The sequence below is a fragment of the Streptomyces sp. NPDC045956 genome, assembly GCF_056430705.1.
The window spans coordinates 712,626-767,348 of record NZ_JBWKKZ010000001.1 but is presented as its reverse complement, the minus strand read 5'-3'; the positions used below and the strand labels follow the sequence as shown (position 1 = coordinate 767,348).

55 protein-coding genes, 1 other RNA gene and 1 riboswitch (2 of these 57 running past the window's edge) are annotated in these 54,723 nt (G+C 73.9%); of the genes, 31 read left to right on the top strand and 25 right to left on the bottom strand.

Going from position 1 to position 54,723, the window contains the following annotated elements:
* Both AC07FV_RS03375 and AC07FV_RS03370 read right to left on the bottom strand, forming a co-directional pair.
* Window positions 1-118 carry the start of an HtaA domain-containing protein gene (locus AC07FV_RS03375; RefSeq protein WP_479084296.1) on the bottom strand. It extends 1,490 nt beyond the left edge of the window, so 118 of the gene's 1,608 nt are visible here — the first part of the coding sequence; the start codon lies at window positions 116-118; its stop codon lies beyond the left edge, outside the window.
* 223 nt (window positions 119-341) lie between these two features.
* Entirely contained in the window at window positions 342-1,790 is a 1,449-nt protein-coding gene (locus tag AC07FV_RS03370) for an HtaA domain-containing protein (protein ID WP_479084295.1), read from the bottom strand.
* Between the two features lie 101 nt (window positions 1,791-1,891).
* Here AC07FV_RS03370 and AC07FV_RS03365 point away from each other — a divergent pair, with 101 nt between their 5' ends.
* From AC07FV_RS03365 to AC07FV_RS03350, 4 genes are all read left to right on the top strand, one after another.
* Window positions 1,892-2,935, top strand: a complete 1,044-nt coding sequence (locus AC07FV_RS03365) for a heme/hemin ABC transporter substrate-binding protein (protein WP_479084293.1) — start codon at window positions 1,892-1,894, stop codon at window positions 2,933-2,935.
* On the top strand, window positions 2,932-4,023 hold the full coding sequence (locus tag AC07FV_RS03360) for a FecCD family ABC transporter permease (protein ID WP_479084292.1): 1,092 nt from the start codon (window positions 2,932-2,934) through the stop codon (window positions 4,021-4,023). Before AC07FV_RS03365 ends, AC07FV_RS03360 begins: the two co-directional genes overlap by 4 nt.
* Entirely contained in the window at window positions 4,020-4,880 is an 861-nt protein-coding gene (locus AC07FV_RS03355) for a heme ABC transporter ATP-binding protein (protein WP_479084290.1), read from the top strand. The genes AC07FV_RS03360 and AC07FV_RS03355 overlap by 4 nt, the downstream gene beginning before the upstream one ends.
* A gap of 99 nt (window positions 4,881-4,979) precedes the next feature.
* Window positions 4,980-5,981: an SCO2278 family lipoprotein gene (locus AC07FV_RS03350; protein WP_479084289.1), complete on the top strand. Its 1,002-nt coding sequence runs from the start codon at window positions 4,980-4,982 to the stop codon at window positions 5,979-5,981.
* A 13-nt stretch (window positions 5,982-5,994) separates the two neighbouring features.
* Here the strand turns inward: AC07FV_RS03350 and AC07FV_RS03345 are convergent, their stop codons facing one another.
* Window positions 5,995-6,735 (bottom strand): bifunctional DNA primase/polymerase, encoded by a 741-nt coding sequence (locus AC07FV_RS03345; RefSeq protein ID WP_479084287.1) that lies wholly within the window; start codon window positions 6,733-6,735, stop codon window positions 5,995-5,997.
* Window positions 6,736-6,890: 155 nt separating this feature from the next.
* Entirely contained in the window at window positions 6,891-7,541 is a 651-nt protein-coding gene (locus AC07FV_RS03340) for a TetR/AcrR family transcriptional regulator (protein ID WP_479084286.1), read from the bottom strand.
* 99 nt (window positions 7,542-7,640) lie between these two features.
* Here AC07FV_RS03340 and AC07FV_RS03335 point away from each other — a divergent pair, with 99 nt between their 5' ends.
* Window positions 7,641-7,844 carry a DUF6243 family protein gene (locus AC07FV_RS03335; RefSeq protein WP_384698874.1) on the top strand — a complete coding sequence of 68 codons (204 nt, stop codon included), beginning with the start codon at window positions 7,641-7,643 and terminating at the stop codon, window positions 7,842-7,844.
* Window positions 7,845-7,887: 43 nt separating this feature from the next.
* On the opposite strand, the gene AC07FV_RS03330 is transcribed toward AC07FV_RS03335, so the two are convergent.
* From AC07FV_RS03330 to AC07FV_RS03320, 3 genes are all read right to left on the bottom strand, one after another.
* Window positions 7,888-8,877, bottom strand: a complete 990-nt coding sequence (locus tag AC07FV_RS03330; protein ID WP_479084285.1) for a small ribosomal subunit Rsm22 family protein — start codon at window positions 8,875-8,877, stop codon at window positions 7,888-7,890.
* 244 nt (window positions 8,878-9,121) lie between these two features.
* Entirely contained in the window at window positions 9,122-10,171 is a 1,050-nt protein-coding gene (locus tag AC07FV_RS03325; protein WP_479084284.1) for a serine hydrolase domain-containing protein, read from the bottom strand.
* Window positions 10,172-10,248: 77 nt separating this feature from the next.
* Window positions 10,249-11,616: a multidrug effflux MFS transporter gene (locus AC07FV_RS03320; protein WP_479084283.1), complete on the bottom strand. Its 1,368-nt coding sequence runs from the start codon at window positions 11,614-11,616 to the stop codon at window positions 10,249-10,251.
* Between the two features lie 105 nt (window positions 11,617-11,721).
* On the opposite strand from AC07FV_RS03320, the gene AC07FV_RS03315 reads away from it, so the two are divergent.
* Entirely contained in the window at window positions 11,722-12,804 is a 1,083-nt protein-coding gene (locus AC07FV_RS03315; protein WP_479084281.1) for a Gfo/Idh/MocA family protein, read from the top strand.
* On the opposite strand, the gene AC07FV_RS03310 is transcribed toward AC07FV_RS03315, so the two are convergent.
* Window positions 12,791-14,449 (bottom strand): alkaline phosphatase D family protein, encoded by a 1,659-nt coding sequence (locus AC07FV_RS03310; protein WP_479084279.1) that lies wholly within the window; start codon window positions 14,447-14,449, stop codon window positions 12,791-12,793. The two genes, AC07FV_RS03315 and AC07FV_RS03310, sit on opposite strands and share 14 nt — an antisense overlap.
* Window positions 14,450-14,582: 133 nt before the next feature.
* Here AC07FV_RS03310 and AC07FV_RS03305 point away from each other — a divergent pair, with 133 nt between their 5' ends.
* Window positions 14,583-15,371, top strand: coding sequence for an SDR family oxidoreductase (locus tag AC07FV_RS03305; RefSeq protein ID WP_479084278.1), 789 nt, complete (start codon window positions 14,583-14,585; stop codon window positions 15,369-15,371).
* Between the two features lie 265 nt (window positions 15,372-15,636).
* On the opposite strand, the gene AC07FV_RS03300 is transcribed toward AC07FV_RS03305, so the two are convergent.
* Window positions 15,637-15,963, bottom strand: coding sequence for a nuclear transport factor 2 family protein (locus AC07FV_RS03300; protein WP_391967787.1), 327 nt, complete (start codon window positions 15,961-15,963; stop codon window positions 15,637-15,639).
* 151 nt (window positions 15,964-16,114) lie between these two features.
* Here AC07FV_RS03300 and AC07FV_RS03295 point away from each other — a divergent pair, with 151 nt between their 5' ends.
* Both AC07FV_RS03295 and AC07FV_RS03290 read left to right on the top strand, forming a co-directional pair.
* Entirely contained in the window at window positions 16,115-16,657 is a 543-nt protein-coding gene (locus AC07FV_RS03295; protein ID WP_479084277.1) for a DoxX family protein, read from the top strand.
* A 45-nt stretch (window positions 16,658-16,702) separates the two neighbouring features.
* The gene (locus AC07FV_RS03290; protein WP_383648457.1) at window positions 16,703-17,047 is read left to right on the top strand and encodes a MazG-like family protein; all 345 of its coding nucleotides are present in this window, start codon (window positions 16,703-16,705) and stop codon (window positions 17,045-17,047) included.
* A gap of 50 nt (window positions 17,048-17,097) precedes the next feature.
* Here AC07FV_RS03290 and AC07FV_RS03285 read toward each other — a convergent pair whose 3' ends face one another.
* From AC07FV_RS03285 to AC07FV_RS03270, 4 genes are all read right to left on the bottom strand, one after another.
* Window positions 17,098-18,087 carry a polysaccharide deacetylase family protein gene (locus AC07FV_RS03285; protein WP_479084275.1) on the bottom strand — a complete coding sequence of 330 codons (990 nt, stop codon included), beginning with the start codon at window positions 18,085-18,087 and terminating at the stop codon, window positions 17,098-17,100.
* A 40-nt stretch (window positions 18,088-18,127) separates the two neighbouring features.
* The gene (locus AC07FV_RS03280; protein WP_479084274.1) at window positions 18,128-19,138 is read right to left on the bottom strand and encodes a glycoside hydrolase family 11 protein; all 1,011 of its coding nucleotides are present in this window, start codon (window positions 19,136-19,138) and stop codon (window positions 18,128-18,130) included.
* Window positions 19,139-19,462: 324 nt separating this feature from the next.
* Window positions 19,463-19,866: RNase P RNA component class A (rnpB, locus tag AC07FV_RS03275), an RNA gene on the bottom strand.
* Between the two features lie 70 nt (window positions 19,867-19,936).
* A complete protein-coding gene (locus tag AC07FV_RS03270; protein ID WP_479084272.1) occupies window positions 19,937-20,515 on the bottom strand; it encodes a Uma2 family endonuclease in 579 nt (192 codons plus the stop codon).
* A gap of 163 nt (window positions 20,516-20,678) precedes the next feature.
* Here AC07FV_RS03270 and AC07FV_RS03265 point away from each other — a divergent pair, with 163 nt between their 5' ends.
* The 4 genes from AC07FV_RS03265 to eda all read left to right on the top strand — a co-directional run bounded on the left by AC07FV_RS03265 (window position 20,679) and on the right by eda (window position 23,608).
* A complete protein-coding gene (locus tag AC07FV_RS03265) occupies window positions 20,679-21,446 on the top strand; it encodes a MerR family transcriptional regulator (protein WP_479084271.1) in 768 nt (255 codons plus the stop codon).
* Window positions 21,443-22,057: a hypothetical protein gene (locus AC07FV_RS03260; protein WP_479084269.1), complete on the top strand. Its 615-nt coding sequence runs from the start codon at window positions 21,443-21,445 to the stop codon at window positions 22,055-22,057. Before AC07FV_RS03265 ends, AC07FV_RS03260 begins: the two co-directional genes overlap by 4 nt.
* A 35-nt stretch (window positions 22,058-22,092) precedes the next feature.
* Entirely contained in the window at window positions 22,093-22,875 is a 783-nt protein-coding gene (gene yaaA, locus AC07FV_RS03255) for a peroxide stress protein YaaA (protein ID WP_479084268.1), read from the top strand.
* A 73-nt stretch (window positions 22,876-22,948) separates the two neighbouring features.
* The gene (gene eda, locus AC07FV_RS03250; protein ID WP_479084267.1) at window positions 22,949-23,608 is read left to right on the top strand and encodes a bifunctional 4-hydroxy-2-oxoglutarate aldolase/2-dehydro-3-deoxy-phosphogluconate aldolase; all 660 of its coding nucleotides are present in this window, start codon (window positions 22,949-22,951) and stop codon (window positions 23,606-23,608) included.
* Here the strand turns inward: eda and AC07FV_RS03245 are convergent.
* The 3 genes from AC07FV_RS03245 to AC07FV_RS03235 are packed head-to-tail and all read right to left on the bottom strand — an operon-like array spanning window position 23,583 to window position 26,625.
* Window positions 23,583-25,007 (bottom strand): bifunctional RNase H/acid phosphatase, encoded by a 1,425-nt coding sequence (locus tag AC07FV_RS03245; RefSeq protein ID WP_479084266.1) that lies wholly within the window; start codon window positions 25,005-25,007, stop codon window positions 23,583-23,585. The genes eda and AC07FV_RS03245 overlap by 26 nt on opposite strands.
* Window positions 25,008-25,018: 11 nt before the next feature.
* Window positions 25,019-25,762, bottom strand: a complete 744-nt coding sequence (locus AC07FV_RS03240) for a zinc ribbon domain-containing protein (RefSeq protein ID WP_479084878.1) — start codon at window positions 25,760-25,762, stop codon at window positions 25,019-25,021.
* Window positions 25,759-26,625 carry a Nif3-like dinuclear metal center hexameric protein gene (locus AC07FV_RS03235; RefSeq protein ID WP_479084265.1) on the bottom strand — a complete coding sequence of 289 codons (867 nt, stop codon included), beginning with the start codon at window positions 26,623-26,625 and terminating at the stop codon, window positions 25,759-25,761. The genes AC07FV_RS03240 and AC07FV_RS03235 overlap by 4 nt, the downstream gene beginning before the upstream one ends.
* 198 nt (window positions 26,626-26,823) lie before the next feature.
* Here AC07FV_RS03235 and AC07FV_RS03230 point away from each other — a divergent pair, with 198 nt between their 5' ends.
* Both AC07FV_RS03230 and AC07FV_RS03225 read left to right on the top strand, forming a co-directional pair.
* Window positions 26,824-28,026 carry a hypothetical protein gene (locus tag AC07FV_RS03230; RefSeq protein ID WP_479084263.1) on the top strand — a complete coding sequence of 401 codons (1,203 nt, stop codon included), beginning with the start codon at window positions 26,824-26,826 and terminating at the stop codon, window positions 28,024-28,026.
* 97 nt (window positions 28,027-28,123) lie between these two features.
* Window positions 28,124-28,291, top strand: a complete 168-nt coding sequence (locus AC07FV_RS03225; RefSeq protein WP_479084262.1) for a hypothetical protein — start codon at window positions 28,124-28,126, stop codon at window positions 28,289-28,291.
* A gap of 141 nt (window positions 28,292-28,432) precedes the next feature.
* Here the strand turns inward: AC07FV_RS03225 and AC07FV_RS03220 are convergent, their stop codons facing one another.
* Together AC07FV_RS03220 and AC07FV_RS03215 are read right to left on the bottom strand one after the other, a co-directional pair.
* Window positions 28,433-29,308 (bottom strand): MaoC/PaaZ C-terminal domain-containing protein, encoded by an 876-nt coding sequence (locus AC07FV_RS03220; protein ID WP_479084261.1) that lies wholly within the window; start codon window positions 29,306-29,308, stop codon window positions 28,433-28,435.
* 196 nt (window positions 29,309-29,504) lie between these two features.
* The gene (locus AC07FV_RS03215; RefSeq protein ID WP_479084259.1) at window positions 29,505-30,953 is read right to left on the bottom strand and encodes an MFS transporter; all 1,449 of its coding nucleotides are present in this window, start codon (window positions 30,951-30,953) and stop codon (window positions 29,505-29,507) included.
* A 321-nt stretch (window positions 30,954-31,274) separates the two neighbouring features.
* Between AC07FV_RS03215 and AC07FV_RS03210 the strand changes: the two genes are divergently transcribed.
* The 5 genes from AC07FV_RS03210 (at window position 31,275) to AC07FV_RS03190 (ending at window position 36,272) form a co-directional block, all read left to right on the top strand.
* Window positions 31,275-33,044: an MFS transporter gene (locus tag AC07FV_RS03210; protein WP_479084257.1), complete on the top strand. Its 1,770-nt coding sequence runs from the start codon at window positions 31,275-31,277 to the stop codon at window positions 33,042-33,044.
* A 133-nt stretch (window positions 33,045-33,177) separates the two neighbouring features.
* Window positions 33,178-33,828 carry a class I SAM-dependent methyltransferase gene (locus AC07FV_RS03205; protein ID WP_432882978.1) on the top strand — a complete coding sequence of 217 codons (651 nt, stop codon included), beginning with the start codon at window positions 33,178-33,180 and terminating at the stop codon, window positions 33,826-33,828.
* A 22-nt stretch (window positions 33,829-33,850) separates the two neighbouring features.
* Entirely contained in the window at window positions 33,851-34,852 is a 1,002-nt protein-coding gene (locus AC07FV_RS03200) for an N-acetylmuramoyl-L-alanine amidase (protein ID WP_479084256.1), read from the top strand.
* Window positions 34,853-35,010: 158 nt separating this feature from the next.
* Complete coding sequence (locus AC07FV_RS03195) at window positions 35,011-35,874, top strand: hypothetical protein (protein ID WP_479084254.1); 864 nt, start codon at window positions 35,011-35,013, stop codon at window positions 35,872-35,874.
* 110 nt (window positions 35,875-35,984) lie between these two features.
* A complete protein-coding gene (locus AC07FV_RS03190) occupies window positions 35,985-36,272 on the top strand; it encodes a hypothetical protein (RefSeq protein ID WP_356611423.1) in 288 nt (95 codons plus the stop codon).
* 19 nt (window positions 36,273-36,291) lie between these two features.
* On the opposite strand, the gene AC07FV_RS03185 is transcribed toward AC07FV_RS03190, so the two are convergent.
* From AC07FV_RS03185 to AC07FV_RS03175, 3 genes are read right to left on the bottom strand one after another with little or no spacing between them, the layout of a single operon-like run.
* Complete coding sequence (locus AC07FV_RS03185; RefSeq protein ID WP_479084253.1) at window positions 36,292-37,389, bottom strand: prenyltransferase/squalene oxidase repeat-containing protein; 1,098 nt, start codon at window positions 37,387-37,389, stop codon at window positions 36,292-36,294.
* Entirely contained in the window at window positions 37,386-38,120 is a 735-nt protein-coding gene (locus tag AC07FV_RS03180; RefSeq protein WP_479084251.1) for a class I SAM-dependent methyltransferase, read from the bottom strand. The genes AC07FV_RS03185 and AC07FV_RS03180 overlap by 4 nt, the downstream gene beginning before the upstream one ends.
* A complete protein-coding gene (locus AC07FV_RS03175) occupies window positions 38,114-39,493 on the bottom strand; it encodes a glycosyltransferase family 4 protein (protein WP_366766596.1) in 1,380 nt (459 codons plus the stop codon). The genes AC07FV_RS03180 and AC07FV_RS03175 overlap by 7 nt, the downstream gene beginning before the upstream one ends.
* A 192-nt stretch (window positions 39,494-39,685) precedes the next feature.
* On the opposite strand from AC07FV_RS03175, the gene AC07FV_RS03170 reads away from it, so the two are divergent.
* From AC07FV_RS03170 to AC07FV_RS03145, 6 genes are all read left to right on the top strand, one after another.
* Complete coding sequence (locus AC07FV_RS03170; RefSeq protein WP_479084249.1) at window positions 39,686-40,366, top strand: TetR family transcriptional regulator; 681 nt, start codon at window positions 39,686-39,688, stop codon at window positions 40,364-40,366.
* Between the two features lie 31 nt (window positions 40,367-40,397).
* Window positions 40,398-40,472: riboswitch (cobalamin riboswitch) on the top strand.
* Window positions 40,473-40,618: 146 nt separating this feature from the next.
* Window positions 40,619-41,884 carry a prenyltransferase/squalene oxidase repeat-containing protein gene (locus tag AC07FV_RS03165; protein ID WP_479084248.1) on the top strand — a complete coding sequence of 422 codons (1,266 nt, stop codon included), beginning with the start codon at window positions 40,619-40,621 and terminating at the stop codon, window positions 41,882-41,884.
* Complete coding sequence (locus AC07FV_RS03160; RefSeq protein ID WP_479084247.1) at window positions 41,881-42,558, top strand: SCO2322 family protein; 678 nt, start codon at window positions 41,881-41,883, stop codon at window positions 42,556-42,558. The genes AC07FV_RS03165 and AC07FV_RS03160 overlap by 4 nt, the downstream gene beginning before the upstream one ends.
* A complete protein-coding gene (locus tag AC07FV_RS03155) occupies window positions 42,545-43,771 on the top strand; it encodes an energy-coupling factor transporter transmembrane component T (protein ID WP_479084246.1) in 1,227 nt (408 codons plus the stop codon). Before AC07FV_RS03160 ends, AC07FV_RS03155 begins: the two co-directional genes overlap by 14 nt.
* A complete protein-coding gene (locus tag AC07FV_RS03150) occupies window positions 43,768-45,453 on the top strand; it encodes an ABC transporter ATP-binding protein (protein WP_479084244.1) in 1,686 nt (561 codons plus the stop codon). The genes AC07FV_RS03155 and AC07FV_RS03150 overlap by 4 nt, the downstream gene beginning before the upstream one ends.
* Entirely contained in the window at window positions 45,450-46,286 is an 837-nt protein-coding gene (locus tag AC07FV_RS03145; protein WP_479084243.1) for an ECF transporter S component, read from the top strand. Before AC07FV_RS03150 ends, AC07FV_RS03145 begins: the two co-directional genes overlap by 4 nt.
* A gap of 82 nt (window positions 46,287-46,368) precedes the next feature.
* Here AC07FV_RS03145 and AC07FV_RS03140 read toward each other — a convergent pair whose 3' ends face one another.
* On the bottom strand, window positions 46,369-47,139 hold the full coding sequence (locus AC07FV_RS03140; RefSeq protein ID WP_479084241.1) for a calcium-binding protein: 771 nt from the start codon (window positions 47,137-47,139) through the stop codon (window positions 46,369-46,371).
* Window positions 47,140-47,531: 392 nt separating this feature from the next.
* On the opposite strand from AC07FV_RS03140, the gene AC07FV_RS03135 reads away from it, so the two are divergent.
* Window positions 47,532-48,206, top strand: a complete 675-nt coding sequence (locus tag AC07FV_RS03135; RefSeq protein WP_479084239.1) for a lytic polysaccharide monooxygenase auxiliary activity family 9 protein — start codon at window positions 47,532-47,534, stop codon at window positions 48,204-48,206.
* Between the two features lie 152 nt (window positions 48,207-48,358).
* Here AC07FV_RS03135 and AC07FV_RS03130 read toward each other — a convergent pair whose 3' ends face one another.
* Window positions 48,359-49,351, bottom strand: a complete 993-nt coding sequence (locus AC07FV_RS03130) for a GlxA family transcriptional regulator (RefSeq protein ID WP_479084238.1) — start codon at window positions 49,349-49,351, stop codon at window positions 48,359-48,361.
* 145 nt (window positions 49,352-49,496) lie between these two features.
* Here AC07FV_RS03130 and AC07FV_RS03125 point away from each other — a divergent pair, with 145 nt between their 5' ends.
* A complete protein-coding gene (locus tag AC07FV_RS03125) occupies window positions 49,497-50,087 on the top strand; it encodes a cysteine hydrolase family protein (protein ID WP_479084236.1) in 591 nt (196 codons plus the stop codon).
* Window positions 50,088-50,096: 9 nt separating this feature from the next.
* Here the strand turns inward: AC07FV_RS03125 and AC07FV_RS03120 are convergent, their stop codons facing one another.
* Window positions 50,097-50,534 (bottom strand): ATP-binding protein, encoded by a 438-nt coding sequence (locus AC07FV_RS03120; RefSeq protein WP_479084235.1) that lies wholly within the window; start codon window positions 50,532-50,534, stop codon window positions 50,097-50,099.
* Between the two features lie 94 nt (window positions 50,535-50,628).
* Between AC07FV_RS03120 and AC07FV_RS03115 the strand changes: the two genes are divergently transcribed.
* The 3 genes from AC07FV_RS03115 to AC07FV_RS03105 all read left to right on the top strand — a co-directional run bounded on the left by AC07FV_RS03115 (window position 50,629) and on the right by AC07FV_RS03105 (window position 53,447).
* Window positions 50,629-51,477, top strand: a complete 849-nt coding sequence (locus AC07FV_RS03115; RefSeq protein ID WP_479084233.1) for a helix-turn-helix domain-containing protein — start codon at window positions 50,629-50,631, stop codon at window positions 51,475-51,477.
* Entirely contained in the window at window positions 51,452-51,715 is a 264-nt protein-coding gene (locus AC07FV_RS03110; RefSeq protein WP_479084232.1) for a DUF397 domain-containing protein, read from the top strand. Before AC07FV_RS03115 ends, AC07FV_RS03110 begins: the two co-directional genes overlap by 26 nt.
* 94 nt (window positions 51,716-51,809) lie before the next feature.
* Entirely contained in the window at window positions 51,810-53,447 is a 1,638-nt protein-coding gene (locus tag AC07FV_RS03105; RefSeq protein WP_479084230.1) for a hypothetical protein, read from the top strand.
* Here the strand turns inward: AC07FV_RS03105 and AC07FV_RS03100 are convergent.
* On the bottom strand, window positions 53,401-54,723 hold the 3' portion of the coding sequence (locus tag AC07FV_RS03100; RefSeq protein ID WP_479084228.1) for a bifunctional glycosyltransferase 87/phosphatase PAP2 family protein. The gene runs 819 nt beyond the window's last position; the window shows 1,323 of its 2,142 coding nt (coding positions 820-2,142); its start codon lies off the right edge, out of view; it ends in the stop codon at window positions 53,401-53,403. The genes AC07FV_RS03105 and AC07FV_RS03100 overlap by 47 nt on opposite strands.

Sequence of the window (54,723 nt, the reverse complement as noted above, 5' to 3'; positions counted from 1 at the left end):
GGCGCTCGGCCGCGGAGGCGGTGGTGGCGCCGAGGCCGGCGAGAGCGGTGGCGCCGAGCGCGGCGGCGGTCGCCACGGCGGCGGCGAGGGTGGTGGAGCGGCGTCGTCTGACGGGCATGGCTCGGTTCTCCTTGCGTGGTGGGTCCGCCGGTCGGGGCGGAATGGTCCGGGGGAACGGCCCAGGGGCGCGGAACGGCCCGGGGGGCGGAACGGTCCGGAGGGCGGAACGGTCCGGAGGGCGGAACGGTCCGGAGGGCGGAACGGTCCGCAGGGCGGAACGGTCCGCAGGGCGGAACGGTCCGCAGGGCGGAACGGTCCGCAGGGCGGAACGGTCCGGAGGTTCAGCCCTGATCGGAGGGGGACGCCGCGGGCCGGGTGCGGCGCCTGCGGACGGCGAGGGCCACGAGGGCCGCGGCCGCCAGCAGCACGGCTCCGGCCGTGAGGGTGACGGGCAGGACGGGGAAGTCACCGTCGTCCGCGGAGCTGGCGACGGGTCGCGTCGACGCCTCGGGCGCCTCCTGCCGCGCCTGCTCCCGTTGCGGGCTCGCGCTCGGCGTGGGGTCGCTGCCCAGGTCGGGCAGGGCGGGCAGCTTCGCGTCGGCGGTGAGGGCGACGGCCAGGGAGACGGGGTCCATCGCGGTGCCCGCCCGGTACATGCCGCCGAAGGCCTCGGCGCCGCGCGCGGTGAGCTTCGCGGGGGCCTCGGTGATGCGGACCAGGCCGTCGGCCGGCTTCGGGTTCCCGGCGGTGAAGGTGACCAGGGGGACGTTCTCGGCCTTGAGGCGGGGGCTGTCCACGTCGGCGTAGAGCGTGCCCCTGCCGTCCTCGACGCGGGCCCGTACGCCGCCGAGCCGGAGGTCGAGGCCGTGCGCGCCGGTGAAGCGCACCGTGCCCTCGAAGGCGGCGGTGAGGTCGCCGCCCTCGTACGTCCCCTCGCCGCCGGGGAAGCGGAAGAGGGCGCCGCCGTCCTGGGCTCCCGCGGTGAGGGCCCACCCGCCGTCGGCGATGTCGCCGGTGACGTACTCGCGGAAGGTGCGGCGCACACCCCAGTCGACGGCGCCGTCCTCGATGGCACCGTCGGCGGACTGCTGCCGCTTCGGGGACGGGGTCGGCGCGGCGGACGGCTGCTTCTCCCGCTCCTTCTCCGGCTGCCGCTCCTGCTGCCTCGCCGCCGCCCGTACGTCGACCGACAGGCTCACCGGGTCCAGGGCGGTGCCGGCGGTGTAGTAGCCGGCGAAGGACCGGGCGCCCTCGGCGGTGAGGGTGGCGGGCACCTGGGCGAGCGCGACGGTGCTGCCGCCGCCGCGCATGTCGATGCCGCCGAGGGAGAGGGAGGCGAAGGGCACCTGACGGGACGTCGTGACCGCCCCGGTGCCCTTCGCCTTGCTCACGACGTCCACGGAGAGCGTGCCGGTGGCGCCGGAGATGCTCACGGTGGGACGGCTGACGGTGAGGTCGAGCTGGTGGGCGCCGCCGCCGGTGGGGTGGCCGAGGAAGCGGACACCGCCGGAGAAGGCGGCCCGGAAGGCACCCGTGCCGCCGTCGTAGCTGCCGGCCGCCGAGTGGAAGCGGAAAGCGCTCCCGCCGACGGTGGCCGCTCCTCCCGTCAGGGAGTAACTGCCCTGCGCGACCGGCCCGGTGACGTAGCTCTGGAACGACGACTTGACGCCCCAGTCGAGCCGGCCGCCCTGCACGGTCCGGCTCTCGGCGTGTGCGGCGGCAGCGGGCAGCAGGACGCCGAGGAGGGCCGCGCACACCACGGTGACCAGGGCGCGAAGACGGGCGGGCATGCGAAGTCCTCCGGATCGGGGGGCCGGTAGCGAACAAAGGTAAGGCTAACCTAAGCTCTAGCCGACCGACGGTGACGGCCGACGAAAGGAACGGACACCCCGTGCGACGCTTGCGGAACCGACTGGCGGGAGCACTGCTGTCCGTGCTCGCCCTCTCCTTGGCCACGACCGGATGCGGAGGCTCCTCGGAAGCCGCTTCCGGCGCCGGTGGCGAACAGGGGGCGGCCAAGCAGGAGGAGGCCGTCGCCGACCGGGTCGAGCCGCTCGCGACGAGACCCGAGCCGAAGCTCCCGGTGACCGTCCGCTCCGCCGACGGCGAGCGGGTGACGGTGGAACGCGCCGAGCGTGTGGTGCCCCTGTCCGGCAGTCTCAGCGAGATCGTCTTCACCCTCGGCCTCGGCGACCGGGTCGTCGCCCGCGATGTCACCGCCACCTTCGAGCAGGCGGCGGGACTTCCCGTCGTCACCCGGGGCCACGACGTCTCCGCCGAGAGCGTGCTGTCCCTGCGGCCCGACCTGGTGATCGCCGAGACCACCACCGGCCCGGTGGAGGCCGTGGACCAGATCCGCGCAGCCGGCGTCCCGGTGCTGTCCGTGGCGGCCGCCAAGGGCCTGGACGACGTGGGCCCGCGCATCCGGGCGGTCGCCGGCGCGTTCGGCGTACCGGCGGCCGGGGAGGAACTGACCCTGCGCTCCGAGGAGCGGATCGCGGCCGTACGCGAGGGTGTCCCGGACACCTCCTCGAAGGGCGCCGCGCCCCGGGTCGCCTTCCTGTACCTGCGCGGTTCGGCCTCGGTCTACCTCATCGGCGGCGCGGACTCCGGCGCCGGCTCGCTGATCGAGGCGGCCGGCGGGGTGGACGCCGGGGCGGCCTCCGGCCTGGGCAAGGACTTCACCCCCCTCACCAGCGAGGCGCTCGTGAAGGCCGCGCCCGACGCGATCCTCGTCATGAGCAAGGGACTCGACTCGGTCGGCGGCGTCGACGGACTGGCCGGACTCCCCGGCGTGGCCCAGACCCCGGCCGGCCTGGACCGCCGGATCGTCTCGGTCGAGGACGGCGTGCTCCTCAACTACGGCCCGCGCACCGACCAGGTGCTGAAGTCGGTCGTGGCCCAGCTGTACGGCGAGGGCGGCGACGCCGGATGACCGTACTGGACAAGACGGACCGCCCCGCGGCTCCGGTCGCCCCTCCCCCGCCGCGCCGCCCCCGCACCACCGCCTGGCTGCTGACCGCCGCCCTGACCGCCGGTCTGCTGGTTCTGGTGCCGGTCGCGGCCGGCACCGGCGCCTACCCGGTCCCGGTCGGCGACGTCCTCGGGTCGCTGCTGCACCGAGCCGGGCTCGGCGGTACGGAACTGGACCGGGTGGCCGAGTCGGTGCTGTGGAACGTGCGGTTCCCGCGGATCGTGCTCGCCCTGCTCGTCGGCGCCTCGCTCGGCTGCGCGGGCGCGCTGATGCAGGGCGTGTTCGGCAACCCGCTCGCCGAACCCGGTGTCATCGGCGTCTCGTCGGGCGCGGCGGTAGGCGCGGTCGCCGCCATCGCGTTCGGCCTGGACTTCCTCGGCAACTGGACGGTCTCCGTCTTCGCCTTCGCCGCCGGCCTGGTCACCGTCCTGGTGGTGTACGCCATGTCCCGCTCGGGCGGCCGTACCGAGGTCGTCACGCTGATCCTCACCGGCATCGCGGTGAACGCCTTCGCGGGGGCCCTGATCGGCCTGTTCCTGTTCTTCGCGGACACCGCGGCGGTCAACCAGATCACCTTCTGGCAGTTGGGCTCGCTGGCCCAGGCGACCTGGCCGAAGGTGCTGGCGGTCCTGCCGTGCGCGGCACTCGGCCTGGGGCTCGCCCCGCTGTACGCCCGCCGGCTCGACCTCCTCGCGCTCGGTGAACGCCCGGCGCGCCACCTGGGCGTGGACGTGGAGCGGCTGCGGATCGTACTGGTGCTGGTGATCGCGCTGCTGACCGCGGCGGCCGTGAGCGTGGCCGGGGTCGTCGGTTTCGTCGGGCTCGTCGTGCCGCACCTGCTGCGGATGGTGGCGGGTCCCGGACACCGGTTCCTGATCCCGGGCAGCGCGCTGCTCGGCGCGCTGGTGCTGCTCGCCGCCGACCTGGCGGCCCGTACCGTGGCGGTCCCCGCCGAACTGCCGCTCGGGGTGCTGACGGCGCTGCTGGGCAGCCCGTTCTTCTTCTGGCTGCTGCGCCGCACCCGGCGCAGGCAAGGGGGTTGGGCATGAGGGGCACGAAGTCCGCTGGCGCCGGGCGGTGGCTGCGCCTCGTACCGTCCCGTCCGGTGCCGCCGCCCGGAGCCGCGCCGGGCCAGGTCCTCGCCGAGGCCGAGGGCGTTCGCGTCCACCTCGGCGGGCGGCCGGTCCTGGACGGTGTGGACGTCGGCGTCCGCGCGGGCGAGGTGCTGGCCCTGGCCGGACCCAACGGGGCCGGGAAGTCCACCCTGTTGGGCGCCCTGGCGGCCGACGTGCCGGTCGCCGAGGGGGTCGTCCGCGTCCACGGCCGGCCGGTGGCCCGCTGGTCCGCCCCCGAACTGGCCCTGCGCCGGGCCGTGCTGCCCCAGTCGGCGTCGCTGTCGTTCCCGTTCCCGGTGGAGGACGTGGTCCGGATGGGCCGCGCGCCCTGGGCCGGCACCGACCTGGCCGCCGAGGACGACGCGGCCGTGGCCGAGGCGATGGCGCGCACGGAGGTGACCGCCTTCGCCGGCCGGCCCTTCTCGGCGCTGAGCGGCGGCGAACGGGCCCGGGTCGCGCTCGCCCGGGTGCTCGCGCAACGCGCTCCGCTGCTGCTGTTCGACGAACCCACGGCGGCACTGGACCTGCGCCACCAGGAACTGGTGCTGCGGCTGTGCCGGGAACGGGCGCGGGCCGGGGACGCGGTGGTCGTCGTCCTGCACGACCTCTCCCTGGCGGCGGCCTACGCGGACCGGATCGCGCTGCTGCGCCGGGGCCGGATCGCGGCCGACGGGCCACCGGCACGGGTCCTCGCCGAAGGGCTGCTGTCCGAGGTCTACGAGCAGCCGGTGGAGGTGGTGCCGCACCCGCGCACGGAGGCCCTGCTGGTCGTCCCGCGGCGCGAGTCCTGACCCGAGGTCACGGTGTGGCCGCTGTACCCGGTCCCGCCGTTCGGGCGCCCGTCCGTCCCGGTAGGGTTCGCCTCCGGGAAGGGGAAGGTGAAGAACCTGATGAGCAGGGATCGCGGCCCTCGCAGGCCCCGCAGGCTTGACCGGAGCGCGCTGATAGCGGCCTCGGCGACCGCTTTGTCGTTGACGGCGAGCGGATGCGTGGTGGTGCACGGCGAGCGCGAGGTGCTCCCGTCGGCCACCCGGGCCGAGGCCGCGAAGGCGCTCCAGGAGTTCACCGCCGCGTACAACGCGGCCGACAAGGCGTACGACGCCTCCCTGGACGCCGACCACACCACCGGCGCCCTCGCCGCCATCGACTCGGCGCGGCTGAAGGCGGGCCGGACCAACCATCCCGAGGGCAACCCCGCGCACGCCCCGCTGGAGCTGACGGACGCGAAGTTCACGATCCCGAAGAAGGCCGGCTGGCCGCGCTGGTTCGTCGCGGACACCAAGGCCAACAAGGGCTCCGGCGCACGGTGGTTGCTGGTCTTCACCCGGCACGGCCTGGAGGAGACCTGGCAGGCGGCGTACCTGACGCTCGTCGCCCCGGGCAAGGTGCCGGAGTTCAAGACCGACGCGGAGGGCTGGGCCGAGGCCGTCCCCGCGAACTCCACCGACGTGGCCGTCCCGCCCGCCGGGCTGAGCGAGGACTACACGGGCTATCTGAAGGACGGCGGCGACTCCTTCGCCGACGGAGTCCACACCAGCGCCTGGCGCACCCTGCGCGAGAAGCGGTCGATCCGTCCCGGCCTGGTCACCCAGTACATCGACGAGCCGCTGACGAACGGCGACTACGCGCCGCTGGCCCTGCGTACCCGGGACGGCGGGGCGCTGGCGTTCTTCAGCTCGCGGCACTTCGAGAAGCGGACCGCCGCGCAGGGCGCGTCGGTACCGGCGCCGAACAAGGACGTGCTGGCGCTGACGGACGGCGAGATCAGGCAGTCGCTGACGATGGAGTTCGTCTCCAACGAGGTCGCGCTCACCCCGGCGGAGGGCTCGGCCGACGCGAAGGTGACGGTCCTGGGCCGGGTCCAGGGGCTGACGTCGGCGAAGGGCGAGTAGCGCCGGGGCGTGCTCAGCGGCGGGAGGGCCAGGCCGTGCCCGCGTGGTCGCTGACCTCGCCGGCGTGCCGGGCGCAGGCGTCGGTGAGGGTCTCCAGCAGGGTCAGCGGGTCCGGCAGCGGGTGCTCGGGGCCGCGCACCCAGTGCACCGTCCGGTCCTCGCCGGGCAGCCGGGCGGGCGGTACGAGGACGTAGGAGCCCCGGCAGTGCCAGCGCAGGCCGGGGTGCTCGTCCATGGTCTCGGGGTGGCAGTCCAGCTCGCAGGGCCACCACTCGTCCTCGTCCTCGGGGGTGCCGCGGGTGAGGGTGAACAGCAGCATGCGGCCGTCGTCGCTCTCGGCGACCGGGCCGACCTCGATGCCGGCGTCGAGCAGCCGCCCGAGCGCCTCGCGACCGGCCTGGAGGGGGACGTCGAGGACGTCGTGCACCATGCCGGTCGCGGTGATGAAGTTCGCCTCGGGCTGGTGGCGGGCCCAGCGCTCGATCTGCGCGCGGTCGGTGGTGGACTGCGTCTGCCAGGCGAAGGACACCGGGTGCCGGGCGGGCGTGGGACAGCCCACACGGTCGCAGGAGCAGCGGTAGCCGGCCGGGTGCGCGGCGGGCGCCAGGGGCAGTCCCGCTCCGGCGGCGGCGAGCAGCAGATCCTCCCGGCCACCGTCACCGGCGGCCTCCGCGGCCTGCTTGGGCCGGCGTCCGCGCAGCCACTGGGAGAGTTTGTCCTGCAGACCGCTCCGACCGCCGAACTCCGCGCTCATCTATCCCCTCGCCTCGCCGTCGTGCGCACCAGCATGCCTCATGGTCGCACCATTTCGCGCTTCGGGGTCGGGAAGGGACAAACTCCCCTGGTCAGACGCTTCGGTCCGGCCCTTCGGTCCGGCCCTTCCGCCCGGCCTCTCGCTCCGGCCTTCGGTCAGCGCGGAGCCAGGCCGTGGAGCGCGTAGTCGACCAGCGTGTCGGTGTAGGCGTGCGAGAGGGGGCCGCTGCGCTGGAGCCAGCGCTGGGCGAGCGGGGCGACGAAGAGTTCCAGCGCGATCCGCGGGTCGACCTCCGGCCGCAGGTGCCCGGAGTCCTGGGCGGCGCGCAGCCGGTCGACGTAGAGCTGGAGCGAGGGCTCCAGGAGCTTGGCGAGGAAGTCCCTGCCGAGCTGCTCGTTGACCACGCCCTCGGCGGCCAGGGCCCGGTAGGGCGCCTCGTACCTCGGGTCGCGCAGTTCGTCGACGGTGGCGCGCAGCACGGCCTTGAGGTCGGCGGCGAGGTCCCCGGTGTCCGGGATGGCGTACGTGTCCTCGCCCGCGGCCCGTGCGGCCTGCTCGCTCAGGTCCAGGAAGGCCTCCAGCAGGACGTCGGCCTTCGAGGACCACCAGCGGTAGATCGTCTGCTTGCCGACGCCGGCGCGGGCGGCGATGCCCTCGATCGTGGTCTTGGGGTAGCCGACCTCCGCGACCAGCGCGAGGGCGGCCTCGTAGATGGCCTGACGGGACCGCTGGCTGCGACGGGTGCCGTCGGGGCGCGGCCGCTCGGGGGTGGACTTCGGGGCGCGGGTGGACTTCTGGACATCCATGGCCCGAATTTATCAGGTTGACAAGACGTCTCGTCTCGCCGGAGAGTAATGCTTGAGGAAAACGAGACGCAACGTATCGCATCGAGAGAGGAGGGCCCCATGTCCCGAGGTGGAGCCGGAAACATGCTGGGTGTCGGTGGCACCCGCCAGAAGCTCGGCCGCAACGCCCTGCGCGGCGGCGACCGCAGCGGCCGGATCGGCGGCGGACTGGACCCGCAGGCTCAGAAGCGGGAACTGCTGCGCAAGCTCCAGGAGCGGCGGGACCAGCAGCCGGAGACGGAGCGGAGCGACGAGGCGTCGTAATGCGCGGGCGCGCCCGCGGACCCTCCCCTCGGCGACCCCTGCCTCACGCCTCCGGCGGAGGCCAGGGGTCGCCCCAGTCGGTGTCGCGGGCGGCCTTGTAGAGGTCGCCGTGGCGCTTGGTGACCGTCCGGCGGCTCAGCCGCTCGTCCGGCTCGCACAGGTCGAGCAGGACCTGCCCCTTGCGGATCTGCGGACGCCGGACGACGCGGGAGGGGGCCGGTGCCGCCGGGAGCCGGGTGGCGGCCACGTAGCTGAACTTCTCGTCCTCGTAGGCGAGGGAGCCGCCCTTGACCTGGCGGTGCAGTGAGGAGCGGCTGACCCGCGCGGCGAAGTGGCACCAGTCCGTGCCCGGCACGATGGGGCAGGCGGCGCTGTGCGGACAGGGGGCGGCGACCCGGAAGCCGGCGGAGATCAGCCGGTCGCGGGCCTCGATGACCCGGGCGTAGCCGTCGGGGGTGCCGGCCTCGACGATCACGACGGCCTGCGCGGCGCCCGCGGCGGCGTCGACGAGGGCGGTGCGGTCGGCCGCCGTCAGTTCGTTGAGCACGTAGGACACGGTGACGAGATCGGTGCTCTCCACGGTGAGCGCCGCTCCGATCCGCGAGCGCTGCCAGCGGACCTCGCGCAGCTCCGGACGGGCGGCGGCGATCTCCCGCCCGAGGGCGAGCGCGGGTTCGGCCCAGTCCAGCACGGTCACCGGGCGCACGCCCGCCCAGGTGGAGCTGACCGCCCAGGTCGCCGCGCCGGTGCCGCCGCCCACGTCGACGTGGCTGCCCGGCACCCATTTCGGCACGGCCTCCGCGAACGCCTCCAGCGCCGACCGCACCGCCGCGAAGGTGGCCGGCATCCGGTACGCGGCGTAGGCGACGACGTCCGCGCGGTCCCGCAGGATCGGGGCGTTGGTCGGGGTGTCCCCGCGGTAGTTGGCGATCAGCCGCTCCACGGCCTGCGCGGCCTGCCGGGGCGGCAGCCCGTCGACCAGACCGGCGAGGGCGGCGCGCAGGGCGTCGGAGGGGGTGGCGGGGTCGTTCACCCGGCGATTCTACGGGGCGGTCGCCGACGCCTCGGAGCGGCGAGCGACGGACGACCGGCGGGACGGACGCGCGCACCGACGCCTCGGAGCGGCGAGCGACGGACGACCCACGGGACGAACGCGGGCACCGACGCCTCGGAGCGGCGAGCGACGGACGACCGACAGGACGGACGCGGGCACCGGACGACCGGCGACGCGGGCGCGGGCGTCCCGCGGCGTTTCGCCGGTCGTCGCGGGTGTCCGCTCAGATCTCCCGTACCGCCCGGGCCACCCGTGTCCCCAGCGCCGCCCGGGGCCCGTTGTCCGGCGGGCGGCGACGCGGGTGGACCGTGTTGGCGAGGAGCACCGCGAAGGTGTCCGTCGCCCGGTCGAGCACCAGCATCGTCCCCGTGAAGCCGGTGTGTCCGGCCGCCCCGCGCCCCGCGAGGCCGCCCATGAACCACGGCTGGTCGAGGGCGAACCCGAGCCCCGGCCCGGTCAGCAGCAGCTCCACGAAGTCCGGCCCCAGGATGCGCGCCGGCCCGTACGAGCCCCCCGCCAGCAGCGCGCGGCAGAAGACCGCGAGGTCCCGCCCCGTGGAGAAGAGGCCCGCGTGTCCGGCCACCCCGCCCAGCGCCCAGGCGTTCTCGTCGTGGACGACACCCCGCAGCATCCCCCGGTCCGCCTTGGCCCACGGCCGCCGCTGGTCCTCCGTCGCGGCCGCGCCCGGGCACGGCCCGAAGCGCGTCGCCGTCATGCCCAGCGGGCGGGTGATCCCGTCGTTGACCAGGACGTCGAGGGTGCGCCCCGTGATGCGCTCCAGGACGTGCTGGAGCAGCAGCATGTTCAGGTCCGAGTAGCAGTACGTACCGGGCACCCCCACCGGCGGCTCCGCCCGCAGCCGTCGCAGCCGTTCCTCGTCGTCGGCGCAGTCGTACAGCGGGAGTTCGGGCCGCAGCCCGGAGGTGTGGGTGAGCAACTGCCGTACGGTGACGCGGTGCACGGCGGCGGCCCGGAAGTCCGGCAGGTAGGCGCCGACCTCCGCGTCGATGCCGAGCGTGCCGCGTTCGATCTGCTGCACGGCGGCGACCGCCGTGAACACCTTCGTCAGGGAGGCCAGGTCGAAGGGCGTGCCGACGGTCATCGGCACCCGGGAGCCGGCGGGCAGCTCGACGCCGGTGTCGGTGCGCGGATCGTGGGCGGCGTAGCGCACCGCCCAGCCCGCCGCCTCCTCGACGGCGAGCACGGGGCCGCGTCCGACGGCCACGACGGCGCCCGCCGCCCAGGGCCGCTCACCGGCGGTGAGGGCGTGCACGTCCTCGACGACACGGCGGAGCTGCTCGGGGTCGAGCCCGGCCCGCTCCGGGGTGCCGTGGCGAAGTCTCGGAGCGCTCAGCTCTCTCTCCCCTCATGGGACGCACCGGCCGCCCCGGCCGCGCGCCCGGCGGACCGCTCGGCCGCCGGACGGCACATCGTCACGAAGAAGGCGAGCGCCACCAGCGCCGCCACCAGCTGCACCACGGCCATCGGGAGCGCGGTGTCCTCCCCCGCGACCCCGACGAGCGGGGAGGCGACGGCGCCGATGAGGAAGGAGGACGTGCCGAGCAGCGCGGAGGCGGAACCGGCGGACGTCCTGACCCGCATCAGCGCGAGCGCCTGGGTGTTGGGCAGGGCGAGCCCCATCGCGGACATCAGCACGAACAGCGCGGCGGCGACCGGCACCAGCCCGACCTTGCCGAAGACGCCGAGGGACATCAGCAGCAGGGCGGTCGCGGCGGCGACGACGATGAGGAGCCCGAGGCCCAGCACCCGGTCCAGCCGGACCCGGCCGACCAGGATCTTGCCGTTGACCTGCCCGACGACGACCAGGCCGATCGAGTTGAGGCCGAACAGCAGGCTGAAGGTCTGGGGCGAGGCGCCGTAGATCTCCTGGATGACGAAAGGTGAGGCCGAGATGTAGGCGAAGAGCGAGGCGAAGGCGAAGCCGCCCGCGAGCATGTAGCCGGTGAAGGCCCGGTCGGCGAGCAGCCCGCGCATCGCGCGCAGGGTGTCGCGGACCCCGCCCGCGTGCCGCTGCGCCGGTGGCAGCGTCTCGGGCAGTCTGGCCCACACGACGGCGCCGAGCGCCACCCCGACCACGGTGAGCACCACGAACACGCCCCGCCAGTCCGTCACCCGCAGGATCTGCCCGCCGATGAGCGGCGCCACGACGGGGGCTACGCCGGAGATCAGCATGAGGGTGGAGAAGAAGCGGGCCATCGCCACGCCGTCGTACAGGTCGCGGACGACGGCGCGGGCGATGACGATCGCGGCGGCGCCCGCGAGTCCCTGCGCCAGCCGGAAGGCGACGAGGAGTTCGACGGTGGGCGCGACGGCGCACAGGGCGGTGGCGACGACGTAGACGGCGAGTCCGGACAGCAGCGGCCGCCGGCGGCCCCACCGGTCGCTCATCGGGCCGACCACGAGCTGACCCAGCGCCATGCCGGCCAGGCAGGCGGTGAGCGTGAGCTGGACGGTCGCGGCGGGCGCGGACAGCGCCCGGGTGACCTCGGGGAGCGCGGGGAGGTACATGTCCATCGCCAGCGGCGGCGTGGCGGTCAGCCCGCCGAGGACGAGCGTGACGAGCCAGCCGGTGCGGCGGGTGGCGCTCAGCGCGCGGACGTCCGGCCCCGTTTCCGGTCCGGCCGCCCGCGCGGGCTCCGAGGTCTTCGGTGTGGTGTCCGGTGACGTGTGCGGTATGGACGGCCCGCGCTCGGGCATGTGCCCCTCCCTCTTCTGCAGATCCGGCACCTATGCTCTCAGCTCGTACGGACTTGAACGAACAGACTCGAACAACCTGAGCGAGGGTGGGGCAGGGTGTCAGCGGTGACCGGGCAGAAGGTGCGCTGGGGGATTCTGGCGACCGGCGGGATGGCGGCGAGGTTCACGGCGGATCTGGTCGATCTGCCGGACGCGGAGGTCGTGGCGGTGGCCTCGCGGACCGAGGCGTCGGCGAAGGCGTTCGCGGAGCGCTTCGGGATACCGCGGGCCTACGGCGGGTGGGAGGCGCTGGCGCGGGACGAGGAGGTCGACGTCGTGTACGTCGCCACTCCGCACTCCTCGCACCGGGCCGCCGCCGGCCTGTGCCTGGAGGCGGGGCGGAACGTGCTGTGCGAGAAGCCGTTCACGCTGAACGCGCGCGAGGCGGGGGAACTGGTCGCGCTCGCCCGCCAGGGCGGCAGCTTCCTGATGGAAGCGATGTGGATGTACTGCAATCCGCTGGTGCGGCGGCTGAAGGCGCTCGTGGAGGACGGGGCGATCGGCGAGGTCCGCAGCGTCCAGGCGGACTTCGGCCTGGCGGGCCCCTTCCCTCCGGCGCACCGGCTGCGGGACCCCGCGCAGGGCGGCGGCGCGCTGCTCGACCTGGGGGTGTACCCGGTGTCGTTCGCGCAGCTGCTGCTGGGTGAGCCGTCGGACATCGCGGCGCGAGCGGTGCTCTCGGACGAGGGCGTCGATCTCCAGACGGGTGCGCTGCTCTCCTACGAGAGCGGAGCTCTCGCTTCGGTGCACTGCTCCATCACCGGCGGTACGCCCAACTCCGCCTCGGTCACCGGATCCAAGGGCCGCATCGACGTCCCGTACGGCTTCTTCTTCCCGGACCACTTCGTGCTGCACCGCGACGGCCGCGACCCGGAGGAGTTCCGGGCCGATCCGGCCGACGGGCCCCGGGCCAGCCTCAAGCACGAGGCCCAGGAGGTGATGCGGGCCCTGCGCGCCGGGGAGACCGAGTCCCCGCTGGTCCCGCTCGACGGCACACTGGCCGTGATGCGGACGCTCGACGCGATCCGGGAGCGCGTCGGCGTCCGCTACCCCGGCGAGCTGCCGGGCGGACACGCGGGCGAGCACGCGGGCGGCGACTCCGGCGACCCCGGCGAGGTGGCCGCCGGCCGCGAGGTCACGCCGGCTTGAGCCCCTGCTCCCCCACCTCCGTCACGAAGGACGCGGCGGTGGTGAGCGGCGCGCCCTCGGTCGTCACGTGGGAGACCGTCTTGAAGTCGGCGCGCGCCAGCTCCCGGCCGAGGGAGACCGTCGCGTAGCCGCGCCGCCCGTTGAAGAACCTCAGGTGCGGGTTGGCGGTGATGAGCGTGTCCCAGTTGGACGGCTTCTCCGAGCCGTCGCGCCCGCTGGTGACGGAGGTCGTCACGATCTCCGTGCCCACGGTCCGGGAGCCCGGGTCGGAGAAGTCGCGCTTGATGTCGAAGGCGTAGGAGACGTGCACGTCGCCGGTGAGGACCATGAGGTTCTCGATACCAACGGCCTGCGCGCCGGCCAGCACCCGCTCGCGGGAGGCCGGGTAGCCGTCCCAGGAGTCCATGGAGACCTTGGACGGCGTGGTGGTCATGTTGTACCGCTGCGAGAAGGTGACCTGCTGGGGCACCACGTTCCACAGGGCGTCCGACCGGTGCCAGCCGTTGATCAGCCAGCGCTCCTGGGCGTCGCCGGTCAGCGTGCGGCCCGGGTCTTCCGACTCGGGGCCGGGGAACTGCCAGCCGTCGCCGTAGGCCTGGTCGGAGCGGTACTGACGGGTGTCCAGCACGTCGAACTGGGCGAGCCGGCCCCAGTGCAGACGGCGGTACAGCTGGAGGTCCGCGCCGTCGGGCAGCTGCGGGCGGCGCAGCGGCATGTTCTCCCAGTAGGCCCGGTAGGCGGCGGCCCGGCGGATGAGGAACTCCTCCGGCGGGACGCTGTTCTCCGGCGTGCCGTCGGCGTAGTTGTTCTCGGTCTCGTGGTCGTCCCAGGTGACGATGAACGGGTGCGCGGCGTGCGCGGCCCGCAGGTCGGGGTCCGACTTGTACAGGGCGTACCGCAGACGGTAGTCCTCCAGCGTCACCGTCTCGTGGTTGAAGAGGCCGGGGAGGGTGCCCGCGGGGTAGGCGCGGGAGCCGCCGGTGGCGTTGACGGCGTACTCGTAGAGGTAGTCGCCGAGGTGGAAGACGACGTCCACGTCGTCCTGGGCCAGGTGCTTGTAGGCGGTGTAGTAGCCCTCGTCGTACTTCTGGCAGGAGACCACGCCGAAGGTGAGGTCGGAGGCCCGGCTGTGCCGGGCGGGCGCGGTGCGGGTGCGGCCGGCCGGGCTGACCCAGCGTCCGGCGCGGAAGCGGTAGTAGTAGACGTGGCCGGGCGCGAGGTGGTCGACCTCGACGTGCACGGTGTGGTGGAACTCGGGGTGGGCGGTGGTCCGGCCCCTTCTGACGACGCGTCGGAACCGTTCGTCCAGGGCCAGTTCCCAGCTCACGTCGACGCGTTTCGCGGGCAGTCCGCTGTCGGCCTGGTACGGAGCGGGAGCCAGGCGCGTCCACAACAGGACGGAGTCGGACTGCGGGTCGCCGGAGGCGACGCCGAGCGTGAAGGGGTCGGCGGTGAGCCGGGCCGCGTCGAGTTCGGCGGCGCTCGCGGTGCCCGCGGCCGGCAGGTTGACGGAGAACGCGAGCGCGGCGGCGGCGCCGGTGACGGTCAGGAAGCGGCGGCGGCCCAGGTTCCGGGCGGCGGCGCGGAGTTCGGGGGCGTACGAGGGCTGGGACTGGGCCTGGGCCTGGTGGTTCGCGGGTGACATCCGTTCCTCCCCATGCAAGTGGTTGCATGGGGCATTCGACGGGCCGGGGACGTCCCTGGCTTGGCGCGGACATGGCGATCCCATGTCGGACGGATGAGTTCCGGATGTTCCGCCACGCGTACGCTGCCGAGTCATGAACACCGTGAGAACCGCCGACGAGGAAACCGTCGGAGCGCAGAAGGCGGCCGTCGTCACGGGCGCCGGATCGGGCATCGGCCGGGCGGTCGCCCTCGAACTGCTGGCGGCCGGCTGGTCCGTGGCCCTGGCCGGCCGACGCCCCGAGACCCTGGAGGAGACGGCCGCTCTCGCGCCGGCGGGCTCCTCGGCGCTCCCCGTCCGCGCCGACGTGTCCCGCCCCGAGGAGGTGGCGGCCCTGTTCACCGCCGTGCGCGAGCGCTTCGGCCGCCTGGACCTGCTGTTCAACAACGCCGGGACGTTCGGTCCGGGCGGGGTGCCGGTCGAGGAACTGCCCTACGAGGCGTGGCGGCACGTGGTGGACACCAACCTGAACGGCGCGTTCCTGTGCGCGCAGGCGGCGTACCGGCAGATGAAGGAGCAGAGCCCGCAGGGCGGCCGGATCATCAACAACGGCTCGATCTCGGCCCACACCCCGCGTCCGCACTCGGTGGCCTACACCGCGACCAAGCACGCCCTGACCGGCCTGACCAAGTCGCTGTCCCTGGACGGCAGGCCCTACGGCATCGCGGTCGGCCAGATCGACATCGGCAACGCGGCGACCGACATGACGGCCGGCATGCAGACCGGCGCGCTCCAGGCCAACGGGGAGACGTCACCCGAGCCGGTGATGGACGTCGCCGACGTGGCGCGCACGGTGCGGCACATGGCGGAGCTGCCGCTGGAGGCGAACGTGCAGTTCGCGACGGTCATGGCGACGGCGATGCCGTACGTGGGGCGCGGCTGACGACGCCCGCCGCGCGGCCCGCCCGGTTCCACACAAGCGGAATTGCGCAGTCCGCGGTATTGCGGCCGGTGGCGGACGTATGCTCAACTCTCCTTCACCGGAGCTTCACACTTGGGGGGTTGGCCTTCCGTACCGCTCCACAGGCCACACCGAGGGGGGAGGCGGCAGTCGTTCCGCCGCACCGGCCGGGGGTGGATCCCGCGGGGGACCGCGGGATGCACGCCGGTGGGCGGAACGGCTGCCGCGTGGATCACCTGGCCGAGGCTCAGGCCTGCCCGGTCTCGAACCGCGCGATCCGGCCGTCCTCGTCCACGGTGAAGCTCCACCGGGTACGCATCTCGCCCCAGGTGTCGTTGCGGTAGCGGGCGATGAGGGCGCGGCCGCCGTTCGACTCGTTGTCGACCTCCAGGTGACCGTTGGAGGAGAAGATCTCCTGGTCGATCCACTGGGCGAGGTCCCGGTCGTTCCCGTCGTCGGCCATGGTGGCGTCCGGCGCGAGCAGCGCGAGGAAGCCCTCGCGGTCGTGGGCGTTGACGGCGGCGACGAAGGCGCGGACGGCCGGGTCGCTGAGTCGCGTGGTCTGAATCGTCATGGCGGCAGCGTCACACCGCCCCCTCACCCCCGCCACCCGGCCCGTCGGTCGGCCCAGCCCCCTCCCACCACCCGAACGGCGTCGGCGGCGGGCCCCCGCGGCGCGGGCGGGTCACGGTGGGGAGGTGAGCCGCCGTCTGCGAGGAGTCGACGTGAACTGTTATGACCGGCGTGACCTGGGGCTGCTGCTGCTCCGCCTGGGCACCGGCGGTGTCCTGGCCGCGCACGGCGCGCAGAAGCTGCTCGGCTGGTTCGGCGGCGGCGGCATCGCGGGCACCGGTGAGGCCATGGAGGCCATGGGCTACGCGCCGGGCCGGGCCAGTGCCGCCGCGGCAGGGCTGGCCGAGGCCGGGGGCGGGACGCTGCTTGCGCTGGGCCTGGCCACACCGGCCGCGGGCGCGGCGGCGGCCGGGGCGATGGCGGGCGCGGCGGCGGTGCACGCCCCCAACGGCTTCTTCGCCATGGCCGGCGGCTACGAGTACGCGGCCTCCCTCGGCCTCACGGCCGCCGGGCTCGCGGTCGCGGGCCCCGGTCGCCTCTCCCTGGACCACGCGCTCGGCCACGCGGTCAACCGGAACTGGATGGTCCCGGCCGCGTTCGCGGTGACGGCGGCGGCCACGGCGGTGGTCGTGGGGGCCCGGAACAAGCGGGTCCGGAAGGCCGCCGAGGGGCAGCAGGAACCCTTGTTCGACTGACGTACCACTGCGGGAGGCCGCGGCGTACGTGGCAGGCTGCCCCGCATGAGTGACGATCGCGGCGGCATCCCCGCCGACCTCTGGGACACCGTCGACGCCCTCTGGCAGTGGCTGGAGGCGGACCAGCCCGTCGCCGGCCGGGAGGGCCTGCTGCTGCGCATGCTGAAGCTGTCCGAGGAGGTGGGCGAGGTGTCCGAGGCGGTGATCGGCGCGACCGGCCAGAACCCGCGCAAGGGCGTCACCCACACGTGGGACGACGTCGAGGCGGAGCTGTGCGACGTCGTGATCACGGCCCTGGTGGCGCTGCGGACCCTGACGCCCCGCGCCCGGGAGGTGTTCGGGCACCACCTGGAGCGGGTGGCGGGGCGGTCGCTGCCGTCGGACGGATGAGGTGCCGGGCCCGGGAGCGCCCCGGGCCCGGACACCGGGCGTAGTGCCGGTCAGCCCGCGGCGCAGGAGACCGACGGCCAGGTCCAGTTGCCGTTGGCCTGGATGGTGGCGCCCCAGTTGTTGCCGCTGCCGTTGGACTTGGCGGTCAGCACCTGGGCGCTCGGGTAACCGGCGTTGACGTTCCAGGTGGACAGGACCTTCGCCGGGGACGGCACGTTCATCGTCACCGTCCAGGCGCTGCTGCTCCCGCTGACGGACACGTTGAGGTTGTACCGGTCCCCCCACCGCTGCCCGGCGGACAGGGTCGCGGTGCACGTACCACCACCCCCGCCACCACCGCCACCGCCGCTGCCGTCGGGGGCGACGGCCCGTCCGGTCTGCGGCGAGATCATGCCGGCGCACAGGCCCTTGGCGGCCAGGGTCTGCGCGATGCGCGGGATCGCCGCGAGCGTGTTGGCGGGCCAGTCGTGCATGAGGACGACCTGGCCGTTGCCCAGCCGTGAGACGGCCTGCACGATCGCGTCGGTGCTCGCGTTGTTCCAGTCCTGCGTGTCGACGTCCCAGATCACCTCGGTCAGCCCGTACCTGGCCTCGACCGCCCGCAGCGTGGCGTTGGTCTCGCCGTACGGCGGGCGGAACAGCTTCGGCGTGCCACCGCCCGCGTCGGCGATGGCCGCTTGCGTCCGGGAGATCTCGGAGTCCATCTGGGCCTGACTCAGCTGGGTCATGTGCGGGTGGGTGTAGCTGTGGTTGGCGACCCACATGCCGGCGTCGACCTGGGCCCGGACCAGGGCCGGGTTCTGGGCCGCGTACTGGCCCTGGTTGAACATGGTGGCCCGCAGGCCGTTCTGCCGGAGCGCGTCGAGCAGGGCCCGGGTGGTGCCGGAGGGGCCGTCGTCGAAGGTGAGCCCGACGTAGCCGTTGCAGGCGGCGGCCCGCGTCGGGGCCGCGTCGGCGGCGGCGGTGCCCGCGACGGCCAGGGCGGTGACGGACACCGCGGTGACCAGGGAGCGCCATGAGGGGCGGGGTCTGCTGCGCATGGGAAGGGGTCCTCCTCTCTTCTCTCCTCGTCCCCGGGGGTCAGCCCGCGGCACAGGAGACGGACGGCCAGGTCCAGTTGCCGTTGGCCTGGATGGTGGCGCCCCAGTTGTTGCCGCTGCCGTTGGACTTGGCGGTCAGGGTCTGGGCGCTCGGGTAACTGGCGCTGGTGTTCCAGGTGGAGAGGACCTTCGCCGGGGACGGCACGTTCATCGTCACGGTCCAGTTGCTGGCCCCGCTGACGGAGACGTTGAGGTTGTACCGGTCGTCCCACTTCTGCCCGGCGGACAGGGTCGCGGTGCAGCCACCGCCACCACCGCCGCCACCGCCACCGCCACCGCCACCGCCACCGGTGCCCCCGACCGTGATGTTGGAGCTGCCGCTGCTCTGGTAGCCCTCGGTGGCCATGATCATGTAGTAGTTGAAGCTGCCCAGCGGCATCCCGGCCCGCGACCAGGCGTCGAAGTGGTTGCCGGTGGTGATGGTGCCGCCGGTCCGCTTGGACTGCCGCACGCTCCAGTACTGGTCGAAGGTGCGGGTGCCCTCGACGGAGGGCGCGTTGTAGCGGGTGGTCTTGTAGATGTCGTAGGTGCCCCCGTCGGTGGTCACGGTGCCCTTGAACTCGCCCGTGGGCCGGTAGGTGCCCCAGTTGTCGACGATGTAGTACTCGACGAGCGGGTTCGCCGTCCACCCGTAGAGCGTCAGGTACGCGTTGCCGGACGGGTTGAAGGTGCCCGAGTACTGCACGGTCCGGCGTCCGCCGTTGCTCCAGCCCTTGCCGGCGACGAAGTTGCCGGTGTTGCGCCAGGAGGTGCTGTACTGGCCGCCCGACCCCATGTCCATGGAGACGGTGCCCTGGCTGTCGGTCCAGAACGAGTAGTAGTAGCCGTTGTTGGTGCCCTCCTGGTTGGTCGTGACGACCGTCCCGGCGTGGGCGGTGCCCGGCAGCATCATCGCGGCCAGGGCGGCCAGGGCGACGGCCCAGGCACTTCTGACGAGGAGCGTCACGAAGGCGCCTGAGCGGCGGCGCCCCGGTTGGACGAGCACGTGCATGACGGTGCTTCCTCTCCCGTGGGGGTTCGACATCGGCGCCAGTGTTGGCCTGTACACGTCGACCGTCAACAGTTTCGGTAGATGTTTCGAAACCTTCGCCCTCGATCTCGGTACGGGTCTGAGGATCGAGCCCCAGCTCATACGCACTGAATCACCGCCACAGGGACCCTCATGAGCAGCGGCCGGATCAGCTGATCGGAAAGCTCAACCACACGCACCGAAAGTTTCGAACAGAAGCGAAGCGCACTCATGGAGACGGCGGAACGGAGATGCGCGGCCGCAGCGGCCGGGACGGGGCCTTCCAGGCACCCGGGAGGTGGGGGGCAGACGAGTCGGGCTGTACGCCGGGTTCTGTTCCGGCGGGTCCTCGCGGGCCCGCCGGCGACGGCCATCCATCTAGGACCGGCGTTGCCGCCGGCCTCGAGCGGTCTACCCGCGGACTCGGGCGGGCAGCCCTCGAACGTCCGCGCAGAAGCACCGGGGTGCTTCCTTCTTGACCTTGCTCCGGGTGGGGTTTACCTAGCTGCCCAGGTCGCCCTGGGCACTGGTGGTCTCTTACACCACCGTTTCACCCTTACCCGGGACCGGAGTCCCGGGCGGTCTGTTTTCTGTGGCACTGTCCCGCGGGTCACCCCGGGTGGCCGTTAGCCATCACCCTGCCCTGTGGAGCCCGGACGTTCCTCGGGAAGTCCCGTCAAGGGTCTTCACGCGGCCGTCCGCCCGGCTCGTCTGCCGTGTCGACCATGGTACCGGGCGTGCGCCACGCCCTCGCCCGTCGGGCGCCGCGGCCCGGCGGGATCAGAGGAAGTCGGCGGTGTCCAGGTCGAAGTCGAAGGGGGCGGGGAGGGCGAGCGGCTTGCCGAGCGGGCGGGTGCGGTGCTCGCGGTAGTCGTCCTGCTCCGGGTCGCCGAACAGCGTGATCGAGGAGGCTTCGCGGTCGACGAGGAGGTAGAGGGGGATGCCTCCCCGGGCGTAGCAGCGGCGCTTGGCCTCGCGGTCGGCCCGCGGCCTGATGGAGGTCCCCTCCAGGACCAGGGCGACGCCTTCGCACGGCATCCAGGGGTCGGCACCGCGGTAGAGCCGCAGGTCGGTCGGGGCGAAGGTGCCGTCCGGGATCGCGTGGTCCTTCGGGCAGGCGCCTCCGCTCCTCAGCTTCAGGCCCTTGTTGCCGGAGAACTGCATGTCCGTCCGGGACTTCCGGATCACCTGGTTCACGATCAACCCGATGCAGTCCTCGTGATCCCCGTCCGGCGGCGGCGTCACAACGATCTCCCCCTCGATCAGCTCGGCCCGGAAGCCTTCCGGCGTGTCCAGGGCGAGGAAGCCCTCCAGGAGGACCTCCGCCTGCGTCAGCGGCTCGTGGGCCATGGCCGTCATGTCACGCCCCTCCTTCGGTCGCTCGCCAGACTGGGACATCGGCTGATCACCTGTCCGAGATCGGGAACCGTTCCCTCGATCGTGGCACACGAGCACGGCCTCCGTCCGGAGCCGGAGCCCCGCCGCTTGACCCTGTCGCAGCGTCAACGTTTCTACTGGGCCCATGCGGATCGGAGAACTCGCCGACGCCGTCGGCGTCACCACGCGGACCGTGCGGCACTACCACCACCAGAGCCTGCTGCCCGAGCCGGAGCGGCTGGCCAACGGCTACCGGACGTACACCCTGCGGCACGTCGTCGTGCTGGCCCGGATCAGGCGGCTGACCGAGCTGGGGCTCGGACTGACGGAGGTGCGGGACGTGCTCGCGGACGAGGCCGGGAAGGATCTCACCGAGGTGCTGGCGGAGCTGGACGCGGACCTGGCCCGGCAGGAGGCGGCGATCCGGGAGCGCCGGGCGCGGCTGCGGGCGTTGCTGGAGGCGGAGGGCGGGATGCCGCCCGAGGGGCCGGTCTCGCCGGAGCTGGCCGGGTTGTTCGCGGGCATGGGGGACGTCTCGGGCTCCCCCATGGCCGTACGGGACCGGGAGATGCTGGCGCTGCTGGAGAGCACGATGGCGCCGGAGGACCGGGAGGGGCTGCTGGCCACGCTGCGGGGCGCCCTGGGGTCGCCGGAGGCGGTGGCGCGCGCCCATCACGCGTACGCGCTGCTCGACGAGCTGGCCGACGCGGAAGCCGACGACCCGCGCGTCGCGGAGGCGGCCGAGACGCTCGCCGGCTGCCTGCCCGCGGAGCTGCTGCCCGAGGAAGGCGTCGACCTGGACTCCGGGCACAGCATGCTGCGCGCGCTGTACGCCGACTTCGCGCCGGGACAGGCCGAGGCGATCCGGCTGGCCCTGGCCGCCGTCGCGCGCGGACGGGGGCGGCAGCCGTGAGGGGCCGGTCCCTGGCGACGGTGCCGTGGCTCCTCGTGCGGCACGAGCTGCGCCTGCTGGCGAGTCTGTGGCTGTGGGCGGCCCGGCGGACCCACGGGGCGGCGGAGGGCCTCCCGGTCTTCGGGCACACGCGGGGGCAGGGTCCGATGATGTGGGGCATCGCGTTCGTGTGCGTCGTCGAGTCCGTGATGATGTCCTTGCTGCTGCGCGACTGGCCCACCGTGCACCACGTGGTGCTGGTCCTGGACGTGTACACCGTCGTGTTCGTGGTCGGGCTGCACGCCGCGTCCGTGGTCCGGCCGCACGTCCTGGATCCCGTCGGCGGCACGCTACGAGTCCGCCGTGCCGTCCACGTCGACGTGCGGATACCGCTGGAGCGGATCGCGTCCGTGCGGCGGGAGCTGCGGGCGGCGCACCAGCCGGCGGACGGGGAGCTGAACCTCGCCGTGGGCCTCCAGACCTCCGTCACCGTCGAGCTGACCGAGCCCGTCGTGCACGTCGGCTTCCTCGGGCGGCGGCGCGAGGTGCGGGTCGTGCGCTGCCACGCCGACGACCCCGCGGCGCTCGTCCGGGCCGTCGACCAGGCACGTGAGGGGTACGCCGTACCCTGAGCGGGGGCCCGACAGCTCGATCCGAAGGAGTACGCGTGCTTGTCCTGCTGCCGCCGTCCGAGGGGAAGGCCGCTTCCGGCCGCGGTGCGCCGTTGAAGCCGGAGTCGCTGTCCCTGCCGGGGCTGGCCCCCGCCCGGGAGACCGTCCTCGGTGAGCTGGTCGACCTGTGCGCCGGTGACGAGGAGAAGGCGCGCGAGGTGCTCGGACTGAGCGAGGGCCTGCGCGGCGAGGTCGCCAAGAACGCGGAGCTGCGGACGGCCGGCGCGCGTCCGGCGGGGGAGATCTACACCGGGGTGCTGTACGACGCCCTGGACCTGGCCTCGCTCGATACCGCCGCCAAGCGGCGCGCGGCGCGGTCGCTGCTGGTCTTCTCGGGGCTGTGGGGCGCGGTGCGGGTGACCGACCGTATCCCTTCCTACCGTTGCTCGATGGGGGTGAAGCTGCCCGCGCTCGGGGCCCTGGGTGCCTTCTGGCGGGCGCCGATGGCCGAGGTGCTGCCCGAGGCCGCAGGGGGCGGGCTGGTGCTGGACCTGCGGTCGTCGGCGTACGCGGCGGCCTGGAGGCCGGCGGGCGAGGTCGCCGGGCGGACGGCGACCGTGCGGGTACTGCACGCGCCGACCCGCAAGGTGGTCAGCCACTTCAACAAGGCGACCAAGGGGCGGATCGTCCGGAGTCTGCTGGCGGCCGGGATCGCGCCCGAGGGGCCCGCCGAGCTGGTCGAGGCGCTGCGGGACCTCGGGTACGAGGTGGAGGCCGAGGCACCCGCGAAGGCGGGGAAGCCGTGGTCGCTGGACGTGCTGGTGGCGGAGATCCACTGAACCGCATCACGCTGTCGTTGCGCATGTCGCAACGCTCGTTGCGCAGATTGCTCCACGGCGGCACCATGTGGGCATGAGCTCACCGCTGCCCTCCTCCCCCGCCGTCTCGGTACTGGACCTCGCCCCCGTCGTGCCCGTCGTGGTCGTCGACGACCTCGCGGACGCCGTGCCGCTCGCCCGTGCGCTGGTCGCCGGCGGGCTGCCCGCGATCGAGGTCACGCTGCGGACGCCGGTCGCCGTCGACGCGATCCGCGCGATCGCCGCCGAGGTGCCGGGCGCGGTGGTCGGCGCGGGCACGCTCGTCACGCCGGAGCAGGTCGGCGAGGTGGTGGCCGCCGGGGCCCGGTTCCTGGTCAGCCCGGGGTGGACGGACACGCTGCTGGACGCGATGCGGGGGTCCGGGGTGCCCTTCCTGCCGGGGGTGTCGACCACGTCCGAGGTGGTGGCGCTGCTGGAGCGCGGGGTGCGGGAGATGAAGTTCTTCCCGGCCGAGGCCGCAGGCGGCACCGCCTACCTCAAGGCGCTGGCCGCGCCGCTGCCGCAGGCCCGCTTCTGCCCGACCGGCGGCATCGGGCCGGACTCCGCACCTGAGTACCTCGCCCTGCCCAACGTCGGTTGCGTGGGCGGGAGCTGGATGCTTCCCAAGGACGCGGTGGCCGACCGGGACTGGGCGCGGGTGGAGCGGCTCGCCCGCGAGGCGGTGGCGCTCAGCGCAGGTGGGACGTGTCGTTGAACAGGCGGAGGCTCGCGCCGCCGTCCGCGTAGTACGCCACCGCCGACAGGGACGCCGCCGACAGTTCCATGCGGAACAGCGACTCGGGCGGAGCACCCAGGGCCAGCCGTACGAACGTCTTGATCGGCGTCACGTGGGACACCAGCAGGACCGTGCGGCCCCCGTACGCCGCGACGAGCTTGTCGCGGGTGGCGGCGACCCGGGCGCCGGTCGCCGCGAAGCTCTCGCCGCCGCCGGTCGGCTCCGCGTCCGGGGAGGACAGCCACGCGTTCAGGTCGTCGGGGTACCGCTCGCGGACCTCGCCGAAGGTGAGCCCCTCCCAGGCGCCGAAGTCGGTCTCCCGCAGACCCTCCTCGACCGTGACCTCCAGACCGAGGCGGGCGGCGACGATCCGGGCGGTCTCCCTGGTGCGGGCGAGGGGCGAGGCGACGACCGCCTGGACCGTGCCGCGCCGGGCGAGGCTCGCGGCGACCCTCTCGGCCTGCTCCCGGCCGACGGCCGACAGGGACGGGTCGCTGCCGCCGCTCCCCGAGAACCGCTTCTGCGGCGTCAGGGGCGTCTCCCCGTGCCGGAGCAGGACGAAGGTGGCGGGGGCGCCCATGTCGAGGGGACCCCAGCCGGGGGAGGCCACGGTCTTCGCGGCCCGTACGTCGGCGGATGCGGAGGTGTCCGGCGCGGAGGCGGTCGACACGGAAGCGGCCGAGACGGAAGCGGCGGGCGCGGCGGCGTCCGACACGGAGGCGCCCGGCGCGGAGGTGTGCGACACGGAAGTGTCCGGCGCGGAGGCGGCCGCGGTGGCGGTCGGTGCCGCGGTTCCGGACGCGGCCGGGGCGTGGGCACCCGGAGCGTCGTCGACGGCCGGTGCCTCGGCGGCGGCCGGTGCCTCGGCGGCGGCCGCCGCGCGGGCGTCGCCCGCGTCCAGGTCCGCCGTCGACGCGGACGGCGACCACCGCTCGCCCCGGGCTCCCGCGTCCATCGCCTCGTTGGCCAGGCGGTCGGCGTGCTTGTTGTGCGCGCGGGGCATCCACTCGTACGTGACCCGCCCCGGCGGGAAGACGCGCGCCGCCTCGGCCGCCAGCGGCTTCATGTCGGGGTGCTTGATCTTCCAGCGGCCCGACATCTGCTCGACGACGAGCTTGGAGTCCATGCGGACCCGGACGGTCGCCTCCGGGTCCAGCTCCCGCGCCGCACGCAGGCCGGCCAGCAGGCCCCGGTACTCGGCCACGTTGTTCGTGGCGACCCCGAGGTACTCGGCGGCCTCCACGAGGGTCTCCCCCGTCACCGCGTCCAGCACCACCGCGCCGTAGCCCGCGGGTCCCGGGTTCCCCCGCGAACCGCCGTCGGCCTCGACGACGAACTCCCGCGCGGGAGCGGCCGGACCTGCCGCCGCGTCTGCCACCGACCGGCCCCTTACAGCCCGGAGTCCGCCGTGCGCACCAGGATGCGGCGGCAGTTCTCGCAGCGGACGACCGTGTCGGGTGCGGCGGAGCGGATCTCGCTCAGCTCGGTGATCGCCAGCTCCTGCCGGCAGCCCTGGCAGCTGCGCTGGTACAGCTTGGCCGCGCCGACGCCGCCCTGCTGGCCGCGCAGCTTCTCGTAGAGCTTCAGCAGGTCCTCGGGGACCGAGCCCGCCACGACCTCGCGCTCCTTGGTCACCGAGGCCGCCTCGGCGTCCAGCTCCTCGACGGCCGCGTCCCGGCGCGCCGTGGCGTCGTCGATCTTCCCCTGCACGGCGCCGACCCGCTCGGTCAGCTCGGCGACCCGCTCCTGCGCGGACTCGCGGCGCTCCATCACCTCCAGGACGACGTCCTCGAGGTCGCCCTGGCGCTTGGCGAGGGAGGCGATCTCGCGCTGGAGGTTCTCCAGGTCCTTCGGGGAGGTGACGGCGCCCGAGTCGAGGCGCTGCTGGTCGCGGGTGGCGCGCTGGCGCACCTGGTCCACGTCCTGCTCGGCCTTGGTCTGCTCGCGGGAGCAGTCGCTCTCCTCGGTCTGCGCGGCGACGAGCAGGTCGCGCAGCTGGGTGTGGTCCTTGGTCAGCGACTCGATCTCGGCGTGCTCGGGCAGGGACCTGCGCTTGTGCGCGAGCTGCTGGAGACGGACGTCGAGGGCCTGGACGTCCAGCAGTCGGATCTGGTCGGCGGGCGCGGCTTTCAGTTGGGGGCTCCCAGTGCGTCGGAGGTCGGGGTGGACGCCGCGTGGGCGGTCCAGGGGTCGGTGACCGTCTTGGAGACATGGACCCTGAGGTCCCAGCCATGGCGGTCGGAGATCTCGTCGAGCTGGGCCGCGCCCAGCTCGCACCAGGGCCACTCGGTGGCCCAGTGCGCCGCGTCGAGCAGCGCGAGAGGACGGTGGGCGCGGTCCGCGACGAACTCGGACGCGGGGTGGTGGCGCAGGTCGGCGGTGAGGTACGCGTCGACGCCGGCCGCCCGCACGTGCGCGAAGAGGCTGTCGCCGGAGCCGCCGCTGACGGCGACCGTGCGGACGGTGGCCTCCGGGTCGCCGGCGACGCGGATGCCCTGCGCGGTGGCGGGCAGCCGCTCGGCGGCGCGGGCGGCGAACTCGCGGACGGTCAGCGGGTGCTCCAGCTCGCACACCCGGCCGAGGCCACGGCGGCCCCGGGGGTCGCCGGCGTCCGGCACCAGCGGCCGCACGACCCGGAGGCCGAGCGCCCCGGCCAGCGCGTCGGAGACGCCGGGGTCGGCGGTGTCTGCGTTGGTGTGCGCGACGTGCAGGGCGATGTCGTTCTTGACGAGCGTGTGCACCACGCGGCCCTTGGAGGTGGAGGCCGCCACCGTCGTCGTCCCCCGCAGGTACAGCGGATGGTGGGTGACGAGGAGGTCGGCGCCCAGCGTCACCGCCTCGTCCACGGTCTCCTGGACCGGGTCGACGGCGAACAGGACCCGGGAGACCTCCTGGTCGGGGTCGCCCACGACGGTGCCGACCGCGTCCCAGGACTCGGCCCGCTCGGCGGGCCACAGGTTCTCCAGCGCGGCGATGACTTCTGACAGACGGGGCACGCACGCAAGGCTACCTGGCCGTTCTGCGCCGTCGTACCCGCAGCGTGCCCCCGCGGCCGGCCCGGTCCGCCGCAGCACACCACCCGTCCACCCCTCAGGCGAATCGTTCCTGTGCCACACGTTTGTGTGACGGGGACGGGTGCCGGTGCCCCGCCCGTGCGTGCGATAACTACCTTCGTCGCCGGAGGTGACCGAACGATGACAGCCTGTGCTATCGAGCCGTCGGCGGAGCCCGGGAGCGACGGTCCGCCCCGGGCGGGCTGCACCATCGCCGCGGAGGGCGCCTACGCCGCGCGCCTCGCCCGGCGCGGGGACTCCTGGTACCCGGAGCGCTGGACCCTCGACGGCCCCGAGCCGTACGCGGTGCCGCTGCCCGGCAACCAGCCGGAGGAGCCGGGTACCGAGGTGCAGCCGATGGGCGACGGACGGGTCCTGGTCCACCGCAGGGCGGCGGGGCGGCACCTCTTCTCCCTCCTCTACCCGACCGGGCCCGGCACGGGTGAGCTGCCGCTCGGCGCGGTCGAGTGCCCCGCGGACACCACCCGCCTGCGGCTGCTGCCGCCGGCCCCGGGCGGCGAGCGGGCGTACGCCCTGGCGGTCGGCCCGCGTGCGACGGTGCTGTGGCAGGTCGCGGGCGGCGCCTTCGGACCCGAGCGGGTCGCGGAGGTCCCCGGCCGCTGCTCGGGCGGGGCCTGGCTGGACCGCACGGGCCGGATACTGGCCGTGGACCGGGAGACCGGGGGCCGGACCAAGGCGGTCGTGGTGGACCTGGAGCGGGACGGCGAGGTGTCGCCGCTGTTGCAGATCGCCGCGGACAGCGACGACCGGATACTGCTGGCCGACCCATACAGCGGCCTGGTGCTGATCCGCTCCGACGCGCCCTCCCCGGGCCGGGGGCGGCTCGGCTGGGGCGTGCTGGGCAGCACGCTGCCGGTGCGCTTCCCGGAGTGCCTGCGGCTGACGGACTGCGTCGTGACGCCGTTCGCGATCCAGCCGGGTCAGGCGCTGACGCCGGAACGCTGCGCGGTGGCGCTGCGCGTGGACGGCGCGTTCGGGAGCTGGGTGGCGGTGTGGCGGCCCGCCGAGCGGGAGGTGCGGCACCTTCCGGCACCCGAGGGGTGGCTGGCGGGGGCCGGGCTGTGGACCGCGGACGGGGAGCTGCGGCTGCCGTGCGCCACCCCGTCGTCGCCGTGCGCGGTGGCCCGGCTGGCGGCGCCGGACGCGGGGGGCGGGGAGGCCGGGGACGTGGAGGGACCGGCTCCGCGCTCTCCGGGCGGACCGGCCGTCCCGGGAGAGCCCGGTGAAGCGGACGAGCCGGACACTTCGGCCGCCCCGGCCCCCGCTCCGCCGCGTCCCGTGCCGCTGCAACAGGCTCCGCTGGCACGGCTTGTAACGAAGTAGTCCCGGTCGGCACGGCCGCCTGGATTCGGGCCGAGGTGTGCCGGTTACACTCGCCCGGCTGTAGAGAAGATCATGTTGACGGGGTGAATTCCTTCCGATGAACGACGCCAGCACGACCCAGCCCGTACAGGCCGACGGCGCCGACCGTGACCAGACCTGGACCGGCCACGGCCGGCACCGGGGAGCCGTCGCCGGCCAGGACGGCGGGACGGTCCCGCAGGGCCGCCACCGCAAGCCGGCCGAGGAGTCCGGGACGGCCGCCTGACGGCATGGAGAAGAAGCACGCGGGACGGCCACGGCCCCGCTCGTCGCATCCGACGGGCGGGGCCGTGGCCGTCGCCGGTCGCCGTCGCAAGTCGCCGGTCGCCGGTCGCCGTCGCCGTCGCCGTCGCCGTCGCCGTCGCCGTCAGGCGTACCGGACGACGGTGTCGGCCAGGACGGGGGCGTCGCCCCGCCCCACGGCGCTCACGGCCACCCGCACCGCGCCCTCGCCGTCCCGGTCCGCGGACCTCCACATCCGCACCCTCAGCGTCTCGCCCGGGTAGGCGACCCCGGCGAAGCGCGTGCGGTACGCGCGCACCCGTCGCACGTCTCCGTCCAGCAGCGCGTCGACGACCGACTTGAGCGTGGAGCCGTAGGTGCACAGGCCGTGCAGGACGGGCCGGTCGAAACCGGCGCGCGCGGCGAACTCCGGGTCGGCGTGCAGGGGGTTGAAGTCGCCGGAGAGCCGGTGGAGCAGCGCCTGGTCCTCGCGTACGGGCACCTCGGCCACGTGGTCCGGGGGCTCGGCGGGCGGCGGCGCCGGGCGCCCGGACGGTCCCCGCGCACCGCCCCACCCCCCTTCCCCGCGGACGAAGATCTCGGCCTCGTCGGTCCACAACGGCCCGTCGTCGTCGGTGACGTCGGTGCGCAGGACGAGGACGGCCGCCGCGCCCTTGTCGTACGCGGCGACGAGGCGTGAGGCCGCGCTCGCCCGGCCCCGCACCGGTACGGCCCGGTGCAGGCGCAGGTACTGCCCGCCGTGCAGGACCCGGGCGAGGTCGACGTCGACACCGGGGGTGGAGAGCCCGCCGACGACCCCCGGCTCTCCCCCGCCCGCGACCGTCGCGAAGCTCGGCAGGACGTGCAGCCGGGACTCCAGGGTGTAGCGCAGCTCGCGGGGGTCGGTCGCGGGACGGCCGGCACCGATGCCGAGGTGGTAGAGGATGACGTCCCTGTGGTCCCAGGCGATCTCGCGGACGCGGGGTGCGGCGGCGAGCGCCCGGGCTGCGTCGATGGGCATGGCTCCGGCTCTCCTGTCACCTGGGGTACGGCGGACGTACGACGGACACGCACGGCGGACGTACGGCGGACCCGCACGAAGGCCGTACGGCGGACCCGCACGGCCGACGCACGGCCGACGCACGGCGGGCACGACGGTACGGGACGCCGGCCGTGCAGGACCGGCACCCTTGGGACCGGCACCCCCGGGCGCGGCCCTACGCCCGCGGCGCCCGCTCCTCGCGCGGTTTCGCCGCCGGCAGCCACACCCGCATCAGGACCGCGCCGGCGACCAGCACCGCGGTTGCCGTGCGGAACACCAGCGCGTACCCCTCCGTCAGCGCCACGGGCCCCGCGTGCTCTCCCCCGGCCCGGGACGCCGCGATGGTCGACATCACGGCGAGGCCCAGCGAACCGCCCATCGTCCGGGAGGTGTTGATCAGCCCGGAGACCAGTCCGGCGTCCTCCGCGGCGGCCCCGGAGACGGCCAGGGACGCCAGCGGAGTCGCCGCCAGCCCCGCGCCCAGCATCATCAGCACCCCGGGGATCATGATCGCGGTCACGTACGCCCCGTCGGCGGTCATCGTCGACTGCCAGCCGAAGCCGACCGCCGCCACCAGCGTGCCCAGCACGGCCACGTTCCGGGCGCCGATCACCGGCATGAAGCGCGGTGCCGCCTTCGAGCCGAGGACCACCGCGAGGGAGCTGGGTACGAGGGCGAGACCGGCCTCCAGCGGGGAGTAGCCCAGCACGTTCTGCGCGTACAGCGTCATGAAGAACCACATCGCGAACATCGACGAGCCGGACACCAGCATCGCCGCGTTCGCCGACGCCACCGACCTCAGCCGCAGCAGCCCCAGCGGCATCAGCGGGGTCGCGGTGCGCGCCTCGACGAGCAGGAACAGCCCCAGCAGCGCGAGCCCGGCCAGCAGCGGCACCAGGGTCGCCACCGCCGTCCAGCCCTCGGACTCGGTCTGGGAGATGCCGTAGGCCAGCGTGGCCAGTCCGGCGGTCACCAGGAGCGCGCCCGGCAGGTCCAGGCGCCGCCGCTCGCCGGCCCGGCTCTCGGTCAGCCACAGGACGGCGCCGGCCAGCACCACCGCGCCCACCGGCACGTTGATCAGCAGCACCCACCGCCAGGACAGCCCGTCCACGAGGATGCCGCCCACCAGTCCGCCCGCGGCGCCGCCGCCCGCACCCACCGCGGTCCAGGTCGCGATCGCCCGGGCCCGGGCCGCTCCCTCCGGCACCGCCGCGGTCAGGATCGTCAGTGTCGACGGCGCCAGCACCGCCGCCCCCAGCCCCTGCACGGCCCGTGCGACCAGCAGCTGCCAGCCCTCCTGGGCGAGGCCGCCGCCGAGCGAGGCCAGCGTGAAGAGACCGAGCCCGACCAGGAACATCCGCTTGCGCCCGTACAGGTCGCCGGCCCGTCCGCCGAGCAGCAGGAACCCGGCGAAGCCGATGGCGTAGGCGTTGACCACCCACTGCAGGCCCTGCGGGGTCAGTCCGAGGTCGGCCCGCATCGACGGCAGGGCGACGTTGACGACGGAGACGTCGAGCACGACCAGGAACTGTCCGGCGCAGGCGAGCGCCACGACGAGCCAGGTGGGCGGGGTACGGCGGGGGGATATCCGGGCGGTGGCGGTGGTGCCGGTGGCTTCGAGCATGGGTGCCATGGTCTCAACGCGAAGGTGCCCCTTGCATCGGTATTTGGTCCCCGGCCGGTCCTAGGCCCTGGGACCCGGCCCGGTCGCCGACCCGGCCCCTGCCCGGTCGCTCCCCAAGAGAAGGTCAAGGATTCGTTAGCAACTCGAAGCAACGGAATAGTTGCCGCGGCGCACGAGGTTCATCCAGCACGCACCCCGCACGATCTTCCCGCTCATCCCGCTCATCCCGCTCATCCCGCTCATCCCGCTCATCCCGCTCATCCCGCTCATCCCGCTCATCCGCACCGTACGCGCCGCACCCCGGCCTGGAGGCCTCACTTCATGTCCCACACGACGACCGACGAGCCCGCCCGCACAGCGAGCGGGGCCACCGTCCCGGTGCTCGCTTTCGCGGGCATCGTCGTCGCGGTGATGCAGACCCTGCTCGTCCCGGTCATCAAGGACCTGCCCCGGCTCCTGGACACGACGCCCGGCAACGCCACCTGGGTCCTGACCTCCACCCTCCTCTCGGGAGCCGTGGCCACGCCCATCATGGGCCGCCTCGGCGACCTGTTCGGCAAGCGCCGCATGCTGATCGCCAGCCTGTCGGTGATGGTGGTGGGCGCGCTGGTCAGCGCGTTCACCGACGCCCTGGTCCCGATGATCGTCGGCCGGACCCTCCAGGGCTTCGCGATGGGCGCGATACCCCTCGGCATCGGCCTGATGCGCGACATGCTGCCCCGGGAGCGGCTCGGCTCGGCGATGGCGCTGATGAGCTCCTCGATCGGCGTCGGCGGCGGTCTGGCGCTGCCCGCCGCGGCCCTGGTCGCCCAGCACACCGACTGGCACGCCCTGTTCTACGGTGCCGCCGGCCTCGGCGTCCTCGCGATCGCCCTGACCCTCCTGGTCGTCCCGGAGTCGCCGCTGCGCGCCAAGGGCTCCTTCGACCTGCCGGGCGCGCTCGGCCTCGCGGCCGGCCTGGTCCTCTTCCTCCTGCCGATCACCAAGGGCAGCGACTGGGGCTGGTCGTCGCCCACCACGCTCGGTCTGTTCGCCGCGGCCGCCGTGGTCCTGTTCCTGTGGGGCCTGATGGAGCTGCGCGTCAAGGCGCCGCTGGTCGACCTGCGCACCACCGCCCGCCGCGAGGTGCTGCTCACCAACCTCGCCTCGATCATGGTCGGCGTCTCCTTCTACGTGATCTCGCTCGTCCTGCCGCAGCTCCTCCAGCTGCCCTCCGAGACCGGGTACGGCCTCGGGCAGTCGATGGTCGTCGCGGGTCTGTGCGTGGCCCCGCTGGGCCTGACGATGATGTTCACCGCGCCGGTGTACGCCCGGCTCTCCGCCCGGTACGGCCCGCGTACGACGCTGCTCCTCGGCCTGGTGATCATCGGGGCCGGCTACGCGGGCGGTCTCGGTCTGATGAGCGCCGCCTGGCAGACCGTCGTCACCTCGGTGCTGATCGGCGCCGGCATCGGCCTCGCCTACTCCTCGCTGCCCGCGCTGATCATCGGCGCGGTCCCGGCCTCGGAGACGGGCGCCGCCAACGGCCTCAACACCCTGATGCGCTCGATCGGTACGTCGGTGTCGAGCGCCGTCATCGGCATGGTGCTGGCCAACACCGCGAACGACGTGGGCGGTGTCGCGGTTCCCACCATGCACGGCTTCCGCGTCTCCTTCCTGATCGCGACCGGCGCGGTCGCCGCCGGTCTGGCGCTGGCCTTCTTCCTCCCCCGCCGCCGCCCGGCCACCACCACGCAGCTGCGCGCGAGCAGCGAGGAGGACGCGAACCTGGCCCGCGCCGAGCGGGCACTCGCCGGGGAGCCGGTGGACGGCGACGCGCCGCGCGGCTTCCGCGGCCGGGTCCTCACCGCCGACGGCTCCCCCGTCGCCCGCGCCAAGGTCACGCTGATCGACCGGCACGGGCGTCAGGCGGGCGCGACCCTCTCCGACGGGGACGGCGGCTACGCCCTCGCGGTCCCCGCCGCGGGGCCGTACGTCCTGGCCGCCCGCGCCGCGGGCCACGGCCCGCTCGCCCACTCCGCCACCCACACCGGCGGCGAGTTCCCGGTCGACCTGGACCTGACCCTGCCGGGCGAGACGGTCCCGGCCTGACCCGCACCGCCCCGGCTCACCGCACCCCCTGTCGCACCCCGCGGCGGGGGGTGCGGCAGCATGGGGCGCCGACACGCGCCCACCACCCCCACCCGCACCCGCACCCGCACCCGCACCACCGAAAGGCACCCTCATGTCCGCGGCCCCCGCCCCCTCCACCCTCGCCGCCTTCGAGGCCGCGAAGGGGTTCATGCCCGCGCACGAGGGCCTCGCGCTGTACGCGGCGGCCGTGGAGGCGGGCCGGCTCGGGCTGCCGCTGCTGGAGGTCGGTACGTACTGCGGACGCTCCACGGTCCTGCTCGCCGACGCCGCCCGCCGGGCCGGGGTGACCGCGCTCACCGTGGACCACCACCGGGGCAGCGAGGAGCAGCAGCCGGGCTGGGAGTACCACGACCCGGAGACGGTCGATCCCGAACTCGGCGTGATGGACACCCTCCCCACCTTCCGCCGCACCCTCCACCGGGCCGGCCTGGAGGAGCACGTGGTGGCTCTCGTCGGGCGCTCGCCCCAGGTCGCGTCGGTCTGGAACACCCCGCTCGGCCTGGTCTTCGTCGACGGCGGGCACACCGACGAGCACGCGGGCGCCGACTACGAGGGCTGGGCACCGCACGTGGCCGACGGCGGCCTCCTGGTCATCCACGACGTCTTCCCGGAACCGGCCGACGAGTTCACCGGCCAGGCCCCGTACCGCGTCTACCTCCGGGCCCTGGCGTCCGGCGCGTTCACCGAGGTCTCGGTGACCGACTCGCTGCGCGTCCTGCGGCGAACCGGCGCGGGGATCTGAGGGCGCGGTCTAGAGTCGCTGCGTGTCGTACACAGGCCCGGACCTCGATCCACCCCAGCCCCGCCGTTCCCCCCTGCGCCGTCCGCTGACCGTGGCGATCGCCGCGCTCGTCCCCGGCGCGCTGCTCGGATGGGGGGTGTACGCGGCGGTCGGCGGCCCGGACGACGGCGGGGCCGGCACGGACCGCGCGGGCGAGCGCACGTCGCAGGCGCCGTCCTCCGCGACCTCGTCCGCCACCGCCACCGCCTCCGCGACCGGCGACGCCAAGGCGCCCACGGGCTCGTCCCCTTCGCCGACCGCGACCACGAGGAAGCCGTCCGCCTCCGCGTCCGCGCCCGCCGCGGCGTCCGGCCCCCTCAAGGGCAAGGTCGTCGTCATCGACCCGGGGCACAACCCGGGCAACTTCCGGCACACCGCCGAGATCAACCGCAAGGTGAACGTCGGTACGCACTGGAAGGAGTGCGACACGACCGGCACGGCCACCGACGCGGGCTGGCCGGAGGCGGAGTTCACCCTGGACGTCGCCCACCGGCTGCGCACCCTGCTCCAGCAGCAGGGCGCCACGGTGGAACTGACGCAGGACGACGACCGTCCGTACGGACCCTGCGTGGACGAGCGGGCCAGGATCGGCAACGAGGCGGAGGCGGACGCCGCCATCTCGATCCACGCCGACGGGTCCGGCACCGGCAACCGCGGCTTCCACGTGATCCTGCCGGGCTCCGTGCACGACGGCGCGGCCGACACCCGTGCCATCGTCGCCCCGTCCGCCGAGTTGGGTGAGCGCGTCGCGGGCAACTTCGTCCGTGCCACGGGCAGCGCGCCCTCCAACTACGTCGGCGGCGGCACCGGTCTCGTCACGCGTACGGACCTGGGCGGTCTCAATCTGTCAACGGTTCCCAAGGTGTTCATCGAGTGCGGCAACATGCGCGACGGCGCGGACGCGGCGCTGCTGACCAGCGGCGCGTGGCGGCAGAAGGCCGCGCAAGGGATGTCTGAGGGAATCGTGAGTTTCCTGCGCGGGTAGCGATCGGCGTGCTGGTCCCTGCGGACAGCCCCGATGTGCGGGCGATAGTGTCATCCGTACGATGAGGGGCCACCCCCGCGCTTCACTCCGGAACCTGACGGCGACATGGTGACAGCGACGCCTCTACCGACGACGAGACGACCTACGAAGGACCTGAAGTGAATATCCGCTCCCTCACTCGAGGCGACGGCGTGGTGATCGGAGCAGCGGTGTTGCTGTTCATCGCGTCGTTCCTCGACATCTACTCGATCGACGGTGCCTCGGACAGCGCCGACATCCCCAGCCTGTGGGGCAGTGGGCCGGTCGTGCTCGGTGTCGTCCTGGCGGGCATCATCGGCGCCGCGCTGGTCGTCGTGGCGCGCGCGCTGCCGCAGCCGAAGAAGGTGGCGGGGCTGGACCTCGGCCAGTTCGGCGTCGCGTTCACGGTCTTCGCGGCCTGGTGCGCGCTCGGCAACATCTTCGACCCGGCCGGCGCCTTCGACGGCGACGGCGGCTTCATCGGCGACCTGGGGGCGGGCCTGGGCCTGATCCTCGCCCTGATCGCCACCCTGGTCATGGCCGCCGCGGCCGTCGCCACCCCGCTGGTCCCGGCCCTCAAGGGCGCCCTGATCCCGGCCCCCCGTCCGGCCGCGCCGCAGCCCTACGGCGGCCAGCCGCAGGGTGGTTACGGCTACCCGGGCGCGCAGCAGCAGCCGTACGGCGGCCAGCCGGGCCAGCCCGGTCAGCCGGGCCCGTCCTTCGGCGGCCAGCCGCAGCCCGGTCAGGCGCAGCAGGGTCAGCCGCAGAGCCCGCAGCCGCAGCAGGCGCAGGCGCAGCCGGCCGGGGACTTCTCGCCGTTCTGGTTCGCCGTGCCGGTGCCGCGTCCGCTGTTCGCGGAGGACGGCTCGCCCACGCCGATCGCCGAACTGGCGCCGGGCACCTGGTACCTGGCCGTCGAGCAGCGCGGCGCGAACCTGGTCGCCCAGACGCAGGACGGCCGCCGCGGCGTCCTCCAGGACACCTCGGGCATCCAGCGCGGCTGAGCCCGCGCGAGGCCCCGCGCCCGACCCAACGGCCCCCCTTCCGGACCCGGTTCCGGAAGGGGGGCCGTTCGCACAGGTTTCCGTCCGGCTTCCGGGGCCATACGCAAGGCATGTCTAGATACCACGGATCCAGTTCCGCGGGCAGGGCCATCGCGGTCGTCGCGGACATCATGGCCCTCATCCTCGGCCTGTGGATACTGATGTACCTGTTGGACGCCAACCGGGGCAACGACCTGGTGCAGTTCGTCCATGACGCGGCCAACTGGCTCGCCGGCTGGTCCCGCGACCTGTTCACCTTCGACGAGGCGTGGGCCCGCGTCGTCGCCGGCTACGGCCTGGCCGCCGTGGTCTACCTCTTCATCGGCCACGCCATCGCCGGCCGCGTCGGCCACCGCTGACCGCCCGGCCGCCCACCGCTCAGACGCAGCAGTCCGGGTCCAGCCCCCGGGGCAGGCGGTCGCCGGAGAAGACCTGGCAGGTCGCCTCGTGTCCGCCCAGCGCGGCCACGGCGAGCAGCACGGAGCCGGCCGTCCACGTGGTCAGTTCCCGTGGCCAGACGGCGTCGTCGTCGAAGACGTAGCCCGTCCAGTACAGGCCGCTGTCCGGGTCCCGCAGGTGCTGGATGGACTGGAGGATCTCCAGGGCGTGGTCGGACTCGCCCACCGCCCACAGGGCGAGGGCGAGTTCGGCCGACTCCCCTCCCGTGACCCACGGGTTGGGGACGACGCAGCGCACCCCGAGGTCCGGGACGACGAAGCGGTCCCAGCTCTCCGCGATGCGGGACCTCGCCTCGGTGCCGGTCAGCGCGCCGCCCAGCACCGGGTAGTACCAGTCCATCGAGTAGCGGCCCTTGTCCAGGAACCGCTCCGGGTGGCGGCGGATGGCGTGCCGCAGCGCGCCCGCCGCCAACTCCCAGTCGGGCTGCGGCTCTTCGCGCTGCTCGGCGATGGCGAGCGCGCAGCGCAGCGCGTGGTGGATGGAGGAGCTGCCGGTCAGCAGGGCGTCGGTGGTGTCGGTGCCGTCGTCGTCGCGCCGCCAGCCGATCTGCCCGCCCGGCTGCTGGAGGCCCAGCACGAACTCGACCGCCGCGTGCACGACGGGCCACATCCGGTCCAGGAAGGTGTCGTCGCCGGTGGCGAGGTGGTGGTGCCAGACGCCGACCGCGACGTAGGCGACGAAGTTGGTCTCCCGGCCGCGGTCGGTGACGTCGCCGAAGTCGCCGTCGGCGTAGGCGGCGTACCAGGAGCCGTCCGGGTTCTGGTGCCGGGCCAGCCACTCGTAGGCCCGCTCGGCGGCCTCGTGCTCGCCGGCCGCGTCCAGCGCCATCGCGGCCTCGACGTGGTCCCACGGGTCGAGGTGGTGCCCGCGGAACCACGGGATCGCGCCGTCCTCGCGCTGCGCGGCGAGGATGCCGCGGACCGTCGCGGCGGCCTCGGTGTCGGTGAGGACACCGGGCAGGACCAGGTGTTCGGTGCGGGGGGTGCGAGGGCTGCGAGGGCTGTGGGACGACGTCACGCGGCGTCCACCGGCGGCAGGTGCGGCTTGGTGGCGTACGCCACGAAGCTCTTGCCGATCAGCGGGTTCAGCGCCTGCTCGGCGACCCGTGTCGCCAGCGGCTTCTTCATGATGTCCCAGACCAGCAGCTTGTGGTACGCCCGCACCGGCAGCGCCTTGTCGTTGTCGACGCCGAACGCGCACTTCAGCCACCAGTACGGCGAGTGCAGCGCGTGCGCGTGGTGGGTGCCGTAGGGCCTCAGACCCGCCTCGCGGATGCGGTCGAGGAGCTGGTCCGCGCGGTAGATGCGGATGTGGCCGCCCTCGACCTCGTGGTAGGCGTCGGAGAGGGTCCAGCAGACCTTCTCGGGACCGTAGCGGGGCACGGTGATCGCGATGCGCCCGCCGGGCTTGAGGACGCGGACCATCTCGGCGAGGACGCCCTTGTCGTCGGGGATGTGCTCCATCACCTCGGAGATGATGACGACGTCGAAGGACTCGTCCGGGAAGGGCAGGGCCAGCGCGTCGCCCTCCATCGCGGTGGCGGTGGCGCCGGCCGGGGCCTCACCGGCCTCCTCCATCGCCGCGAACCACTTGGCGACCTCGCGGATCTCCTCGGCGTTCTGGTCCAGCGCGACGACCCGGGCGCCGCGCCGGTAGCACTCGAACGCGTGCCGGCCGGCCCCGCAGCCGAGGTCCAGCACGCGGTCGCCCGGGGCGAGCGGGAACCGGGAGAAGTCGACGGTCAGCACGTGGCCCTGCTTTCGGGGTAGACGCCGGTGTCACTGGTGGGGGCCGCGGGGACGGCCCCGGGGGAGGTCGCAAGGGGGCCGACGGCCTCGCGGTAGCGGGCGGCCGTGCCCTCGGCGGCGCGGGCCCAGGTGAAGTGCCGCAGCACGCGCTCGCGGCCGGCCGCGCCGAGCCGGACCCGCAGTTCGCGGTCGCCGAGCAGCCGGTTCAACCCGGCGGCCAGGGCGCCCGCGTCGCCCGGCGGCACCGCGAGGCAGGTCTCCCCGTCGGGTCCGGCGACCTCCGGCACGGCCCCGCCGGTGGTGGCCAGCAGCGCGGTGCCCGTCGCCATGGCCTCGGCGGCCGGCAGCGAGAACCCCTCGTACAGCGACGGCACGCACGCGACCTCGGCGGAGCGCACCAGGTCGACGAGTTCGGCGTCCGTGATGCCCTTGACGAACTCGACGGCGCCCTCGAGCCCGTACCGCTCGATCGCCTGCGCGACGGGCCCTTCGGCGGGCCGCTTGCCGACGACGACGAGGTGCGCGCGGGGGTGCTCGGTGCGTGTCTTCGCCAGCGCCTCGACGAGGAAGACCAGGCCCTTGAGCGGCACGTCCGCGCTGGACGTCGTCACGATCCGGCCCGGCACCACGGGCACCGACGGATCGGGTGAGAACAGGTCGGTGTCGGCGCCGATGTGGACGACGTGGATGCGGTCGTCCCGGACGCCGAGGTGGTCGATGATCTCCCGGCGGGAGGTGCCGGAGACGGTGAGCACCGAGGGCAGGCGGCGGGCGACGCGCTTCTGCATGCGGGTGAAGGCGTACCAGCGGCGCACGGAGTACCGGCGCTTCCAGCCGTCGGCGGCGTCGAGTTCGAGCTGCCGGTCGACGGTGATGGGGTGGTGGATCGTGGTGACCAGGGGGGCGCCCACGTCGCCCAGCAGCCCGTAGCCGAGGGTCTGGTTGTCGTGGACGACGTCGAAGTCGCCGCGGCGGGCGCGCAGATGGCGGCGGGCGCGCAGCGAGAAGGTCAGCGGCTCGGGGAAACCGCCGGTCCACATCGTGCCGACCTCCAGCGCGTCGACCCAGTCGCGGTACTCGCCGCGCTTCGGGGTGCGGAAGGGGTCGGGCTGGCGGTAGAGGTCGAGGCTGGGCAGCTCGGTGAGGGACAGCCGGTCCCCGAGGCCCTCGTCCAGGACGGGGTAGGGCTGGGCGCCGATGACCTCCACCCGGTGGCCGAGGCGGGCCAGTTCGCGGGAGAGGTGACGCACGTAGACGCCCTGGCCGCCGCAGAACGGGTTCCCCTTGTAGGTGAGGAGCGCGATGCGGAGCGGTCGCATACCGTCGGCGGCGGGCTCGGGACGGGCACCCGTCCGACTGGCCTCAGCGGTCACTCCGGGCCCCCTTCTCACTGCATTGTCCCGCGACACTATGCCGGGACGTTAATCTAGAACAAGTTTCAGACTTGATCGTCAGAGGCTCCGAATCTACCGGCAGGTAGGTGCGCTGTGACGAGTGGATCAGGTGATTCACGCCACGGCCGGGCGCCCCGTGCGGCGCCCGGCGGGCCGGACGAGGGGGAGGAGGTGGCCGAGGTGGAGAACCCGGAAGCGGAAGCCTCCCGTCCCACGCGCCGGCCCGCCGGCCCGCAGCTCACCGAGCGGCAGCTCGCCCGGCGCCGCCGCATCCTGCACGCGACCGCCCGGCTGGCCTGCCGGGGCGGCTTCGAGGCGGTGCAGATGCGGGAGGTCGCGGAGTCCTCGCAGGTCGCCCTCGGCACGCTGTACCGGTACTTCCCGTCCAAGGTCCATCTGCTGGTCGCGACCATGCACGACCAGCTGGAGCAGTTGCACGGCACCCTGCGCAAGAGCCCGCCGGCCGGGGCCACTGCGGCCGACCGGGTGGCGCAGACCCTGATGCGGGCCTTCGCCGCCCTCCAGCGCGAACCGCGGCTGGCCGAGGCGATGGCCCGTGCCCTGACCTTCGCCGACCGCAGCGTCTCCCCGGAGGTCGACCAGGTCTCCCGGCAGACCACGGCGATCATCCTGGACGCGATGGGCGGCCCGGAGGCCCCCACCGCCGAGCAGCTCTCCGCGGTCCGCGTCGTCGAGCACACCTGGCACTCCACCCTGATCGCCTGGCTCTCCGGCCGGGCGTCGCTCGCGCAGGTGGGCGTGGACATCGAGACGGTGTGCCGGCTGATCGACCTGGCGGGCGCCGGGCCGGCCGGACGGGCGCCCCGGACCGGCCCTGTCGGCTCCGGGTAAAGTGGCCGCGTCGTCATCACACCCGTACGGGGGGAAGCCGGTGCAAATCCGGCGCTGACCCGCAACCGTGAGCCGAACGCCGCGTCCCGTCAGGGCCCGTGCGGCCGGTGAGCCGGACTGCCCCGGGCGGACGTGACCGGCTCACGTGCCCGGCACCCGCCGGCGCACGGGCACCGTCGAGGCATACGGGGCCGAGCCGCCCGGGGGTGCCCGTGCTGCCCGGCCCCGCGCAGGGAAAGGCACCCGCCGATCATGAACGTCCGCCGTCGCAGCAGCGCCGCGGCCCTGGCCGCCATAGCCGTGATCGGCGCCGCCGCCGCGCCCGCGGTCGCCGCCGATCCGTCACCGTCCGCCTCCGCGTCCGCCCCGGCCAAGCCCGGGTCCTCCGGGCTGTACGGCACCGCCGACCCCCAGTACGACGGCGTCTGGCGCCAGTCCCTCGCGCTGCTCGCGCAGGACACCGTGGGCGTGGTCCCGTCGCCGGCCGCCGTGGGCTGGCTCACCGGCCAGCAGTGCGCGAGCGGCGCCTTCGCCCCGTACCGGGCCGACCCGGCCAAGGCCTGCGACGCCAAGACCATGGTCGACACCAACAGCACGGCCGCCGCCGTCCAGGCGCTGTGGGCCGTCGGCGGGCACGGCGACGTCGTCGAGCCCGCCCTGAAGTGGCTGAAGTCCGTGCAGAACGAGGACGGCGGCTGGGGCTACACCCCCGGCGGTCCCAGCGACGCCAACTCCACGTCCGTCGTCATCGGCGCGCTGACCGCCACGGAGACCGACCCCGAGCAGGTCGTCAAGGACGGCAGGTCGCCGTACGACGCCCTGCTGACGTTCGCGCTGCCCTGTGCCGCGGACGAGGGCGCGGGCGCCTTCGCCTTCCAGCCCGACAAGGACGGCAAGCTGCTCGCCAACGCGGACGCGACGGCCGCCGGTGTCCTGGGCGCGCTCGGCAAGGGCCTGGTCACCGAGGCCGGTGCGAAGTCCGCCGCCGACTGCGCCGACGCGAAGAAGCCCACCCGCGAGCAGGCCGCCGCGAACGGCGCCGCCCACCTCGCCGCGGCCGTCGCCCAGAAGGGGCACCTCACGTCCGCCCTCGGCGGCTCCGCCGACCAGCCCGACTACGGCAACACCGCCGACGCGGTCGTCGCGCTCGCCGCGCAGGGCGGCGCCGACCGGGCGGCGAAGCCGCTGGCGTGGCTGGAGAAGAACAGCGCGAAGTGGGCCGCGCAGAGCGGCCCGGCCGCCTACGCCCAGCTGATCCTCGCCGCCCACGCCACCGGCACCGACCCGCGTGCCTTCGGCGGCACCGACCTGGTGGCGGCGCTGAACGCGACCGGGCCGAGCCCGCAGGGCGGCAAGGTCAGCGACAGCGCCACCGCGAGCGACGAGGACGGTGCGAAGGAGAAGGACGAGAAGGAAGACTCCGGCTTCGGCGTCTGGTGGTTCGTCGGCGTCTGCCTGGTCTTCGGTATCGGCGTCGGCTTCCTGCTGAGCGGCCGCAACAAGAAGCGTCAGCCGTGACCCGGCGCGTCGTCCTCCTCTTCCTGGCCGCGTTCCTGCTGATCGGGACCGCGGGCCAGGCGCAGGCCGCCGGTTACCGCTACTGGTCCTTCTGGGACCGCGACGGCGGAAGCTGGATCTACGCCACCCAGGGACCGTCCCTCACTCGCCCCTCCGACGGAGACGTCCAGGGCTTCCGCTTCTCGGTGAGCGAGAACTCGGACGACGCGGCCCAGCCGCGCGGCACCGCCGACTTCGCGTCGGTCTGTGCGGGAACACCGGCCGAGGACGGCAGCAAGCGCGTCGCCCTCGTCCTCGACTTCGGCACCGCGTCCGACGCCCCGGCCGGCGAGGACCCGCCGGCCGCGCGCACGGCCTGCGCCCGGGTCTCCCCCGACGCGACGACGGCCGACGCCCTGGCCGCCGTCGCGGGCCCCCTGCGCTACGACACCAACGCCCTGCTGTGCGCCATCGCGGGCTACCCGGAGGCGGGTTGCGGCGAACAGGTGTCGCAGCAGGGGCAGAAGCAGGAGGGGAAGAAGGAGCAGCCGACGGCGACGGCGGCCCCGGACGCGAAGGGCACGCAGGACGACGACGGCCCCGCGGTCGGCCTCTACGCGGGCGTCGCCCTGGTGGCGGTCCTCGCCGGAGCGGCGACCTGGCAGGCGAGGCGGCGCCGGAATGCCACCGACTGACCCTGCCCCCGGCACCCCGGCGCCTCTCCCGGCCGCGGGCGGTCGTACCGCCGCGCCCCGGGCGGAGGCCGGACACGCACCCGCCGGGGGCACTCCGGCGGGCCGGGCGAGCGGGCCCGCGCCCCGCCGCCGCCCCGAGAGCCTGCACCCCGGCGCCTGGTGGCTCTGGGCGCTGGCCCTCGGCACCGCAGCCACGCGCACCACCAACCCCCTCCTGCTCGCCCTCCTCGTCACCGTCTCCGCCTACGTGGTCATCACCCGCCGCCCCCACGCCCCCTGGTCCCGCTCCTACGGCGCCTTCATCAAGCTCGCCCTGGCCGTCCTGGTCATCCGCCTGCTGTTCACCACCGTCCTGGGCTCCCCCATCCCCGGCACGCACACCCTCTTGACCCTCCCCGAAGTCCCCCTCCCCGACTGGGCGCAGGGCATCCGGCTCGGCGGCCGGGTCACCGCCGAGGGCCTCGCCTTCGCGCTGTACGACGCGATGAAGCTGGCCGCCCTCCTGGTCTGCGTGGGCGCCGCGAACGCCCTCGCCAACCCCTCCCGCCTCCTCAAGTCCCTCCCCGGCGCCCTCTACGAGATGGGCGTGGCCGTCGTCGTGGCCCTCACCTTCGCCCCGAACCTCATCGCCGACGTCCAGCGGCTGCGCGCCGCCCGGCGCCTGCGGGGCCGCCCCGACAAGGGCGTGCGCGGCCTGCTCCAGGTGGGCCTGCCGGTCCTGGAGGGCGCCCTGGAGCGCTCCGTCGCCCTCGCCGCCGCGATGGACGCCCGCGGCTACGGCCGTACCGCGCAGGTCCCCGCCCCCGTACGCCGGACCACCGCCGCCCTCACCCTGGGCGGCCTGCTCGGCGTCTGTGCGGGGACGTACGGGCTGCTGACCGCCGCGGGCGGCACGTACGGCGTTCCGGTGCTCGTGCTCGGTGTCGCCGCGGCGCTGGCCGGGCTGTGGCTCGGCGGCCGCCGGACCGTTCGCACCCGCTACCGTCCGGACCGCTGGGACGCCCGCGCCTGGCTGGTCACCGCGTCCGGCGTCGCGGTCGCGGCCCTGATGTTCCTCGCCGCCGCCCGCGAGCCGGCGGCGCTGCACCCGGGCGTGGTCCCCCTGGTCGCCCCCACCCTGCCGCTGTGGCCGGCGGCGGCCGTACTCCTCGGCCTGCTCCCGGCGTTCGTCGCCCCCGCCCCCGATCCCGTACCCGCCAAGGAGTCGTCGTGATCCGCTTCGAGGATGTGTCGGTCACGTACGACGGCGCGACCGCGCCCACCGTCCAAGGCATCGACTTCGAGGTTCCCGAAGGCGAACTCGTCCTCCTCGCCGGTCCGTCCGGGGTCGGCAAGTCCACCGTGCTCGGTGCCGTCAGCGGCCTGGTGCCGCACTTCACCGGCGGCACGCTGAGTGGCCGGGTCACCGTGGCCGGCCGCGACACCCGCACCCACAAGCCGCGCGAACTCGCCGACGTGGTCGGCTCCGTCGGCCAGGACCCGCTCTCCCACTTCGTGACGGACACCGTCGAGGACGAACTCGCCTACGGCATGGAGTCCCTCGGCCTCCCCCCGGACGTCATGCGCCGCCGCGTCGAGGAGACCCTCGACCTGCTGGGCCTGTCCGACCTGCGGGCCCGCCCCATCGCCACGCTCTCCGGCGGCCAGCAGCAGCGCGTCGCCATCGGCTCGGTCCTCACCCCGCACCCCGAGGTGCTCGTCCTGGACGAGCCGACCTCGGCCCTGGACCCGGCCGCGGCGGAGGAGGTCCTGGCCGTCCTCCAGCGCCTCGTCCACGACCTGGGCACGACGGTCCTGATGGCCGAGCACCGCCTGGAGCGGGTCGTCCAGTACGCCGACCAGGTCGTCCTGCTGCCCTCCCCGGGCGCGGCCCCGCTGCTCGGCCCGCCGACCGAGGTGATGGCCGTGTCCCCGGTGTACCCGCCGGTGGTGGGGCTCGGCCGGCTGGCGGGCTGGTCCCCGCTGCCGCTGACGGTCCGGGACGCCCGGCGCCGCGCGGCACCGCTGCGGGACCGGCTGGCCGGCCGCGAGATCCCGCACCGCACACCGCCGGCCGCCGCGCTCCCGGCTCCTCCCGCTCCCCCCGCACCCCGTCGGCGGTGGCGCGTCAGGACTGCCCCGCGGACGCCCTCCACCCCCGCCCCGTACGCCGCCGAGATCCGCTCCCTGCACGTCCGCCGCGACCGCATCCAGGCGCTGCGCGACGTCGACCTGACCGTCTCCCCCGGCGAGACGGTCGCCCTCATGGGCCGCAACGGCGCCGGGAAGTCCACCCTCCTGTCGGCCCTCGTCGGCCTCCTCGAACCGTCCGCCGGTGTGGTGCGGGCCGGTGACGCCGTACCGCACCGCACCTCCCCCCGGGAGCTGGTACGCCGGGTCGGCCTGGTTCCGCAGGAGCCGCGCGACCTGTTGTACGCCGACACGGTCGCCGCCGAGTGCCGGGCCGCCGACGGGGACGCGGAGGCGGCCGAGGGCACCTGCCGCGCCCTGCTGGCGGAGCTGCTGCCCGGCGTCGCCGACGACACCCACCCCCGCGACCTCTCCGAGGGCCAGCGCCTCACCCTCGCCCTGGCCGTCGTCCTGACGGCCCGCCCACCGCTGCTGCTCCTGGACGAGCCGACGCGCGGCCTGGACTACGCGGCCAAGGCCCGGCTGGCCGGCCTGCTGCGCGGCCTGGCCGGCGAGGGCCACGCGATCGTGCTGGCCACGCACGACGTGGAGCTGGCCGCCGAGCTGGCCGACCGGGTGGTCCTGCTCGCCGAGGGCGAGGTGATCGCCGACGGTCCGGCGGCGGACGTGGTGATGGCCTCCCCGTCCTTCGCGCCGCAGGTCGCCAAGGTGCTGGCGCCGCGTAAGTGGCTGACGGTCGCCCAGGTGAGGGAGGCCCTGGCATGACCGGCACCGTCCGCCGTGACCGCCAGGCCCGCGCCGTCCGCCTCGGCCCCCGCTCCGTCGCCGCCCTCGTGCTGGTCAGCGCGGTGGGCGTGGCGGGCTTCGGCTGGCCCTTCCTCGCCCCTCCGGAGGCGTCGGTGAACGCCCACTCCCAGGACGCGCCGTGGCTCTTCGCCGGTGTCCTGGTGCTCATGGTGGCGGTGGTCGCGGCGACGATCTCGGAGTCGGGCCTCGGTCCCAAGGCCGTGGCGATGCTGGGCGTGCTGGCGGCGGCGGGCGCGGCGCTGCGCCCCATCGGCGCGGGGACGGCCGGTCTGGAGCCGATGTTCTTCCTGATGGTGCTGAGCGGCCGGGTCCTGGGCCCCGGCTTCGGTTTCGTCCTCGGCTCGGTCACCATGTTCGCGTCCGCGCTGCTCACGGGCGGGGTGGGCCCGTGGCTGCCGTTCCAGATGCTGTCGATGGGCTGGTTCACGATGGGCGCGGGTCTGCTGCCCTTCCCCGACCGGCTGCGCGGCCGTGCGGAGCTGCTGATGCTCGCCGGGTACGGCTTCCTGGCCGCGTTCGCCTACGGCATGGTGATGAACCTGGCGGGCTGGACCTTCATGAACAAGCTCGCCTCGAACATCGCCTTCGACCCGGACGCGTCCGTCCCGGACAACCTGGCCCGCTTCGTCGCCTACTGCCTGGCCACCTCCCTCGGCTGGGACGGCGGCCGTGCCGCCGTGACGGTGGTGCTGACCCTCGCGCTCGGCACGCCGGTCCTGAAGGCGCTGCGCCGGGCCACCCGCAGGGCGGCCTTCGAGACCCCGGTCGCCTTCGAGCGGCCGACGAAGTAGCCGCGCCCGCGACGCCGGTCGCGCCGCGGGGCGGGGTCTTCGTACGGGTGGCGTACGAGGGCTGGGGCTGGGCCTGGTGCGTCTACGGGAGGACGATGTCGCGGCCCGGTCCGCCGTCGACGGTGTCCTTGCCGAGGCCGCCGGCGACGAGGTCGTCGCCGCCCTCGCCGTGCAGCATGTCGGCGCCGGGCCCACCGAGCAGGATGTCGCGGCCGTCCCCGCCCATGGCGTGGTCGTCGCCGGTGCCGGCGTACACGGCGTCGTCGCCGCCGTAGCCCTCGATCATGTCGTCGCCCGCGCCACCCCACATCCGCTGGTCCCCGTCGTCGCCCATGAGGTGGTCCATGCCGTCGCCGCCGTGCAGCACGGCGGGCCCCATGACCATGTCGTCCCCGTCGCCGCCCAGCACCGTGCGTGCGGTGTGGGCGTGCAGTTCGTCGTCGCCGGAGCCGCCGCTGACGGTGCCGACCCCGGGGGTGAAGGCGGCGACCGTGTCGTCGCCGTCGCCGAGGTGGATGTCGATCCGGTCGGGACGCGGGCCCTCGGCGGGCAGTTCGCAGACGACGGCGGTGGTGTCCTCGGGCGAGGAGTACGCGCAGTGGTCGCCCGGTTGGAGCGGGACCACGTCGCGGAAGCCGATCCGCTGGATGCCGTCGCTGGTGTACATGAAGAACACGTTGAGGTCGTTGGCGTGACCCGCGGCGGCCTTGAAGACGATCGACTGGGTCTCCCAGTCGGCCCCGACGCGGGACTTCGACTCGGCGGCGCTCGCGGCGGTCGCCGGGCCGAGGGCGAGGCCGGCGGTGCACAGGGCCACGACGAACGCGCCGGCGGCGGTTCGGTTTCGGTTCATGGAACCTCATCTCGATGGAGTGACGGTTGACCGAACGGTTTGCGTGGTGCTGGCGGGGACTCGGCCGTGACGGCGGTCTCCTCTGCCGGCCCGGATGCGCGGGACCGTGAACTGACGCGGCGTCATGCTAAGCCGTTACCGCTCCGGATGCGATGGGTGGGACTCGACGGCAGGGAGTGGTTCCGGAGGCGCCGCGGGAGGGGCCGACGCTCGTTTCGGGAGGGGCTGACGCCCGTTTCGGGAAGGGCTCCGGCGCCCGCACCAGGGCGGATTCCCCGACCGCGACCCACTCCTGTGATCAAGTTTGTCTGTTTCATTGACATTTCATTGAGGAGTCGTCACTTTGGGAGCGCTCCCATTACAGCCTTGCCTCTGGAAGGAGTTCCCCCCACATGCGCACAACGAGTCCGTTAACCGGGCGTTCGCGGTCGGCCCTCCGCCGGCCTCTCCAGGCGCTCGTCATGCTGTTCGCCGTGGTCGTCGGCGCCCTGGCCTGGTCGACCCCCGCCCAGGCCCACGGCACCGTCGTCGGTCCCGCCACCCGCGCCTACCAGTGCTGGAAGACGTGGGGCAGCAACCACACGAACCCGGCCATGCAGACCCAGGACCCCATGTGCTGGCAGGCCTTCCAGGCCAACGCCGACACCATGTGGAACTGGATGAGCGCCCTGCGCGACGGCCTCGGCGGCCAGTTCCAGGCGAAGACCCCCGACGGGACGCTCTGCAGCAACAACCTGTCGAGGAACGCCAGTCTGAACAAGCCCGGCCAGTGGAAGACCACCAACGTCGGCAACAACTTCTCGGTGCAGTTGTACGACCAGGCGTCCCACGGCGCCGACTACTTCAAGGTCTACGTGAGCAAGCAGGGCTTCGACCCCAAGACCCAGACCCTGGGCTGGGGCAACCTCGACTTCATCACGCAGACCGGCCGCTACGCCCCCGCGCAGAACATCACCTTCCCGGTCCAGACCTCCGGGTACAGCGGACACCACATCGTGTTCGTGATCTGGCAGGCCTCGCACCTCGACCAGGCGTACATGTGGTGCAGCGACGTGAACTTCGGCTGAGCCGAGGAGCGCCGAGCACCGCACCGGCCTTCGCCGGGCGCCGGTGAGCCGCCCGCCCGGCAGACCGAGCCCCGTCGGGGCAGAGGGCCCCTCGGTCCCCTGCTCCGACGGGGCTCCGGGGCGCTCGGGTTTCCGTGCCCGGGAACCCCGCTTCAGGCGGGGAGGGTCCGGAACCGCCGCCGATACTCCGTCGGGGTCGCGTCCAGGCGCCGGCGGAACGCCCTGACCAGGGTGTCGACGGTGCCGAACCCGCAGGCGGTGGCGATCCGCTCCAGGGTGGCGTCGGTCGATTCCAGCTGGTGGCGGGCCGCCTCGACGCGGGCCGACTCGAGGTAGGCGTGCGGGGTCGTACCGAGTTCGGTCTTGAAGATCCGGGTGAGCTGGCGGTCGCTGACGTGCGCGTGGGCGGCGAGGTCCGCGACGGTGAGCGGTTCGGCGAGGTGGCGCATGATGTGGTGCCGCAGCTCCTCGACCCGCCGCGTGGCGGAGACCCGCTCCAGGGGGACGCTGAACTGGCTCTGCCCGCTCGGCCGCTTCAGGTACATCACGAGCTGCCGGGCGACGCGCAGGGCGACGTCCTCGCCCAGGTCGTCGGCGATCAGCGCGAGGGAGAGGTCGAGGCAGGCGCTGATGCCGGCGCCGGTCCACACGTCGCCCTCGCGGATGAAGATCGGGTCGGCGTCGACCTCGACGGCCGGATGGTCCTCGGCGAGCCGCCGGGCGGTCGACCAGTGGGTGGTGGCGCGCTTGCCGTCGAGCAGCCCGGCCGCCGCCAGGATGTGCGCCCCGACGCAGACGGACGTCACCCGCCGGGTGTGGGCGGCGAGTTGCCGCACCCGCTCCACCACGCCGGGGTCGGTGAGCGGGTGCACCCGGCCCCGGTCGTCCACCTCGACGGCACCGGGCACGATCAGGGTGTCGACGGCCCGGTCACGCAGGTCGCCGAAGGTGGCGTCGGGCAGGACGCGGACCCCCGCGCCGGTGGTGACCGGGTCCATGGTCTCGGCGGCCAGGACGACCTCGTAGCCCGCCGCCTCCTCCGTCTCGCGCCGGGCCAGGGAGAACACCTCCGGCGGCCCGGTGACGTCGAGCAGGTCGACGCCCTCGAAGAGGACGACGACGATCAGACGGCTGACGGTGCCCACCGGACCCCCCGCACTCGGCACTAGCGATGTCGGTATCTGCAGGTTAGACGACATTGCCGACACCACCGGACCGGCCGTAGCGTCAGGAGCAGGTCACCACGCCGGTGAACTGCCCACCCCGACACATGACTTCAGGCGGTCCGACATGCCCAGAACCACACTGCGACAGCTCAACGGCCTCGACGACACCCCCGCGAAGCTCGCGGACTCGACCCTGGTCCTCATCGACTACCAGAACACCTACACGACCGGCGTGATGGAACTCGACGGCTGGCAGGAGGCGCTCGACGCCGGTGCCCGGCTCCTCGCGCGGGCCCGCCAGGAGGGCGCGAAGGTCGTCCACGTCGTCAACGACGGCGGCGAGGGCACCCCGTACGACGTCCGGGCCGAGATCGGCGCGATCCACCCGAGCGTCGCCCCGCTCGACGGGGAGCCCGTCGTCGTCAAGAAGGCGCCGAACGCCTTCGTCGGCACCGACCTGGACCGGCACGTCGACGCCGCGGGCCACGGGGACCTCGTCATCGCGGGCTTCATGACGCACATGTGCGTCGCCTTCACCGCCCAGGGCGCCTTCCTGCGCGGCAACCGCCCCACCGTCGTGGCCGACGCCTGCGCCACCCGCGCGCTGCCGGTCGCGGGCACGGAAGTGGAAGCCCGCCAGGTGCACCACGCCGCTCTCGCCACCGTCGCCGACCTGTACGGGGTCGTCGTCCCGTCGCAGGAGGGGCTCGCCTGACGAGGCCGTCTACGAGGCCGGGGCCCCGGCGCGGTCCGCGCACTCGAACCACACGGTCTTGCCGCCCGCGGGGCCCGGCCCCACGCCCCACTTGTCGGCCACCGCGTCCAGCAGCACCAACCCCCGGCCGCTCTCCGCGTCGTGGCGGACCGACACGGCGAGCACGGGCTGCCGGGGGCTGCCGTCCGCCACCTCGACCCGGACCACGCCGCCCGTCTGCCGCAGCAGCAGCGTGCAGCGGCGGTCCGGGACATGGCGTACGACGTTGGCCAGCAGCTCCGTCACGCCGAGTTCGACGGCGTCCGTCACGCCGGCGAGGCCCCACTCGGCGAGGAAGGAACGGACGATCCGCCGCACGTGCCGGGCGGAGTGCGCGCCGGCCGTGAAGCTCATCCGGTACTGGTCGGTGCAGTGGCCCACGAGGGCCGAGGGAAAGTAGTCGTTCACGGCACGAGCCTGACGTCGGACGACTACCGTGGGCTACCGATCGGATACAACCGGTTCCGGAGTGGACCGAGTTGTGCGAGAGGGGGCTCTGCGCATGACCCACATCAACGTCCTCGACCCGGGCGCCTCGCCGCTGGACTACTACGGCTTCGAACTGCGCCGCTACCGTGAGGCCGCCGGCCTGACCCAGCGGCAGCTGGGGGACATCGTCAATTACACGGGCTCACTGGTGGGCCAGATCGAGACGGCCCGGAAGCTGCCGACGCCGGAGTTCAGCGAAAGGGTCGACGCGGCTCTGGGTACGGGCGGGTTACTGTCCCGACTGGTCACACTCGTAATGCGCAGCCAGCTTCCTGCCTGGTTCCAACAGATGGCCGAGTTGGAGACACGAGCGGTCGAGATCTGCGCGTTCCAGACGCACATGGTTCACGGACTTCTCCAAACCCCCGCTTACGTACGGGCCGTGCTCGGCGCTTACGACCCGAGCGACCTCGACGACCGCACCGCTGTACGGCTGGCCCGTCAGGCCATCTTCGCCACAGCGGAACCCCCGATCTTCTGGTCTGTCGTCAGTGAAAGCGCCCTGCTCCAGGCGATCGGAGGCCGAGAGACGATGCGCGGCCAATTGGCCCACCTGCTGTCCTTCGAGAACAACCCCCGCATCAATGTTCAGGTGCTGCCCTTCTCAGCCGGGGCTCATCCCGGCCTCACAGGCTCGTTCAGTCTCTTCCGCTTCGCGGGTGACCCGACCATCCTCTACACGGAGAGATACGGCAGCGGACATCCGACCCCCAACCCGGAAAGCGTCAAGGACTGTTCACTCCGTTACGATCATCTCCGGGCCGCCGCGCTCTCCATCAAGGACTCGGCGGAACTGATCCGCCGGGTGATGGAGGAGCGCTATGGAGAGCAAGGCCATGCCGACGAGGATTCAGTGGCGTAAGTCCAGCTACAGCAGCGACCAGGGCGGCGAGTGCGTCGAATGCGCCCCCCTCGGCCCGCTCGCCTGGCGTAAGTCGTCGTACAGCGGCGACCAGGGCGGCAACTGCCTCGAAGTCGCCGCACTCCCCCACCACGCCACCGTCGCCATCCGTGACTCCAAGATCCCGGCGGGGCCGGTCCTCACCCTGAGCCCCGCCACCTTCGCCGCCTTCGTCGGGTGGGCCGCCACCCCGGAGTGATCTGACCGGGACCGCTCAACTAATCTGTTCGATTTCTCGTCTCCGCACGTGCACCCGCCGTGCCCGCCGATGAAACCGAACGGATTCCCCGACCGTGGTCCCTGCCGAACTCGCCGTCGCCCTCCCCGAGGGGCGTACGGGCAGACCCCCGCGCGGTGCCCTGCGCGCCTTCGCGCACCGGCATCGCGTGCCGCTGCTCGCGACCCTGCCCACTCTCCCGCTGTACGCGGTGTGGTGGGCGTTTCTCGCCACCGGCGGGGGTGACCTCGCCGCGCAGGTGGCGTGGACGGACTTCGTCACGCGGCACGGCGGTTCGCCGTACGGACTGTTCTGGTACGGCGGGGTGCACACCGCGAACTACAGCGTGATCTCGCCGTATCTGATGGCCGTGTTCGGCGTGCGGACCGTCACCCTCGTCTCCGGACTGGCCGCCGCCTGGCTGGCAGCCGTGCTCGTCGTACGGACCGGTGTACGCAGGCCCGTGTGGGTGGCCCTGCTCGCCTCCCTCGCCCTGTGGTGCAACGTCGCCTCGGGGCGCACGACCTTCGCGCTCGGCCTCGCCTTCGGGCTGGCCGCGTGCCTGATGCTGGTCCGGGAGCGGCGACTGGTCCTCGCCGCCGGGTACGCGGCCCTGGCCACCATGGCGTCACCGGTGGCCGGGCTGTTCCTGGCCGTCGTCGGGGCGGGCTTCCTGCTCGTGCGGGACTGGGGACGCGCCCTGGTGCTGCTGGCACCGCCCGCCGCCGTCGTCGCGCTCACCACGCTGCTGTTCCCGTTCAGCGGGGAGCAGCCGATGCCCGCATCCCGAATATGGCCGCCGGTCGTGCTCGGCCTCGCCGTGGCGGCGCTGGCCCCGCGCGACTGGCGGGTCGCCCGGTGGAGCGGGGCCGTGTACGCGGCCGGGACCGTGCTGACGTACCTCATACCCTCCGCCGTCGGCACGAACGTCGAGCGGTTCGCGGAGTACTTCGCGCCTCCCGCGCTGCTCGCGGCGCTGCTCGGCACGGACCGGGCGCGGCGGGTCGCGCGGGGTCTGCTGGTCGTCGCGCTCGTCTTCTCCGTGGGGTGGACGGTGAAGAAGACCGACGACGACCTGCGGGAGTACACGGCGGTGCCCGCCTGGGCGGCCGAGACGGACGGTGTCGTGCGGGCGCTGGAGGGGCTCGGCGCCGACCGCACGCGGGTGGAGGTGGTGCCCGCGCGCGACCACCGCGAGGCCGCCGGTCTCGCCCCGCACGTCAACCTGGCCCGCGGCTGGAACCGGCAGCTGGACGTGGAACGCGCCCGCCTCTTCTACGACGGCACCTTCTCCGCGACCACCTACCGGCAGTGGCTGGACCGCTGGGCGGTCGGTCTCGTCGTGCTGCCGGCCGCCAAGCCGGACGGTCCCGCCGAGGCCGAGGCGGCCCTCGTGCGGGACCCGGGGCTGCGGCCCGACTGGCTGGAGCCCGCCTGGCAGGACGCGCACTGGAGGGTGTTCCGGGTGCGGGACGCCGTACCGCTCGTCTCCGAGCCCGGCACCGTCGTGACCACGAGCAGCACCGACCTGGTGCTCCACGTGGACCGGCCCGGCCCGGTGACCGTACGGGTCGCCTGGTCGCCGTGGCTGCGGGCCGACGGCGGGTGCCTCGCCCGGGACGGCGAGTTCACCCGCCTGACCGTCGAGGCACCCGGGGAGTACCGGCTCAGCTCCCGGTACGGTCCTTCGCCGGCGACGGAGGATCGCTGCTGAGCCCCTCGTCGGGCCGCACGGAGTCCTCGGCCGGGGGCCGGGCGGGCGCGGGAACGGCCTTCACGTCCGGGCCGGCCTGCTCGGCGGCCGTGGCTGTGACCACCCGCGCCCTCGGGCCCTGGAACAGGTAGGCCAGGCCGAAACCGGCGGCGACCACGGCCGCCCCGCCCACCGCGTCCAGCAGCCAGTGGTTGCCGGTCGCCACGATCGCCGCGGCGGTGAAGGTGGGGTGCAGGAGACCCAGGGCCTTCATCCACATCTTCGGGGCGATGACCGCGATCGCCACCCCGCACCACAGCGACCAGCCGAAGTGCAGCGACGGCATCGCCGCGTACTGGTTGGTGAGGTGGGTCAGCGTGCCGTAGTCCGGCTTGGAGAAGTCCTGCACGCCGTGCACCGTGTCGATGATCCCGAGGCCCGGCATCAGCCGCGGCGGCGCCAACGGGTACAGCCAGAAGCCGACCAGGGCCAGCAGCGTGGTGAAGCCGAGCGAGGCGCGGGCCCAGCGGTAGTCGACGGGGCGGCGCCAGTACAGGACGCCGAGGACCGCCAGCGGGACGACGAAGTGGAACGACGTGTAGTAGAAGTCGAAGAAGTCCCGCAGCCAGCCGACCTTCACCACGGCGTGGTTGATGGCGTGCTCGACGTCGATGTGCAGGAAGCGTTCCATGTCCAGGATCTGCCGGCCGTGCTCCTCGGCGCGCTCCCGGCCCGCCGAGTTGCTGCCGCCGGTCGCCGCGAGGCGGACCTTGGAGTACGCGGCGTAGGTGACCCGGATGAGGAGGAGTTCCAGGAGGAGGTTGGGGCGGGTGAGGACCCGGCGCAGGAACGGCAGCAGCGGGACGTGCTTGAAGCGGGTCGGGACCGGCGGCGCGTAGCTCGTGGGGACCGGCGCGTCGAAGTACGGCGAGGTGCGGGACAGGAAGGGCACGGCGACGGCGGCGGCCAGCGCCGCGAGCAGGACGACGTTGTCCCGCACCGGGTACAGCGCCGCCATGTTCGGCAGCATCATCTTCGCCGGCAGCGTCATCACCAGGACCACGGCGACCGGCCAGACGTACCGGTCGGAGGCGCGCTTGCCGACCCGGCCCACCACCGCGAGCAGCACCCACAGGAGCTGGTGCTGCCAGGCGGCCGGCGACACCGCGACGGCGGCGCAGCCCGTGACGGCGACGGCGAGCAGCAGCTGGCCGTCCCGGGCGTAGCGCACGGCGCGCCGCAGGGCGAGGACGGCAACGGCCGCACCGAGCAGCAGGAAGAGGGCGATCTCCAGGGG

Bases quoted from the DNA above. Each gene is read 5' to 3' on its own strand.
- AC07FV_RS03190 (WP_356611423.1), top strand. From the start codon at position 35,985: ATGTCTAGATACCACGGATCCAGTTCCGCGGGCAGGGCCATCGCGGTC.
- AC07FV_RS03300 (WP_391967787.1), bottom strand. From the start codon at position 15,963: ATGACGATTCAGACCACGCGACTCAGCGACCCGGCCGTCCGCGCCTTC.
- AC07FV_RS03220 (WP_479084261.1), bottom strand. From the start codon at position 29,308: ATGCCCATCGACGCAGCCCGGGCGCTCGCCGCCGCACCCCGCGTCCGC.
- AC07FV_RS03225 (WP_479084262.1), top strand. From the start codon at position 28,124: ATGAACGACGCCAGCACGACCCAGCCCGTACAGGCCGACGGCGCCGAC.
- AC07FV_RS03285 (WP_479084275.1), bottom strand. From the start codon at position 18,087: ATGCGCAGCAGACCCCGCCCCTCATGGCGCTCCCTGGTCACCGCGGTG.
- AC07FV_RS03145 (WP_479084243.1), top strand. From the start codon at position 45,450: ATGACCGGCACCGTCCGCCGTGACCGCCAGGCCCGCGCCGTCCGCCTC.
- AC07FV_RS03125 (WP_479084236.1), top strand. From the start codon at position 49,497: ATGCCCAGAACCACACTGCGACAGCTCAACGGCCTCGACGACACCCCC.
- AC07FV_RS03280 (WP_479084274.1), bottom strand. From the start codon at position 19,138: ATGCACGTGCTCGTCCAACCGGGGCGCCGCCGCTCAGGCGCCTTCGTG.
- AC07FV_RS03270 (WP_479084272.1), bottom strand. From the start codon at position 20,515: ATGACGGCCATGGCCCACGAGCCGCTGACGCAGGCGGAGGTCCTCCTG.
- AC07FV_RS03215 (WP_479084259.1), bottom strand. From the start codon at position 30,953: ATGCTCGAAGCCACCGGCACCACCGCCACCGCCCGGATATCCCCCCGC.
- AC07FV_RS03135 (WP_479084239.1), top strand. From the start codon at position 47,532: ATGCGCACAACGAGTCCGTTAACCGGGCGTTCGCGGTCGGCCCTCCGC.
- AC07FV_RS03335 (WP_384698874.1), top strand. From the start codon at position 7,641: ATGTCCCGAGGTGGAGCCGGAAACATGCTGGGTGTCGGTGGCACCCGC.
- AC07FV_RS03205 (WP_432882978.1), top strand. From the start codon at position 33,178: ATGTCCGCGGCCCCCGCCCCCTCCACCCTCGCCGCCTTCGAGGCCGCG.
- AC07FV_RS03290 (WP_383648457.1), top strand. From the start codon at position 16,703: ATGAGTGACGATCGCGGCGGCATCCCCGCCGACCTCTGGGACACCGTC.
- AC07FV_RS03210 (WP_479084257.1), top strand. From the start codon at position 31,275: ATGTCCCACACGACGACCGACGAGCCCGCCCGCACAGCGAGCGGGGCC.
- AC07FV_RS03115 (WP_479084233.1), top strand. From the start codon at position 50,629: ATGACCCACATCAACGTCCTCGACCCGGGCGCCTCGCCGCTGGACTAC.
- AC07FV_RS03310 (WP_479084279.1), bottom strand. From the start codon at position 14,449: ATGTCACCCGCGAACCACCAGGCCCAGGCCCAGTCCCAGCCCTCGTAC.
- AC07FV_RS03110 (WP_479084232.1), top strand. From the start codon at position 51,452: ATGCCGACGAGGATTCAGTGGCGTAAGTCCAGCTACAGCAGCGACCAG.
- AC07FV_RS03355 (WP_479084290.1), top strand. From the start codon at position 4,020: ATGAGGGGCACGAAGTCCGCTGGCGCCGGGCGGTGGCTGCGCCTCGTA.
- AC07FV_RS03140 (WP_479084241.1), bottom strand. From the start codon at position 47,139: ATGAACCGAAACCGAACCGCCGCCGGCGCGTTCGTCGTGGCCCTGTGC.
- AC07FV_RS03370 (WP_479084295.1), bottom strand. From the start codon at position 1,790: ATGCCCGCCCGTCTTCGCGCCCTGGTCACCGTGGTGTGCGCGGCCCTC.
- AC07FV_RS03320 (WP_479084283.1), bottom strand. From the start codon at position 11,616: ATGCCCGAGCGCGGGCCGTCCATACCGCACACGTCACCGGACACCACA.
- AC07FV_RS03230 (WP_479084263.1), top strand. From the start codon at position 26,824: ATGACAGCCTGTGCTATCGAGCCGTCGGCGGAGCCCGGGAGCGACGGT.
- AC07FV_RS03360 (WP_479084292.1), top strand. From the start codon at position 2,932: ATGACCGTACTGGACAAGACGGACCGCCCCGCGGCTCCGGTCGCCCCT.
- AC07FV_RS03165 (WP_479084248.1), top strand. From the start codon at position 40,619: ATGAACGTCCGCCGTCGCAGCAGCGCCGCGGCCCTGGCCGCCATAGCC.
- AC07FV_RS03340 (WP_479084286.1), bottom strand. From the start codon at position 7,541: ATGGATGTCCAGAAGTCCACCCGCGCCCCGAAGTCCACCCCCGAGCGG.
- AC07FV_RS03345 (WP_479084287.1), bottom strand. From the start codon at position 6,735: ATGAGCGCGGAGTTCGGCGGTCGGAGCGGTCTGCAGGACAAACTCTCC.
- AC07FV_RS03155 (WP_479084246.1), top strand. From the start codon at position 42,545: ATGCCACCGACTGACCCTGCCCCCGGCACCCCGGCGCCTCTCCCGGCC.
- eda (WP_479084267.1), top strand. From the start codon at position 22,949: ATGAGCTCACCGCTGCCCTCCTCCCCCGCCGTCTCGGTACTGGACCTC.
- AC07FV_RS03265 (WP_479084271.1), top strand. From the start codon at position 20,679: ATGCGGATCGGAGAACTCGCCGACGCCGTCGGCGTCACCACGCGGACC.
- AC07FV_RS03350 (WP_479084289.1), top strand. From the start codon at position 4,980: ATGAGCAGGGATCGCGGCCCTCGCAGGCCCCGCAGGCTTGACCGGAGC.
- AC07FV_RS03305 (WP_479084278.1), top strand. From the start codon at position 14,583: ATGAACACCGTGAGAACCGCCGACGAGGAAACCGTCGGAGCGCAGAAG.